Origin of the sequence: Pedobacter yulinensis (assembly GCF_003029735.1) — a bacterium.
Classification (GTDB): domain Bacteria; phylum Bacteroidota; class Bacteroidia; order Sphingobacteriales; family Sphingobacteriaceae; genus Pedobacter; species Pedobacter yulinensis.
This window is the reverse complement of record NZ_KZ686270.1, coordinates 228655-286325: the sequence shown is the minus strand read 5'-3', so window position 1 is coordinate 286325 and position 57671 is coordinate 228655. Positions and strand designations below refer to the sequence as shown.

The window sequence follows — 57671 nt, the reverse complement described above, 5'->3', positions numbered from 1 at the left end:
AGCCCGGTTAATCGGGCGATAATGGCAAAAAAAATCCCCTCTAGACAAGGGGATATCTTCTGTTAATTCTGAACCATTCTGAGAAAGGCTGCGATTTTTGCTTTCATAGCCCGCCGGTCTACGATGAAATCAAGAAAGCCATGCTCAAGGACAAACTCTGCGGTTTGAAACCCCTTCGGAAGGTCTTTTTTGATTGTTTCTTTGATAACCCTCGGACCGGCGAAGCCGATCAGCGCGCCCGGTTCAGCAATGTTTATATCGCCAAGCATGGCATATGAAGCCGTCACACCGCCGGTAGTCGGATCTGTAAGCAGCGAAATATAAGGTACTTTTGCCTGGCTCAGCAGCGCCAGTTTTGCGGAGGTTTTGGCCATCTGCATCAGCGAGAAGGCAGCCTCCATCATGCGGGCACCGCCAGATTTTGAGATCATGAGAAAAGGCACCTTGTGCTCCAGGCTGTAATCGATAGAGCGGGCAATTTTTTCTCCTACAACAGAGCCCATAGAGCCGCCGATAAAATTAAAATCCATACAGGCGATCATGAGTTCCTGGCCTTCGACCTTGCCGTGTGCGGCACGGATCGCATCTTTGAGGCCGGTTTTTCTCATGCTATCCTGGATGCGGTCTGAATAAGGTTTGCTGTCCACAAAATTAAGCGGATCGCCCGAGATCATATCGGCAAACAATTCGGTGAACTGGCTGTCATCAAACAATACCTCGAAGTATTCTTTAGACCCTACCCTGAGGTGATAGCTGCAGTAATGGCAAACGTATTTATTTTCCTGGAGTTCCGATTGGTGAAGCGCTTTCTTGCAATTCGGGCATTTGTTCCAAAGCCCGTCTGGTGCTTCTTTTTTTTCTTCTGTAGAGGTAATGATACCTTTTTTTTCTCTCTTAAACCAAGCCATATGTATGTGAAGAATCGGATACAAAGAAACGAAAAATATTAGAACTACGTGCAACAGATTGCCAGCGCGCTGCTGGCCAGTCTGAATTGTAAACTGTGGTTTTTTTTTATAACTTCGGGCGCAACAAAAATCCAACTACAATGAGTTTAAAAGGCTACAAAGGCGTAATTTACGGGGATGCCGTTCAGGAATTATTTGAACAGGCAAAGAAACATCAATTTGCTTTACCTGCAGTGAACATTACAGGTACCAATACCCTTAACGGTGTCATGGAGACGGCAAAAGCGGTGAATTCTCCTGTAATTATCCAGCTATCTAACGGCGGAGCGCAGTTCTATGCCGGCAAGTCCTTAGACAATGACAAACTTCAGGCGTGTATTCTCGGTGCGGTATCTGCCGCCAGGCACGTTCACCTGCTTGCAGAACATTACGGCGTAGGGGTGATCCTGCATACCGATCACGCTGCAAAAAAACTGCTTCCCTGGATCGACGGCCTGCTTGACCACGGCGAGAAATTCTTTGCTGAAACCGGCAAACCACTGTTCTCTTCGCACATGCTTGATCTGTCAGAAGAGCCGATCGAAGAAAATATGGAAATCTCTGCCCGCTATTTTGAGCGCATGAGTAAAATGGATATGACCATTGAGATCGAGCTTGGAGTAACCGGCGGCGAAGAAGATGGTGTAGACAACAGCGATGTGGACAGCTCTAAATTGTACACCCAGCCCAGCGAAGTTTGTTATGCTTATGATGAACTGAGCAAAATTTCGCCGCGCTTTACCGTGGCAGCGGCTTTCGGCAATGTGCACGGCGTATACAAACCAGGAAACGTAAAACTGCAACCAGTCATTCTGAAAAACTCGCAGGACTTTGTTCGTGAAAAGTACAATCTCGAGGCAGAAAAACCGATCAATTTCGTGTTCCATGGTGGTTCGGGCTCATCGCAGGAAGAAATCCGCGAAGCGATCTCTTATGGTGCCATTAAAATGAATATCGATACCGACATGCAGTGGGCATTTGCAGAAGGCGTGTTTGGCTATTACAAAGCGAACGAGGCTTACCTGCAGGGCCAGATCGGCAATCCGGAGGGAGAAGACAAGCCAAACAAAAAGTACTACGATCCGCGTGTCTGGCTGCGCAAAGGCGAAGAGGTATTTGTGAAGCGCTTAAAAGCAGCTTTCGAAGACCTGAACTGCGTAAACGTGAACGATAAACTCTAACAATATCCATTTTATGAAACGCCGCATGCGACCAGCATGTGGCGTTTTTTTTTACTTTTGTATGCCCGGCGCAGCACACAATGAACCGGAGCAGTTGATCCACATCGACCGTTGTCTGAAGGCTTGGCCTATAAACATGTTAAATAATGAATCAGATCCTGTCTGTACAGAAAGTAAACAATGATGACGACCTGCAGAAGGTCTTTGCGATCAGGAAGACGGTCTTCGTCGAAGAGCAGAATTGCCCGCCTGAACTGGAATGGGAAAACGAGGAGGTTTCTGTTCACTTTCTTGCGCTGTACAATGAACAGGTTCCCTGCGGCGCCTGCCGATGGCGGAAAACAGACCAGGGGTACAAGCTGGAACGGTTTGCCGTACTGCAGGAATACCGTGGAAAAGGTGTAGGCCGTGCACTGGTGGCCAAAGTGCTGGCTGATCTGCCTGCAGATGCGGACTTCATATACCTTAACGCTCAGCTTGAAGCCACGGGACTCTATGCAAAATTTGGTTTTGTAGCTGAAGGCGAACAGTTTGAAGAGGCGGGAATACAGCATTTGCGGATGGTTAAACGAAGCTAAAGCTGCCTCTTTATACTAAAACATACATGATATTTGTGTCTGCAGCCAAGTTTTGTGCCTGGTCATGCTGTATTTGACCGTTTGCTGTACGCGGTTGCGTCATAGCTGTATGTTGGCAAATATCGGGAAAGGTGTTTTCCAGATTGATCCGATTTTTGTAGATTTTGCTATGTGGGCTATTGATTTAACTTACCGGTCAGAATTTGAAGAAACTTTCCATCGTCTCAATGAAAAAGTAAATCTACTTCGCAATAGCCGGCGATATCGCCCCCGGCATTGCAAAAGATTCGTGAAAGCCTTTCCATTGAATGGACTTACCACTCGAACAGCATTGAAGGCAACACGCTCAGTCTTCGTGAAACCCAGATGGTTTTGCAGGAGGGGATCACCATTAAACGGAAGTCGCTCCGTGAACATTTTGAAGCGGTAAATCATGAGAAGGCAATTGATCTGCTTTACCAGATCGTGAGTGCTGCCTATAAGCTGCGGTGTATTGATATTCTGTAGCTGCATGCATTGCTATTACGCCGCCTGCGCAACGCCGGCGTCCGTATTGCTGGTGCTAACTTTGTTCCGCCCAATGCCGCAAAAGTATCCGGCCTGCTTGATGAGCTTGTAACTTATGTTCAGACTAATCCGCAGCAACTGGATGCCCTCGAACTGGCCACTGTATTTCATCACAAGCTGGTCTGGATCCACCCATTTTTTGATGGCAACGGTCGTACGGCGCCTTTAGCTATGAACCTGCTTATGTTGCGTGAAGGTTTCCCGCCGGTCATCATCTTAAAAGATGATCGCCGGAAATACTACGATGCACTGAATCAGGCCAACAACGGTAACTATCAAAAATTGATGCTCCTGACGGCGCAGGCTGCAGAACGCAGCCTGAACATTTACCTGCAGGCCCTGCCTGGCCGGGAAGAAGGTTATATGGAAATCTCAGATCTGGTCAAAGAACCTGACATGCCGTATGGTCAGGAATACATCAGCCTGCTGGCGCGTCAGGGAAAAATAGATGCGCATAAGGAGGGGCGGTCATGGGTAACGAGTAAACGGGCCGTGCGTTCATATATGGATAGCCTGAGCAGGAAGCGCCGCAAGCCCTAACGAAAGATTGCCGGTGAATAATTCATCGCCTCCTGCCATTTTTCCATGTTCAGCGGCGGCAGCATATTGTGTTCGTTCAGGTGCTGCAGCACCGCTTCTGTTGCGATATTTCCTGTCAGGTCATCAGCTGCCATCGGGCAGCCGCCGAAACCTTTCAATGCTGAATCGAAACGGGTACAGCCGGCCTCAAATGCGGCCCGGATCTTGGCTTGGCGCTGCTGCGCGGTCGCATGCAGGTGCAGGCCGATTTCTGTTTCAGGGAAGTTGCCGATGAGCAGGGGAAGCAGTTCGCTGATCTGTGCCGGCTGGGAAATACCGGTGGTATCGGCAAGGGAGAGGATGCTGGCACCGGCGGCGGTAAGGCGGCCTGCCCAGTCTGCGACCAGCTGCACGCTCCAGGGATCGCCGTATGGATTGCCGAAACCCATAGACAGGTAAATGACAGCCCTCTTGCCCGACCGGTCGCAGGTGTCAAGCAGCTGTTTTACCGTTTCCATTGACTGGGCCATGCTGCTGTTTGTATTTCGCTGCTGAAAGGTTTCTGACAGGGAAAAAGGGAAACCGAGGTAACTGATTTCGGGATGCGTAGCCGCTGTTTCTGCACCCCGAACATTGGCAACGATCGCCAGGAGTTTTGATCGCGTTTCGCCGAGCTCGAGTTGTGCCAATACTTCGGCCGTATCACGCATTTGCGGAATGGCCTTAGGCGAAACAAAACTGCCAAAGTCAATGGTATCAAAACCCACCTGCAGGAGCAGGTTAATGTACGCGGCCTTCAGGTGCGTTGGCACAAAGTCGTGCAAGCCCTGCATGGCGTCGCGGGGACATTCAATGAGTTTGAGGGGGCGCTTTTCCACTTGTTGTTGCTATGATCAGACAGTACCGATAAGACATGCGCCTTTGGCAATTTAAGCCAAAAGCCTGTGGTTACCGGATTACCCGATTCTTATATGCATCGTAATCCGTAAGCTGTGTCTGATATTCGTTCTGCATATATGGCGAAGATACCAAAAAATCGGCAGTAGCCCGGTCACAGGCCATGGGAATGTTCCACAGAATGCCGATGCGCAGCAAGGCTTTCACATCCGGATCGTGTGGCTGCGCTTCCATCGGGTCCCAGAAAAAAACGAGGATGTCAATTTCACCCTGAGCAATCAGGGCACCGATTTGCTGGTCGCCGCCGAGTGGTCCGCTCAGCATTCTGCGTACGGGTATGCGGAGGCGTTCTTCAAGAATTTTTCCGGTTGTGCCGGTGGCGGTGAGTTCGTGCGACTGCAAAATATCGCGGTTCGCTGCTGCCCATTCAAGCAGGTCATCTTTCCGGTGGTCGTGTGCAACAAGTGCGATGCGTTTGTTTGGTTTGAGTGTTCGGTATGTCATAAAATCGTTTGCGTCGGTTCAGGCTCCTTTGGCCTTTTCTCATATTCCCTGATGATCAGCCTGGTTCCGCGGTCGTAGCTGAAATAATTCCATACCCAGTTTACGAACACAACCACTTTGTTTCTGAAACCAACCAGGGTCATCAGGTGCACAAACATCCAGGCAAACCAGGCAAAAACGCCCTGAAAGCGGATTTTGTGGAGATCGACCACGGCTTTGTTGCGGCCAACGGTTGCCATAGAGCCTTTGTCGAAATATTTGAAAGGCTCAAGCGCGCGATTCGATACGCGATTATACAGATTTTTCGCGAGGTGTTTGCCCTGTTGTATGGCGGCAGGTGCCACACCGGGCAGACCGAGGGGCGTTTCTTCTGTAATCATGGCTGCAATGTCGCCGATCGCGAAGACGTTTGTATAGCCTTCAACGGCATTGTATGCATTTACTTTCAGGCGGTTTCCGCGAACAATACTGGCGGCGGCAAACCCGGGTATCAGTTCGCCCATCACGCCTGCCGACCAGATCACGGTCGAGGTCGGTATGCTTTGGCCGTCTGCCAGTTTTAAAGTGCTGCCATCGTAAGAAAGTACGCGCGACTCTGTCAGCACGGTTACACCCATCTCCACAAGAAAGTCCTTGGCTTTTTTCTGGGCCTGCGGAGACATGGCGCCGAGCAACTCTGGTGAGCCTTCGATCAGGTAAATGTTCACCTTGTTCAGATCAAGTTCAGGGTAGTCGTTTTTAAGCACATGGCGTTTCAGCTCGGAGAGGGCCCCGGCGGTTTCAACGCCCGTGGGGCCGCCGCCCACCACCACGAAATTCAGCAGTGTATCGTAAACGACCTTGTTGTTTTCAATCAGCGATTTTTCCAGGTTCTGAAGGATCAGGCTGCGCAGGTTCAGGGCCTCAGGGATGGTCTTCATGGGCATGGCATTGGCCTCGATCTCTTTTTGGCCGAAATAATTGGTTGTTGAACCGGTTGCCATGACCAGGTAGTCGTAACTGATCTCACCAATGTCAGTAATCACTTTATTGGCCTCGGGAATGATTTCCTGAACCTCTGTAACGCGAAAGACAAAGTTCTCCTGGCCCTTGAAGATCTTTCGCAGTGGAAATGCAATCGAATCTGGTTCAAGACCACCGGTCGAAACCTGGTAAAGCAAAGGCTGGAAAGTATGGTAATTGTGCCGGTCGAGCATGACAACCTGAAAAGGTTTGTTTCTGAGTTTCTTTGCGAGTTCTATGCCGCCAAACCCGCCTCCGATCACCAGTACCCTGGGATGTTCGCTTTTCGGGAGTTCCAAATTCATTCTTGAGGGTTGAATAAAATAATGTGCTAAATAAAAAAGGCGTTCTTTTTTAAGAGAACGCCTTTAACCCGGAATGGTTTTTTAAATTATTTTTTACCCTTTTGTGCCAGATCGATAACGATTGGGGTTGAAATACACAACGAGGAGTACGTACCAATGATACGACCGATCAACAGGGCGAAGATAAACCCGCGGATGCTGTCGCCGCCAAAAATAAAGATGACCAGCAGCACGAAGAATACCGTCAAAGATGTCAGAATGGTACGGCTCAGGGTACTGTTCAATGCAAAATTGATCAGTGTGTTTCTTTCTTCGCCATACATCTCATCTTTTCCGGCTTCGGCCAGGCGCTCACGGATACGGTCAAAGACAACGACCGTTTCGGTCATCGTGTAACCCATAACCGTCAGGATGGCGGCAATAAAGTCCTGCCCGATCTCCAGTGAGAAGGGAAGAATGCCGTCAAGAATAGTGTAGAAGGATAAGACCATCAGCACGTCGTGGAAAAGTGCGATTACTGCGCCCAGGCCATACTGCCATTTGCGGAACCTGACCACGATGTAGATAAACATGAGGATACAGGAGAAGAGGATGGCTCCGTATGCACCGTAAACGATATCGCTTGCAATGATCGGATCGACCCGCTGCGAGCTCACGATGTCGTATTTTGTTCCGGCTCCGTCCAGTCCTTTTTTCAAAGCAGCCTCTACTTTTGCGTCGGTGCCTTGCCCAGGCTCAGACACCAGGTACGCCGTGGTAATCTTCAGCTGATCGTTGCCGCCGGCCGTTTTTACTTCAGGCGCCTCGTCTTCAAATGCTGTGGTCAGCTTTGAACGCAGATCTTCAGGTTCAACACTCTTGTCAAAGTGTACCAGGTAGGTACGGCCTCCTTTGAAATCGATACCAAGGTTCAGGCCGCCATTTTTGAAATAGAAGATGATACCGAGTAAAATGATTGCAGAGGAGATGATATAATAGAGCTTACGACGTCCAACGAAGTTGAAAGCAATATTTTTGAAGGCATTACGCGTCAGCCCGTTGTCGAACGTGATCGACATCTTGCGGTTCAGCATCGAGTCGAACACAACACGCGAAATAAGTACGGCAGCGAAAAGGGAAGAAGCGATACCGATACAAAGCGTGGTTGCGAAGCCCTGAACCGGGCCGCTGCCGAACACATACAGGATCACTCCCAGAATAAACAAGGTCGCATTTGAGTCAATGATCGAAGACATGGCGTGTTTAAAGCCGTCCTTGATCGACTGTGCGGTCGATTTTCCCTGCGCCAGTTCCTCACGAACCCTTTCAAAAATCAGGATGTTCGCATCGACCGAAAGGCCGATCGTGAGCACGATACCAGCAATACCAGGTAAGGTAAGCACGGCGCCAAGCGACACCAGGATACCAAGTATAAAGAACAGGTTAATAAGCAGGGCAAAGTTGGCCACCCAGCCGGCACGGTGGTAATACAGCGCCATGAAAACCAGGATCACGATAAACGCAATCACAAATGAAATGAGACCATTGTTGATTGCTGTCTGGCCAAGCGTAGGACCAACGACAAATTTGCCGACAATTTTAGCCGGTGCAGGCAGTTTACCTGCCTTCAATATGTTTGCAAGATCTTTTGTATCTTCTACTGTAAAGTTCCCTGAGATAGACGAAATGCCGTTGGGAATTTCATTCTGCACCGTTGGTGCTGAATAAACGTTGTTATCGAGAACGATGGCGATTGCCTTTTTGTTGTTCGGGTCTGAGGAAGCTTCGGCCGTCAGTTTTTTCCATTTGGCTGCGCCTGAAGGCTTCATGAACATGGTTACTTCAGGACTGCCTTTCTGGTCGTAATCGGCACGGGCTTCGCTGATCGCATCACCCCCCAGGGCAGGCTGGCCATCGGCCGAGGTTACCTTGATCGCGTACAATTCAAATTTTTTGCTCTGCTCGTCAGGCTTCACGCTCCACATGAACTTCATGCTTTGCGGAATGGTTGCGGCGATCTCCGGCTTGCGAAGGAAACCATTTATTTTTGATGTATCTCTTTTCTCTACATAACCAACAATGGCTGAGGTAGGGTATACCTGCGGACCCTGTTCGCTCTGGAACATTGGAAGTTCAAGCACGGCAAAAAGCGGGTTGCTTTTGCTGAGTTCAGATTTACGAATATCAGTCGAATCTTTGCTGCCGCCCTTTTTGATCAGGTCGCCCAGTTTTCCACCTTCTTTTTTAGTGGTATCTGCAGAAGCTGCGGTGGTTGTATCGGCTGTTTTGCTGGTTGCCACCAGGGTCTTGTTGATGTTATCCAGCAGCGGGTAAACTTCCTGAAGCTGGTAAACCTGCCAGAACTGAAGTTCGGCAGAACCCTGAAGCAGTTTCTGCACGCGTTCCTGGTCCTGTACACCCGGCATCTCGATCAGGATGCGGTTGGTACCTTCCTGTTTCTGCATGTTCGGGCTCGCCACGCCAAAACCATCGATACGGCTGCGCAGAATGATGAATGACCGGTCAATGGCGCTCGAAGCTTCGCGGGTCAGGTAATTTCTAACCTCTGTATTGCTCGAAGTCGACTTGATTTGTTGTGAATTTTCGGTGGTTGCAAAGAAATCGGCCAGTTTAACGCCGGGACTGAGTTTTTCGAATTCATTGATAAACAGGTTAATGAAATCGGTTGTGCTGCCCTGGTCCTGCAGGCGTTGTGCATTTTGCAAGGCCTTGTTAAAGTTCGGGTCGCTGGTGTTGTTGGCCAGTGATTTAACAAGCTCGTTCAGGGAAATTTCCATTGTTACGTTCATCCCGCCCTTGAGGTCAAGACCCAGGTTCATTTCCTTGCTTTTGCAGAACTGGTAAGTCAGGCCGAAAACAGGATAAACCGGCTCGGAGGCAATTGAATCGAGATAGGCTTTCTCTTTCGCTGCATCGCCCTTGGCGTACTCTTTCGCATCTTTCTCAACTTTAGCTGTAACCAGGTTAAACGACAGATAATACGCACAGACAATAGCTAACAGTATTGCCAAAAACTTTATAAAACCTTTTCCTTGCATTGTTTGTTGTAATTTTTATTCGATAGTTGTTTTTTAAAACAAGTCGGCAAATCTAATTAATTTTTTAATTAGTAGAACGGCCTAATTGATAATTTCTTAAGATTCATTTTGTGGTTCTTTTCCACTCTGAAAAGGTAAAGTCGAAAGCATGTTTTTCGTCTTTTTCATGCCGTTCTTCACCCACAGATTCCCATTCAGAAAAGTCGATTTCAGGAAAAAATGTATCTGCGTCGAAGGTGCTGTGCACGGTGGTCAGGTACAGCTTGTCTGCCAGGGGCAGCGCCTGTGCATAGATCTCTGCACCGCCGATAATAAAGATTTCCTCAGCCCCGCCAGCCACCTCGATGGCGGTTTCCAGGCTGTTCATGAGCTCGACACCCTGAATATCCAGTTGCGGATTGCGGCTGATCACAATATTTTTACGCAGCGGCAGGGCGCGGCCAATCGACTCGAAAGTCTTTCTGCCCATAATAACCGGGTATTGCGCGGTAATCTTTTTAAAATGCCTCAGGTCGTCAGGTAAATGCCAAAGCAACTGGTTGTCTTTGCCAATGGCACGGTTTTCAGCCATGGCAACAATAATAGATACGGCAGGTTTGGCGGTCATGGGTAGTCTCGGGTATACAGGTGCGTTTATGCCGGTGTTTCAGACCGCTACCACAGCTTTAATATGCGGATGCGGGTCGTAGTCTTCCAGGCTGAAATCTTCAAACTTAAAATCAAAGATACCTTTTATTTCCGGGTTCAGCACCATTTTCGGAAGCTGGCGCGGTGTACGCGTCAATTGCAGCTGTGCTTGTTCAATATGGTTGTTGTATAAGTGCGCGTCGCCCAGGGTATGAATGAACTCGCCGGGCTGGAGGTTGCAGACCTGCGCCACCATCATGGTCAGCAGGGCGTATGAAGCAATATTGAAGGGAACACCCAGGAAAATATCGGCGCTTCGCTGGTACAGCTGGCAGCTGAGTTTGCCGTCTGCCACGTAGAACTGGAAAAACGCATGGCAGGGCGGCAACGCCATCTGGTCCACATCGGCTACATTCCAGGCCGATACAATAAGCCTCCGGGAATCCGGATTTTTATTGATCGAATTGATCACATTGGTGATCTGGTCAATATGTCTGCCATCTGGTGTAGGCCAGGAGCGCCACTGCGAACCATATACAGGCCCCAGGTTGCCATCTGCATCGGCCCATTCATCCCAGATGCGTACGCCGTTCGCTTTCAGGTATGCAATATTGGTGTCGCCCTGCAGGAACCAGATGAGTTCATGAATAATGGATTTCAGGTGCAGTTTTTTGGTGGTAACCAATGGAAAACCCGCCTGCAGGTCGAACCGCATCTGGTAGCCAAATACGCTGATGGTGCCCGTGCCGGTACGGTCGTGTTTCTGCGTGCCGTGGTCTAGCACATGCTGCATCAAATCCAAATATTGCTTCATGATCCTTTTGCTTTTATCAAGCCCGATGGGCGTATGCAAACATCGTAAAATTATCTCTGAACATTGTCTGCCCCCCGCGAATTTTTAGTCCGCCTTTCATGGCTTTTTCAGATATTTACCGCCATGCTGTGTTTTCCCAATGCGAAGATCAACCTGGGCCTGAATGTTACGGCCAAACGTCCCGACGGTTACCACGAACTGGAAACGGTTTTTTATCCTGTCAGGATCCATGACGCGGTAGAATGTACAGATGCTGCTGAAACATCCTGCCAGGTTACCGGCGGGCTTGTTCCTGACGATGGCCAGGATAATCTTTGCCTGCGGGCCTTTAAACTGATCTCGGCCGACTATGACATCCCGCCGCAACAGATGGGGCTGCTTAAACGCATACCGGTTGGCGCTGGCCTGGGCGGGGGGTCTGCCGATGCTGCCTTTACGATCCGTTTGCTGAACGACAAGTTCGGTCTGGACATGTCGTCTGCTGCCATGCAGCAGTATGCGCGCCAGCTGGGCGCCGACTGCGCGTTTTTTATAGACAATAAACCGGTGCTCGCTTCGGGCCGGGGCGATATGTTCAGCCCACTGCAGGTCGACCTTTCTGACTGGTTCCTGGTGGTGGTCAAACCGCCGGTCCACGTGGCAACGGCAGCCGCTTATGCCCGAATAAAACCGCGAAAGCCTTTGACATCGCTTACAGAAAGCTTACATTTGCCTCCAACAACATGGAAAAGTAGGGTTTTAAACGATTTCGAGCAATCCGTTTTTGAACTGTATCCTGAAATTTCTCAAATAAAAGCCAGTTTATATCATGCAGGGGCTGTTTTCGCGTTAATGAGCGGAAGCGGATCGGCAGTATATGCAATTTTTGACAAACCCGTAAAATTGCACGAACTGGAACAAAACAACCTTGTTTACTACAACATTTGATCAGAAATGGAGATCAACCTGATCCGCAAGAGCGGAAAATTTAATTTTGAGGCATCCAATGAAAGCGGTTTTACCGTCGAACTTGATGCCAAGGCTGCCATAGGCGGCGAGGGCAGGGGCTTTCGCCCAATGGAAATGCTGTTGATAGGCCTTGGCGGCTGCAGCGGCATTGACATGGTCAATGTACTGACCAAGCAAAAAGAAGACCTGCAGGATATCCGCATCCGGATTACCGCCAGCCGGCGGGAAGACGAGGTTCCTGCAATATTTGATGAGATAGACATCCGTTTCGAACTGAAAGGTCCGCTTAACCCGCAAAAGGTGGAACGTGCACTTGCGTTGACATTTGAGAAATACTGCTCGGTGTCAAATATCCTGCAGCGGTCTGCCAAAATAAACTTCAGCTACGCCATCGTCGATTAACAGCAGCAGGTTAATCGCATCCAATTAAAAATATCAAGCATACCGCAAATGAGCACAAAAAACTTTGAAACCATAGCCATCCGCACACAAACAGAAAGAAGCCAGCATAAAGAGCACTCTGCACCGATCTATATGACCTCAAGTTATAAATTTGACGATGCCGAAGAGATGCGTGCGCTTTTCGCGAACGAGAAAGATGGTAATGTATACAGCCGCTATTCTAACCCGAACACTTCAGAACTGATTGAAAAAATGGCCCTGCTTGAAGGGGCGGAAAGCGGTTGGGCTACTGCTACAGGCATGGCAGCGGTGTTTACTACTTTCGCCGCATTTCTCAAGAGCGGAGATCATGTGGTTTCCAGCCGCTCGGTCTTCGGATCAACGCATCAGCTGCTCAGCAATATTTTCCCGAAGTGGGGCATTACCTATTCTTATGCGGATCTGGACAAGCCGCAGGACTGGGAGGCGCTGATCGGCCCCAACACCCGCATGCTTTTTGTCGAAACACCTTCAAACCCGGGTATCGATGTAATCGACCTGGAGTTTTTGGGTAACCTGGCAAAAAAACATGGTGTATTGCTCGTGGTAGACAATTGTTTTGCTACACCATATTTGCAGCAGCCGCTGAAACTGGGTGCACACCTTTCTATCCACTCGGCTACGAAGTATATTGACGGCCAGGGCCGTACCCTTGGCGGCATCATCCTGGGCAGCCAGGAGCTTATTGCCGAAATAGAAGGTTTTGCCAGGCACAGCGGGCCCGCCATGTCGCCATTCAACGCCTGGATACTGTCTAAAAGCCTGGAAACACTGGCCGTACGCATGGACCGGCATTGTGATAATGCGCTCAAAGTCGCAACTTACCTCGAGGGGCATGCTAAAATCAAACTGGTCAAGTATCCGTTCCTGCCTTCGCACCCGCAATACGAGATCGCTAAAAAACAAATGCGCCAGGGCGGCGGTATTGTAACCATTGTTGTAAACGGAGGCGTTGAGGGCGCGCGTAAATTTATGGATGGCCTGAACATGTTTTCCATATCCGCAAACCTGGCCGACACGCGTTCTATTGCCACACACCCTGCAACAAGTACGCATTCGAAACTAACAGAGGCCCAGCGGCTCGAAGTTGGCATTGAGCAGGGCTCGGTTCGCTTATCGATCGGTCTGGAGCACATAGATGACATTATTGCCGACATTGAACAGGCGCTCGCCTAAAGAAACCAACGCCCTGAACCGATTTTGACCCGACACAGTTCGGGGCGGGGCGAACGTGCGGTATCTGGCGCAAATGAAGATATCTTGTTATTGATGCGGAGCGCGCGCGACTATTCGCGGTGCCGCAGCGCTGTTTGCTGTCAAAGTTATGGACGCAGACCCGGCTTCACTTGACCTGTGGGCTGTGTTCCTTGAAGCCGCGCGACCGGGCAAACTGGCCGGCCGCCCCGTGATCCGAATCCTGGAACATTTTGTGATCGGGCGGATGCTGTTTATACATACGTCCTGGTTTCTTGAAAAGGTCGGTACGCTTGCAGCTGCACTGTACACCCCTTTCTTATCTTACATCAAGAACTGCCTGCAATTGCCGCCGTAAATTTGTGTCATAAAAGAAAGGAAATAACATGGCACAATCAGTTTTGCACAAAGAAAACATGCGTGGCCACGCCAACCATGGCTGGCTGGATGCACACCACACTTTCAGTTTTGCCAACCACTACAATCCTGAAATGATGAATTTTGGTGTGCTCCGCGTACTGAACGACGACCGCGTGGCCGGAGGCCGGGGTTTCGGAACGCACCCGCACGACAACATGGAGATCATTACCATCCCCCTTACCGGTAGCCTAGCGCATCAGGACAGCATGGGCAATTCTTCTGTGATCAAGAATGGCGACATCCAGGTCATGAGTGCAGGAACAGGTGTTTACCACAGTGAATACAATGCCGATCCGGATACCGAAGTAAATCTGCTCCAGATCTGGTTGTTTCCGAATAAAAAGAATGTGACACCGCGCTATGGACAGCAAACGCTTGACCTGAACGAGCGCCACAACCGGTTTCAACAAGTTTTATCTCCAAATGCGGACGATGAAGGCGTGTGGATCCACCAGGATGCCTGGTTCTCGCTGGGTAGCTTCGATGCAGGTTTTGAAACCAGCTACCGCATCCGGAAAGAGGGGAATGGTGCTTACTTTTTTGTTATAGGCGGTAAAGTTACTGTAAACGGGCAGGAGCTCGATACACGCGATGGTTACGGTGTATGGGACACCAGCGAAATCAGCTTTAAAGCAGAGACGGCCGGAGCAGAAGTGCTCATTATGGATGTCCCCATGCAATTGCAATAAACCAGATTCAGCCGGCGACCCGGAAGGTGCCGCCGGCTTATAGCTTTATATGGAAACAATTATTCTGTACATAGGACGCGACCCAAAAATGGCTGCTATTTTACACCGGTTGCTGAACAACAAGCCCGGCTGGAAAGGCTTTACTGCCCTGACGAATACAGAAGCGCAGCAACTGACCGCTGACAATAAACCTCAGGTGGTGTTGCTTGGCAGCGGCATCAGCACAGCTGAAGAACGCGAGCTGCGTACCTTCTTCGCAGGTTTTCCGAATGTCAAGGTGATTCAGCATTATGGCGGCGGCAGCGGGTTGCTGTATAATGAAATTCAGCAGGTGCTGTCATAAGCAGCTTGCGAAACAGTTACATCTTTGCTACCTTGCAAAACGTTTTAGTAACCATTTATGATGAGCCATTCACCAGTTGGCAAGTGCCCAAACGGCAAACTTGCCCTTCGTTTTTTCGCCTGCCTTTTATTAAGCCTTAGCGTTGGTGCCGCATCTGCGCAGCGTACCGGTACAACACAGGCAAAGCTTACAAAATATGTAGATCCTTTTATCGGGACCGGCTTTCATGGCCATGTTTTTATGGGCGCAAACGTACCCTTTGGCGCGGTACAGGTTGGTCCGGCCAACCTTTCGCAGGGTTGGGACTGGTGCTCTGGTTACCACTATTCAGATTCGACCATCATCGGCTTTGCCCAAACACATTTGAGCGGCACAGGCATTGGTGATCTGGGCGATATTTCGGTAATGCCGGTAACAGGCAACGTGAAAATGGTCAAGGGAGAGGCGGGCAAACCGGCATCTGGTTACTATTCATCTTTCAGCCATGAGCAGGAGACGGCAAGGGCCGGATATTATTCCGTTCAGCTGCTTCGCTATGGCATCAAGGCCGAACTCACGGCTACTGAACGGGTAGCCTTTCATCAATACACCTATCCGGCGGGTCAGGCGGGCAAACTGGTTATCGACCTGAAAGAAGGCATAGGCTGGGATGGAGTTACAGAAAGTTACATCAGGCAGGTCAACGCGACTACCATTTCAGGCTACCGTTATTCGAAGGGCTGGGCAGAAGACCAGAAAATTTATTTTACCATGGAATTTTCCAGGCCGGTCGCCGGGCTGGTTGTCTATGACAGCACCGCACAGAAATCAGGTACAGAACTAAAGGCAAAACGGGCAAAAGGCCTGGTCACATTTAAGGGCGATGGGGGCGTGGTGCAGGTCAAAGTGGGCATTTCTCCGGTGAGCATGGCCAATGCTGCGGCCAATATCAAGGCGGAGATTCCGGGCTGGAATTTTAGCCAGGTCGTGTCTGCGGCAGATGCCAAATGGGAAAAAGAACTTCAGAAAATACGCATCAGCAGTACTGACGAGGCAAGGCTGCGCACGTTTTATACCGCCATGTACCATACCATGACCGCACCTTCGGTGTTTAACGACCACAATGGCGACTACTACGGCACAGATAAAAAAATCTACCAGAAGGCTGGTTTTACCAACTACACCACTTTCTCCCTTTGGGATACCTACCGGGCTGCCCACCCGCTTATGACCGTGATCCATCCTGAGAAGGTGGGCGACATGGTCAATACCATGCTCAATATTTATAAGCAGCAGGGAAAGTTGCCTGTATGGCACCTTATGGGTAACGAGACAAACTGTATGGTTGGCAACCCGGCGATCACCGTCGTGGCAGATGCTTACCTGAAAGGCTTCGGCGGATTTGACAAAAAACTCGCGTATGAAGCCATGACCAGGACAGCCATGCTTGATGAGCGGGGCCTGAACTTTGTTAAATCAAAAGGGTACATCCCGGCAGACAGCACCCTGGAATCGGTTGCAAAGGGAATGGAATATGCCATTGCCGATTGGGCCATCAGCCAGGTAGCAAAAAAAGAAGGCAAAACCGAAGACTACGCCTACTGGCTTAAGCGCGGCAGGAACTACGAGAATTATTTTGAAAAAGGAAGCGGTTACATGCGCGGCCGGATCAACGACAACACCTGGCGTACGCCTTTCAATCCTTTTGAATCGATTCATGGTCGTAATGATTATACAGAGGGGAATGCCTGGCAATACCTCTGGCTGGTGCCACAGGATGTGGAAGGGTTGATTAAACTGATCGGCGGCGAAAAACGTTTCGTGCAGAAACTGGATTCCCTGTTTATTGTGCAGGGCGACATGGGGAAAGAGGCTTCCCCTGATATCAGCGGCCTGATCGGGCAGTACGCCCATGGTAATGAACCCAGCCATCACATTACTTACCTGTACGCCTATGCTGGCCAACCCTGGAAAACGGCAGATCAGGTCAGGCATGTGCTTGACCACCTTTATACAGACAAAAATGATGGCTTAAGCGGAAATGAAGATGTAGGGCAGATGTCTGCATGGTATATTTTCTCGGCACTGGGTTTTTACCCTGCCAACCCTGCAAACGGCTTGTATGTGTTCGGAAGCCCCGTTGTCGACGCGGCAGAAATACGCCTGGTCGGAAACAAGACGATGAAATTGCGGGTGCTGAACAATTCAAAGGAAAACCGGTATATTCAGTCTGTTAAACTGAACGGAAAGCCCTATACCAAGTCATATATCAGCCATAAAGACTTGACCGCAGGCGGAACTCTTGAACTAAATATGGGTGCAAAACCATCTGAAACCTGGGGTACGCTGGCGGCAGACCGGCCATATTCTGAAATCAGGTAGGGCCGGCCTGTAAAGGTTCAGATTAATGCCGGCCGCTGTGACCGGCATTTTTTTTGGCTAAGTTGCAGCTCGTGCTACCTGGTGGCATACCTGCAGGTACGCTTTAGAAACCAGTTTACCGGAGAATGAAAGTAAGTTTTAAAATCGTGTTTGTGGCAGGTATCTGCCTGCCCTTATGGGCCGCAGGTCAGCAAAGTTTCCCGGAAAGGCTGCCCTATCGGGATGCAAGCCTTTCTACGGAATTGCGGGTGCGCGACCTGCTTGGCCGCATGACCGTTCAGGAAAAAGCCGGGCAGCTGCTTACGCTGACCGGCTGGGAAATGTACACTAATGAAACCGGCGTGGTAAAGGCTTCAGATAAATTAAAAAATGAGCTGGACAAGCGGCACATCGGCGGGTTGTGGGCCACCCTGCGCGCCGACCCCTGGACCAGAAAAACCTTAAAAAACGGGTTGAACCCGCAAACCGCGGCTGAGGCGGTGAACGCCATTCAGCGGTATGCCCTGACACAAACCAGGCTGGGTATTCCCCTGCTACTGGCAGAGGAATGTGCACATGGTCATATGGCTATTGGTGCAACGGTTTTTCCTGTACCGCTTTCACAGGCAAGCACATTTAATCCAGCACTCATCAGGCGCATGGCCGCGGCCACCGCACTTGAAACGCGGTTGCAGGGTGCAAATATTGGCTATGGCCCGATCCTGGACCTGGCCCGCGAACCGCGCTGGTCGCGGACAGAAGAAACTTTTGGTGAAGACCCGTTCCTGCTGGCCGAAATGGGCAGGGCCGTGGTAAAGGGTTTTCAGGGCAAAGACCTCAGGAATGGCCGGCAGGTACTGGCTACGCTGAAACATTTCGCCGCCTATGGCAGTCCCGACGGCGGGCAGAATGGCGGAAGTGTAACCCTTGGCCGGCGCGATCTGCTCGAAAACTTCCTGCCACCGTTCGAGGCAGCGGTCAGGGCAGGCGCAGGATCGGTCATGACTGCCTACAGCTCTATAGACGGTGTACCGGGCACCGCAGATTCATTCCTGCTGCAGGAGGTGCTGCGCAGGCGCTGGGGTTTTAAAGGTTTTACGGTGTCAGACCTGGGTAGCATAGGCGGGCTAGCGTCTGCGCACCGGGTTGCAGACGGAATGCCCAGCGCTGCAGCCATGGCAATCAATGCAGGTCTTGATAATGACCTGGGCGGAGAGGCCTTCTATTTGCCGCTGCTCGAGGCCATTAAATCTGGAAAAGTAACCACGGCACGTTTGGACGAAGCAGTTTCCAGAGTGCTTCGGGCTAAGTTTGAACTGGGGCTTTTCGAAAATCCATATGCTAAACCGGCCGCTGCTGCAGCCGTTAATCAGCCCGCACACCGGCAACTGGCCCGCGAGGTCGCCGCAGAGTCGCTGGTGTTACTGAAAAATGAGGGTGCACTGTTGCCGCTCCAAGCAGACGGAAAGAAGATTGCGGTTATTGGGCCGAATGCCGATGCGCCATACAATCAGCTTGGCGACTATACGGCGCCACAGCCTGAAGACAAAGTGACTACGGTACTGGAAGGCCTTCGGCAGGCACTGGCGGGGCGGGCAAAAATCACGTATGTTAAAGGATGCGCCATTCGCGATACCAGTCTGAACGAGATTGCCGCCGCCGTTGAAGCGGCGAAACAGGCGGATGTGGCAGTTGTGGTCCTGGGTGGATCGAGTGCGCGGGATTTTGAAACCGAGTACCAGGCAACCGGCGCGGCGACGGTCAGGGCAGACCGGGTAAGCGATATGGAAAGCGGAGAGGGTTTTGACCGCGCGTCGCTAGACCTGATGGGCAGGCAGCTTGAGCTGCTTCAGGCCGTGGCAGCAACCGGAAAACCGGTTGTGCTGGTGCTGATCGGCGGCCGGCCTTTTGCCATTAACTGGGCAGCAGCGCACATTCCGGCTATTCTAAATGCCTGGTACCCAGGCGAACAGGGTGGCCATGCGGTTGCTGACGCGCTGCTGGGCGCAGTGAATCCGTCGGGGAAACTTCCCGTGTCTATTCCCCGCTCGGCTGGACAGCTGCCTGTGCATTACAATGCCAAACGCCCGGGCAGACATGACTACGTAGAGCTGCCGGCAAGCCCGCTTTATACTTTTGGCCATGGCTTGAGTTATACCCGGTTTTCATACAGCGGCCTGTCTGTTGCTGTAGTAAAGGGCCTTCCGGAGCCGCGTGTTAGAATTTCTGTGCAGGTTAAAAATACCGGCGGGCGGCCGGGTAAAGAAGTGGTGCAGCTTTACCTGAATGATGTGGTTCGCAGCACCGCGGGGCCGTCGAAGCAGTTAAAGGGATTTAAAAAGGTCTTTTTGCAGCCGGGCGGGCAGCAGACCGTCAATTTTGAGTTGAATGCGGATGAACTTAGCCTGATCAGTCTGCAGGAGCAAAAGGTCGTTGAACCCGGCGATTTTGAAGTGATGATAGGAAGCTCGGCTGCAGATATCCGTCAGCAGGGCAGGTTCAGGCTTTAATCGACCTGGCGGGTGAGTATAAGTGGTGGAATTTTGTACACCGGAAGCGACAGAAAAAAAGAGCTGCCCAGGTTGTGACCTTTGCTCGTTGCCCAAACCTGACCACCGTGCAGTTCAACCAGCATTTTTACGATAGAGAGTCCGAGCCCGTTCGATCGTTCATTGGCAGTGGGCACCGAACTTAAACGGGCAAACTTGACAAAAACCTTTTGAAGGTCTTCTTCGGTCAGGCCTACGCCGTCGTCCCGGAATTCGATGGTGGCCATATCTGCTGAAGCAGTAGCATAAATGCCGATTTGCGCACCTGGCGGCGAATATTTAATGGCATTGCTGAGCAGGTTATCCAGCACATCCTGGATGCGTCCGCGGTCTACATACAACATCAGCCCCACAGGCTGAAAAACATGAAGTTCCTGTTGTTTGTTGCCAAGAGAAAGCTCGAAGGTGGACTTCAGGGTGTCGATCAGTTCGGAGAAGAGAACGGCTTGTTCTGAAAGGTAGATGGCCTCATTGTCTATTTTTGCTTCGTTCAGGATATTGTTAAGGTGTTGCTCTACGCTTTTTGCCGCAAACTGAATCTTGCCCGATATTTCAGCGACTTTGCCGGTTTCGGGCATTTTGCGGCTGATGATCTGTGCATACATCGAAATTGACGTAATTGGATTTTTAATGTCATGAACCAGCCGGTGCAGGCGGTCGTCGTAAGCGCGAATGGTGTTGCGGCTGGCAAGCCGGGTTTCCAGTTTTTCAATCACAATAAACGCCAGGAGTTCAAGCATTTCGAGTTGCCCCATAGTCATGTCGTGCCTTGGCACCGTGTCTGTTACGCAAACAGTGCCAATTCGGTAACCGTCGGAAGTAATGATGGGCGCTGCGGCGTAAAACCGGACATCATGATGGTACATGAATTCGGAGTAATCTGCCCGATCAGACATGTGCTGCGTATCTGAGATCAGCGTGGGGCGGTCGGTTTGAATGGCTACAGAACAGAGACTGCCGGCGCGTTCAACGGCAGTTTCCTGCATGCCGAGTGTATTTGCTTTTAAAAAAACACGGTCAGCATCGACGAACGTTACATAACCGGCAGCTGCATGCGTCATGCGTGCAGCCAGGCTCGCGATCGTGTCAAATGCCGCTTCGGGCGGCGTATCGAGTATCTCGTAACGCCTCAGCTTTTTTACACGGGAAACCTCAGTCGGGGCGGGCAGAGGATCAGCCTGTAGTTTGTCTTTCATTCTCCGGGGTTTGTCACGGTCAAACGGCTGTTTGTTTAAACAATGACGCTTAAAGATAAAACATTTACGTCAGTAAACTCGAATGCTTGCCCCATATGAACGTAGAAATATGGATACACAATATATAAGGATGTTGTCTGAAGGTTATATTTTGACCGGTGGACCCGGCGCTGGCAAAACGACGGTGTGCAGCCTGTTGGAGAAGGCCGGATATTCCTGCGTGCCGGAGTCTGGCCGCGCCGTGATCAGCCAGGAACTCCATACCGGGGGTTCTGCCTTAACATGGGCAGACCGGTCTGCGTTTGCCCGGCGGATGTTCGAAACAGATCTGGCCGCTTATCATGCCGCCCGGCGCGGCACCCCGGTTTTTTTTGACCGGGGTCTGCCAGACGTGGCCGGCTACCTGAAGCTGGAAGACCTGAATTTTCTTCCCGGGCTGGAAAACGCGCTGCAAAACTGCCGGTACGCCCCATTGGTGTTTATTTTCCCGCCCTGGCAAGAAATTTACGTAAATGATGCGGAACGAAAGCAAAGTTTTGCCGTTGCGTGCAGAACATTCAGGATGATGGTTCAGGTTTATCAGGCATACGGTTACCGTCTTGTTGAAGTTCCTCGCCTTGAGCCCGCGGGCCGTTGCCGCTTTATCTGCTCCTGCCTGGAACAAAGAGGATATGCAGGCGGTCTGAAAACTCTTAAATAACTATCTTCGCGTTCAAATCCCGGAAATATGCACGCAAATATTAAAGTTATTGCCTTCGATGCCGACGATACCCTATGGGCAAACGAGGGCTATTTTCAAGAAGTTGAACAAACCTATTACGACCTGATGGCACCTTATGCCAGCCAGGCCGAGTTAAGCCGCAGCCTGCACGAAACAATCCTGCAAAACCTTCCGCTGTACGGATATGGAACCAAAGGTTTCATTCTCTCCCTGACCGAGGCAGCACTGGTTGCCAGCGGCGAGAACCTCCCCGGCACCCTGCTGCGTAAGATTCTGGAACTGGGCAAGAGACAAATTGATCAGCCTGTCGAACTGCTTGACGGCGTGGAAGAAGTGCTCTCGGCATTACGTCCCCGATACCGCCTGGTGCTTGCCACCAAAGGCGACCTGCTTGACCAGGAGCGCAAGCTGCGCAAGTCTGGCCTGATGCCTTATTTTCACCACATTGAGATCATGTCTGAAAAAGACGAAGGTAATTACACCAAGCTGATCAAGCATTTGGATATTAACGCCTCAGAACTCCTTATGATCGGTAATTCGCTCAAGTCTGATGTACTGCCTGTGCTGAAGATCGGCGGATACGCCATTCATGTGCCTTATCACATTACCTGGGCGCATGAAATGATTGATCATGATATTGATGACGACCGCATGGCGGTGGTGGCGAACCTGCGAGATGTGTTGAAGGTGGTGTCTTAGCTGAGTGGGGAGAGGTGAGGGAACGAGCAAGGATTGTTACAGCTGAATCAGGAATCAGGACAGGGGCTTCCAACCCCTCGTCATTCCGAAACCGCTTCCTGATTGCTATGACTTGACAGCCTGCGGTGAGGAATCTCCCTTTTACCGTAATGTAGGTTTTGTATCACAACATAACAAGCTCGAGCCGTCCGTACAGGGGGATCCCTCCGCGCTGCGTCACGTTAGGGATGACGGTTTGGGTGGCGCGCAGGGGAATCAAGAATCATGAATCAGGACTGGGGAGCGGAAATCTGGGTGATCAAGGATGAAAGAACAAAGAGCAATGACCACCGCGCTTACCCTGCATGGCGTAGAACCCTGCCCGAACTATTAGTGAGCCAGCAAACACGACCTCCCAGACTGTCATGCTGAGCCTGTCGAAGCATGAATCAGGATTAAAAAAAGGATTAAAGAGCAAAAGATCAAAGACAGGGGCGCCTAAGCGGAATCAAGAACCATGAATCAGGATTAAAGACCAGGGCGTCTCACCCCTCGTCATTCCGAAACCGCTTTTTGACTGCTGTGCCCCGGAACCAAGCGGTAAGGAATCTCCTGCTTTCCGTGACGGCTTGGTTGTGTGGGCACCTAACTGGTCCTGCGCATTATCCGCGCCAGGCCGGCCGGCCGTCTCGACACTTATACTAAATATAAAAACACAGCAGAATGCCTATAAAAAAAGAAGGGATAACCCTATCCAGGCATTATCCCAATCTAACCAAATATAAACCTGTTATGAGCCAGGCTTTCCTTTACAGGTTTGCGTAGTACTCGACAAATTTTGCCAGGGCTGATGAATATCCCCACTCATTGTCATACCACGAAACCACTTTAACGAAGTTGTCGTTCAGGGCGATGCCTGCTTTTGCATCAAAAATCGATGCATGATCGTCTCCGATAAAGTCAGATGAAACCACTTCATCTTCTGTATATCCTAATACGCCTTTCAGTTCGCCTTCAGAGGCTTCTTTCATGGCTTGTTTAATTTCTTCGTATGTGGCCGGTTTTTCCAGGCGAACAGTCAGGTCTACTACTGAAACGTCTGCTACCGGTACCCGGAACGCCATTCCTGTCAGTTTACCTTTCAGTTCAGGAATTACCTTTGTTACTGCTTTTGCAGCACCTGTTGCCGACGGGATGATGTTTGAGAAACCACCACGGCCACCTCTCCAGTCTTTTGCCGATGGTCCATCTACCGTTTTCTGCGTTGCAGTAACAGCGTGAACAGTACTCATCAGGCCTTCAACAATACCCCATTTTTCATGCAATACCTTCGCAATAGGAGCAAGGCAGTTGGTGGTACATGAAGCATTTGAAACTGCAGTCTGATCTGCGGTCAGCTTGTCATGATTTACACCCATTACATATGTAGGGATCGACTCGTCTTTTGCCGGTGCAGAGAAAACTACTTTTTTCGCACCTGCAGCAATATGTTTATCAGCATCCGCCTGAGTCAGGAATAAACCTGTCGACTCTATAACAACTTCCACGCCAACTTCATTCCATTTCAGGTTAGCAGGATCTTTTTCTGCCGTAACCCGGATGGTTTTTCCGTTTACAACCAGGTTTCCGTTCACAACTTCGATCGTACCATCAAATTTTCCATGAGTAGAATCATATTTCAGCATATATGCCATATAATCCGGCTCAATAAGGTCATTTATTGCAACAACATCCAGTCCTCTTTTGAGTGCGGCCCTGAAAACAAGCCGACCAATACGACCGAAGCCGTTAATTCCAATTTTTTTGCTCATGGTTTGTGTCTAGTTTGTATAAAATTTTAATAAATTATATATCGGTTCTTTGGTAATGCTTTTAATCCTGATTCCAAATCCATCTGCCACATTCTGCAACTCGGCGCCAAAATTCCCTGCCACGATCCCGACAAAATGGATGTCGGTTTGCGCGTATTTGGCCGCCATCGGCGCCAGGTAAGTTTCAAAATACCTGCTGAACGACTTTGCCAGGTTTTGCCTGATGTATTCATGTTCACGGTTCCTGATATAGAAGTCGAGAAATGAACTCAGGAAGACCTGCGGGTTCGGCTTGCGGTATACCTTTTCAAGGATCAGCGTCCGGTCCAGTTTGAACTCGTGGTCCATCCTGGACTGCAGGTCTTTCGGCAGTTTTCCGCCAATCAGGTCACGCACCAGCATGATGCCCAGGTTGTTCGAAGACCCTTCATCGCCGAGTACGAACCCCAGGCCGAAGTTATTCTTCCGGGTTTTTTTTCCGTCGAAATAGGCGCAGTTCGAACCGCTGCCCAGGGTGCAGATGATGCCGGGCTCTTCGCCGCAGGCTGCAATGGCTGCACCGTGAATGTCACTTTCTACAAAGATCCGGCTGCCTCTGAAGAATGTTTTCAGGTTGGCTGATAATTCCCGCTGCCGGTCTGCCGATGAGGCACCCGCTGCAAAGAAGTAGATCTTACGGATGTCTTCTGCATAATTGACCAGAACCGATTCCTTGTTCAGGACCTGCAGGGTTGCCTTTTTATCGGCAAAGCAGGGGTTGATCCCGGGTGTCCTGCATTCAGCAATCAGTTTCTTGCCGTCGGTTATTTTCCAGTAGGCAAATCTCGAACCGCTGTATACGATCGCTGTCATCCGTGCTTAGATCGATAAGACCTGGGCCATTTCCAATAAGTCGTCTTCCAGCTTGAAGGTATGGGTGTTCAGGGCGTCTTCAAGGCTTGTCAGCTTGATTTCATTTCCTCTTAAACCCACCATTTTACGCGTTTCGCCGTTGATCAGGGCGTTAACCGCCGCATACCCGAGCCTGCTGCCCAGAATGCGGTCAAAGCTGCTCGGACTGCCGCCACGCTGCAGGTGACCCAAAATGGTCACTTTCGTGTCGTAGTAGTCGAAACGCTCTTCAACCTGTTTGGCAATGTCATAGGCACCTCCGTGCTTATGTCCTTCGGCAACGATAACGATGCTCGAAGATTTTTTCGTAGATGCCCCGCTTTCCAGTTTGGCAATGAGGTCTTCTACACTTGTAAATTTTTCGGGCAGAAGAATAGCTTCTGCACCGCTGGCAATGCCGCTTCTCAGTGCAATGCAGCCTGAATCCCGGCCCATTACCTCTATAAAGAACAGCCGGTCGTGCGAGTCTGCCGTATCCCTGATCTTGTCAATGGCCTCGATCACCGTGTTGATCGCGGTGTCGTAACCAAGGGTAAAGTCAGAGCCGTACAGGTCATTATCGATTGTGCCGGGAATCCCGATCACCTTGATGTCTTCAAATTTCTCAGAGAACCTTTTAGCCCCTGTAAACGTACCGTCGCCGCCTATAACCACCAATGCATCAATGTCGTTGGCTTGCAGGTTGCGGTAAGCCGTTTCCATACCCTCGTCTGTTTTGAACTCCAGGCAACGGGCCGTTTTCAAAATGGTGCCTCCCATGTGCAGAATGTTGCTCACTGAGCGTGCATTCATGGGAATAATGTTGTTTTCGATCAGTCCGCGGTATCCCTGCTGCACGCCAAACATGTTTCTTCCATGAAAAATACCCGTCCGGATCACTGCTCTTATTCCTGCATTCATTCCCGGTGCGTCACCTCCGGAAGTTAGTACAGCTATGTTTTTGATATTTGGCTTCATTTGAAAGCACGAATATAGTGTGTATTTTTTACACTAAGTAATTTTTTTTGTAATTTTTTCCGTAATCTTGCAACAAGTGCGTTTATTTTGTCCACCAAATTAAAGAAAATATTTTGAAGGAAGGTTTAGCCCAGTTCAATTCGGTTTTTTCGATTGACTGCGTCATTTTCGGCTTCGACGGAGGCGAGTTGAAGATCTTGCTTATCGAGCGTAACGAAGAGCCGTTCAAAGACTGGTGGGCGCTGCCGGGCAACCTGGTCAGCGAAGACCAGAGCCTTGACCAGTCTGCATCTTCGATTCTGACAAGCCTGACCGGCCTTCGTGATATTTATATGGAGCAGTATTACGCCTTCGGCGATCCCGGCCGGCACCCGCAGGGGCGGGTGGTTACCCTTGCTTATTATGCGCTGATCAGGCTTGGGGGAGAAAAGGACCTGCATCCCATTACCACGTATGCCAAGCGTGCGGTCTGGTGGTCTGTCAATGATCTCCCGAAACTGGCCTTCGATCATAAGAAGATTTTCGACAAAGGTCTTGAAAAGATCAAAAGGCGGATCAAGCATCAGCCCATTGCTTTTGAACTGCTCCCTGAGAAATTTACACTCACCCAGCTGCAGCATGTTTATGAACTCATTCTGGGGAAAAAGCTGGACAAGCGCAATTTCAGAAAAAAGATGCTGAGCTTTGGTGTGCTGCGCGAACTGAATGAAAAGCAGAAAGGTGTTTCATACCGCGCAGCGACCTTGTATAAGTTTGACCGCCGCAAATACGCCAAATTGTTCGGTAAGGAAATTTCATTTTAAGGAAAGCAAGACAGATTTTTCGCCGCTGCAGTCTGGGCTGCACCAGTTGCTTATTTCAAACTGCGGAAGAGCAAGCAGGCCAAAAAAAACCGGGCTCATGGCCCGGCTTCTATGATGTTAGTCTGCTTTTGCTGTGGTCAGGTGGTACTGCACCAGGTCATCAATCGGCGAACGGATAATCTTTCCAACACCCATTTCGTAGCGGTCTGCCACGATGCTTAAAATGTCACGGAAGCTATAACCTACAGAACCCACGCAATTCAGCTTATGGTCTTTGTAATTTGGATAGTGCACCACCAGGTTTTCAAAAAATGCGGTAAATGCATAATCGATCGTGGCAAATGTGTAATCTTCGAAGCTGTCTTTGAAATCATACAGGAATTTGCTGAAACTTGCGCAAAAACGGTTAGGCAGGGGCTTGTTGTAGATCTGCTCAAATATGTCTTCGTTTGTTAGGGCATAGTTGTCGTAAAAAGCCTCGCGCAGGCCCTTTGGCATGTAGCCTTTCATGTAGTCTGCCAGAATGCGCTTGCCAATGAACGATCCGCTGCCTTCATCGCCGAGGAAATAACCCAGGGAGTCAATGTTCAGCGTGATGTCCTTGCCGTCATAAAGGCAGCTGTTGGTCCCGGTGCCGAGAATGGCTGCAAAGCCTGCTTCATTACCGAGCAATGCCCTGCATGAAGCCAGCAGGTCGTGACCTACGTAAACCTTGGCATTGATAAAGACGTTCTCCATGGCGTCTGAAACGATCTTTTGATTGGCAGGCGTCGAACAGCCCGCACCATAATAATAAACTTCTGTCAGTTTTTCCCGTTCCAGGTGGTCGGGCAGGGACTCGTTGAGCGACTTGGTTATATATTCGGTTTTTGAAAAGTACGGATTGTAACCTTCTGTGTTGAAATAAATCTTTCTTCCTGCTTCATTGATCAGGCACCAATTGGTTTTAGTAGATCCTCCGTCGGCAATTACTATCATCTTTGTTTTGATTTTTACGGCGCAATAAAAGTAAAAAAACTCAAACTAAATACCTGTTCTTTTAAAAAAAATGAAAAAGCGTTTCCGGTATATAAGACTAAACAATTGGCATACTGTATATTAACCCTGATGCATGCGGCAGAATTTCATTGTGTAAAAAATACACTATTGGAAAATTCAGGCGGAAAAAACCAATATTTGTATGTCTGCTCAAGCCGGCAGCCTCATCAATACAACATACATGCGAGAAATAATTGATATGCGAAGCGATACGGTAACCAGGCCTACAGCTGGGATGCTCGATGCGATGTTTAGCGCCAGGGTCGGCGATGACGTATTTGGCGAAGACGAAACGGTACGTGCTCTCGAAGAGAAAGCTGCCGCCATTTTCGGTATGGAGGCCGGCCTCTTTTGCCCTTCAGGTACAATGACCAACCAAATTGCCATCAAGTGTTTTACCAAACCGATGGATGAGGTGATCTGCGACCAGACCGCGCACGTTTACCGCTATGAGGTCGGTGGGATTGCCTGGAATTCGGCCGCATCTGTAAGGCTGCTGCATGGCGACCGCGGTATTCTCAGTCCTGAGCTGATCGAGCCAGAGATCAATGAAGACAACATACATTATCCCGACACCACACTTGTTGTACTTGAAAATACGGTCAATAAGGGGGGCGGGGCCTGTTATCACCTGAACCAGATCGAACCCATACACAACCTGTGTAGCATCAAAGGACTGAAGCTGCACCTGGACGGCGCCCGTATTTTTAATGCCTTGGCGGCTACCGGCGATAAAGCCCTGCACTACGGCCGTTATTTCGATGGTATATCGATCTGCCTTTCAAAGGGGCTTGGCGCGCCCGTGGGTTCGGTGCTGCTGGGCTCGAAAGAGATGATCGGGCGTGCGCGAAAGATCCGCAAGGCCATGGGTGGCGGCATGCGCCAGGCAGGCTTCCTGGCGGCCGCGGGCATTTATGCACTTGACCACCATGTGGGACGCCTGAAAGAAGACCATGCGCATGCACATGCCCTTGCAGAGGCCCTTGCAGGTGCGGCCTGGGTACGCTCCATTTTGCCGGCAGAGACCAATATCGTTGTTTTCGAAGTTGACCCGCGTATCCAGGTCAAAACGCTTGTTAAACAGTTCGCCGATAAAGGCCTGCTTTGTAACGCGACGGGGCCGCATACAGTGCGTATGGTTACGCACCTGGACGTGAACCAGCAGCAGGTTGACCAGGCGCGGGAAATAATCTTACATTTAAATCCGGCCTAGTACCCATGAATTTTGTTTGCCTGCAGGCAGCGTACAACTGATACCAGACCAACCTAAATACGAACTGATGAAAATCGAAAAAATACTCGTTGCAAACCGCGGTGAAATTGCGATCCGCATCATGCGGTCGGCCAGGGAAATGGGCATTGCAACAGTGGCGGTATTTTCAGAAGCCGACCGAGACGCACTACATGTACGTTATGCCGACGAGGCTGTGTGTATCGGTCCGCCGCCATCTGCCGAGTCCTACCTGCATATCGGCAAGGTGATCGATGCCTGTGTGCGAACAGGTGCTCAGGCCATTCATCCGGGGTACGGATTTTTGTCAGAGAATCCGGCATTTGCCCGGGCTGTGCGTGAGGCCGGCCTGATCCTGATCGGCCCTTCGCCAGAGGCCATGGAAATCATGGGAAACAAACTCGCAGCAAAAGCGGCAGCCCTGAAATATAACATCCCGATGGTGCCGGGAACAGAAGAGGCCGTAACTGATGTTGCCCAGGCCAAAAGCAGGGCTGCGGAGGTCGGTTTTCCGATCCTCATCAAGGCGGCTGCGGGTGGCGGAGGCAAAGGCATGCGGATTGTTCGCGAAGTTGAAAGTTTCGAGGAACAGATGCAGCTGGCGGTCAGCGAAGCGACTACGGCATTCGGCGATGGATCGGTGTTTATTGAGCGGTATGTTTCCTCGCCCCGGCACATCGAAATCCAGGTGCTTGGCGACAGCCACGGAACCATTGTTCACCTGTTTGAAAGGGAATGTTCCGTGCAGCGGCGCCACCAGAAAGTTGTGGAAGAAGCCCCCTCATCGGTGCTGACTCCTGAACTGCGCGAACAGATGGGCCGGTGCGCAGTCGATGTGGCCCGTGCCGTCAATTATACCGGTGCCGGGACCGTTGAGTTCATTCTTGACGAGAACCTGGATTTCTTTTTCCTGGAAATGAATACCCGCCTGCAGGTGGAGCATCCGGTTACCGAACTGATTACCGGGATTGACCTGGTTAAGGAACAGATCCGCATTGCCGGGGGCGGTATGGTGAGTTTCAGCCAGGAAGACCTGCGCATCCAGGGTCATGCCATTGAACTGCGCGTCTATGCCGAAGATCCGGCCAATAACTTTTTGCCGGATATCGGTACCCTTCAAACTTACCGTAGGCCAGGGGGGAATGGCGTGCGTGTCGATGACGGTTTTGAACAAGGCATGGAAATCCCGATCTATTACGATCCCATGATCGCCAAGCTGATCACATACGGGCGCAGCCGCGAAGAGGCCATTAACCGGATGCAGCGGGCCATTGCCGAGTATGACATTACCGGGATACAAACCACGCTGGCCTTTGGTAACTTTGTCATGCAGCACGAAGCGTTCCGTTCCGGTCATTTTGATACACATTTTGTTGAAAAGTACTTCAGGCCCGAGCTGCTGCAGACGCAACAGGAAGAGGAGGCACTGATTGCCGCGCTGGCCGCAGTATCGTTGCTGCAACGTCAGAAACCTGCTGCTGCGCTGAATGCGGGGACTGTTACCGGCAACTGGGAACGAAACCGAAGGCGGCTGAGATAAAATTAATTACAAGAAAACGTGTTTACAGGAATTATAGAAGCGCTGGGTGTGGTCAGATCGATCCGCCGCGAAGGAACCAATCTCCATTTTACAATCGAATCTGCGATCAGCCACGAACTTAAGATTGACCAGAGCGTAGCCCACAACGGGGTATGCCTCACAGTGGTCGCTGTCGATGGTCAAACGCACACCGTTACGGCTATTGAGGAAACGCTTACCAAGTCTGCCCTGGGTAAACTGGCAGCGGGTGGTACGGTTAACCTGGAACGCTGCATGCAGCTGAATGCGCGTCTGGACGGGCATATTGTTCAGGGGCACGTGGACCAGACGGGAACCTGCGAATATGTCAAAGACCTGGACGGCAGCTGGGAATTCCGGTTCCGGTATGACGACAGTAGCGGCAATGTTACGGTAGAAAAGGGCTCTGTTTGTGTAAACGGCATCAGCCTGACTGTCGTAAATTCGCAGCCGGGCGCCTTCTCGGTTTTCATTATCCCTTATACATTCGAGCATACAAGCATGGGTACGCTGCAGGCCGGTGATGTTGTGAACCTTGAGTTTGATATTATCGGCAAGTACGTAGCCAGGCTGATGAACAAGGGTCAGCAGGCAGGTTGATCATAACCGCCTCAGGCAGATGCCCGGTTATACTTGTCCCGGTAGGCCTTTGGGGTCAGGCCCGTGTTGCGTTTAAATAACTTCCTGAAAGTTTTCGGATCGCTGTAGCCGCAGCGAAACATCACATCGGCTATCCCTTCATTGCGGTTTTCAAGCATTTGCCGGGCGGCTTCTATGCGCGTGCGCTGCAGGTATTCTATGGGTGTCATGTTCAGCGCTTTTTTAAACCGGCGCAGCAGGTTGCGTTTGCAGGAAGGCAGGCTCCCGGTCATGTCTTCAATCGTGACGAGCGACCTGCTGAAGGTCTCTTCAATCTTGTCCTGCAGTGCCATGACGAGCTCATCACCGTGTGCCCGTTCGGGTTGGATCACGCCGAAATAAGACTGCCCGATCCGGTCCAGATCAATGGCAAAAAATTTAGCGGCTTTGACCGCCATTTGCCGGCCGCAATATTTCTCGATGAGATAGATGAGCAGGTGAAAGGTGCTGGTAGCCCCGCCGCCGGTGTAGATACCTTCCTGGTCGGTAATGACAGCGCCGGGATCCAGTTGAACCCGTGGAAACAAAGCGGAAAATGGCCGGCACATCTGCACATGCGTGGTGGCACGGCGGCCATTAAGCAGCCCTGTTTCGGCCAGCAGGAAAGCGCCGGTGCAAAAACTGGCAATCTCTGTGCCCTGCTGCTGAAAGTCCCGGATAAACGGCACAAAGTGCCTGTTTTCGCGCAGCGCCTCATGAATGTCTGTCGATTCGAAAGCCGGGATCAGTAACAAGCTGGTGCGCGGCCGTTCATCGGCTGCAATGCGCCGGTATTTCTTATACAGGCTCGCTGCACTCAGATCGCCGGGCAGGGCGGCAATGCTGATGTCGAAGAAAGGGCTGCCGTTTTCCTGCTCATGAAACACGTTCACCGTGTCCAGCACATCGAGGATTACCGCAGTGCTGATGAGCCTGTGTTTCGCAGTAAGGAGTAAAAGTACGTTCACCATGGTCCGTTTTAAAATTTTCCTGCCAGTTTGTGGTTTGCCTCTGTACGTTTGGAGTCTGGGTTCGGCTTAGCGAATGTATTCCCGGTCTTCGTCGCTAAGGCCATCTTGCTGTTCCACTTTAGGGGCTCCGGTATCGATCCGGCTATCGTAGCTGCTCACCGTGGTTCGCGGCCTGCCAACCAGGTAGCCAAGTATAAAACCAATAACGACACAAATGCCTATAACCAGCAGCTTGGATACCGGAACATCCTGCACAAAAAGGAAGTTAAAGTCTACCGCATCTGTGTTGGCCATCAGGAATACCGTTACCAGCACGGTGAATATGATGATAAAGATCGTTTTTGCACTCATCTTGTTTCTGATTAAAAACTATAGTTGAAAGAGAATTCTAATATCGGATTTTGATTGTAAATTTTATTCACAAAAATCAGCCTCGCGCCGAGGTCTATAACAGGCTGGTACCGCAAAAGGTTCATGCTGCTCATCAATTCGAGCCCGAAAGTCTTTGGCTGGCCCAGGTTGCTGTCCCTGCCTACGTTCTCATAATGTGCAAAAAGTCCGCTGCGGATGTTCCGGATATAGGCCAGCGGGCCGATCTCCCGGTCAGGAAAAATGAGCGGGAACCGGTAGTTCAGCAGCAGCGTGTTTTGCAGCGTGCTGCGAGCCCGCACGTTGTTGTACCCGTAAACGGTTGGAATGGCTGTTGCAAAGCGGTTGGCCCCTTCGGCCTGCTGGTAGCTGAAGCTGGCGAGCGTGGAGTGGTTTTTCAGCAGGCCGGGAAAATAGAAAAAGGTTTCGAGCGAAAACACATGTCCCGGCAAAGCCCTATCAAAGGGCTGGTGGTCGTAACCCAGCCTGATGATCTGTGCAAACGCTGGTGCGATATCGCGTTCAGCCCTGCGCAGCTGGTGCGTAAAGCCAAAGGCATACTCGAGCGGGAAATTTTGCCTTGCAGCGAAGGTTGCCGGTAAGTTCTGAAATGCGTACCGGTCTGTAATGCTTGTGCCCGCCTGCAGCGAAAAACTGTAATGGTGGTTGCCGGCGTTGACAGACAGCGGCAGCGAGGCATGCAGCTTGACGTAATTCTCCCGCCAGTCACCTTGCATAATCTGGCCCCTGCTGTTGTAAAAACTGCGGCGCGGCCGGTTCCGGTACAAGACGCTCAGTACGGGGTAAAGGGCCCGGTAGCGCAGGTCGGCTGTATATTCGAAGCGCCTGAGGTCGCCATGGTATTTGGCACCGCCATACAGGCTAAGCGTGTTCAGCAAGTTATCAGATTGCAGTTCAAGCCCCGCCGTGTTCGCATCGTCGACGGTAGGAACGATGCTGTGAAAATTGATGAGGTGAGAAAAAGAGTTATACCTGGACACAGGAAGGGTGGCAGCAGGCGTTGCCTGACTGAACACGTTGCCGGTCGCTTCCTGTGCGACTGCTGTTACCGAGAGGTTTGCAAAGAGGTCAGGCCCGGGAGCGCGTTCACGAAGGGCCGTTTCGGTTACCTGCATGCCCTGCGCTGCATAATCGTTAAAGACAAACCGGCCGCTATCTGAAACACTGATGTTAAAAGCGCCGTATTTAGAAGCCGTCAGAGCGCTTATCTTTTTCGTTTTGATGTCCAACATGTAAATGTTGTCAACGCCGCTGTAATGGGCGTTAAATGCGATATTCTCTTCGATGAAGACAGGGCGGGCCAATTGTTGCCGTTCCGGACCGATGATCCGGTTACTTTTTCCATCTTCTGTCAGGTAAATTGACTTGCCCGCCTCGCTTACGCCAATGTAACAGATGCGCTTTCCCGAGCGGTCAAAAGAGGGGGTCTGAAGGATCAGGTTTTCGGGGTTAGGAAGCGTCTGCAGAACGGCCCCGTTCCGGGCGTTCAGCACCACCAGTTCGAAGTGGTTTTTGAGGTCTGCACGAACGGCTACAATCCGGCTTCCATCGGCAGACAGTGAAGGTGAAAAAAGCCGGGTTTTGCTGGTCAGTTTTCGCGTTCTTTTGCTGGCAAAATCGTAACGGCAGATCACACTGTAGCTTCGTTGTTTGTACCGGGGATCTTCACGTATTTCATCCCACACCATGACGCCCCGGGCATAGCTGAACCAGGGCTGTTCCTGCGGGCCTATCCCGACAATCTTATGTTCTTTTTTTTGCGCATCAATGAGCACCACATGCGGTGTCTCGGCCTTGCTGCTTTTAAGTGCGATCAGGCTGTCGCGGCCAAGGCGAAACGGCATGATGTAATCGGTCGCAACGCGCGGGGTTCGGTTAAGGGCCGGGTAGGTGTCGGAGGGCGTTTTCTTTGCCTGTTCCTTCCAGGCTTGCGCGGCCTCTTCCTGGCTGGCCAGGAAAGCGCGGCGGGTAGAAGGACCGGAAAATTTTTTTAGGCTTGTCGAAAAGGGGTAGGGTCTGACAGGTCGGCGGCGGATGTCGGCAAGCAGGCTGTCAGAAATGAAACGTCCCGACTTTTTCCGAAGGCTGGCCATCATTACATAACCCAGCTGGTAGTACCCCGGTGTTACATCACGGTTCGAGCCGAAGTAAGCTTTGCTGTAACTGTATCGCCTGCCCTCAAGCACATTGGTTCGCCAGGGCATGATCCATGCCGGCTGCCGGCCGCGGCCCGACTCGGTAAGTGCTGTTTCGGTAACCACCGCATCGCCTTCAAAGAACCAGGTCGGAATGCTTGCGCCGAACCAGGCGAAGTAGACAAGCTCAGGAAACGGCCGGGCCCTAGTTCCTGTCAACTTGTCAAATTGTGCAACATGCCGGAGTTCGTGAACCGCCAGATTATTGAGCCAGTCCTGGCTGTCGAAAGCTTGTGGTGGCGTTGTAAAAAACTCTGATTTGCGCGGCGCCAGTTGTACAAAGCCGTTGGCGATGACGCCGCGGTTCTGCAGCACAATCGGAATCTGCGTCTTCTTGAGGTGCAGGCCCGCAGCAACTGCAGGGTAAATAACCGGCAGCGTAGCGGCCATGCGTTTGGCCTCAGACTCAAGTTCAGCCGGGAAGATCACCTGGAAGCCGCCGTGCTCAATTTTTCGCCATTTTACACTAAGTGGATTTTGCGCCGTAGAGAAAATCTGTGCCCGAAGCCCTTGAAAACTAATTATTAATATGAATGTCATGATTAGCCTGATAATCATATTTTTAAATGCTAAAATAAGTTACGTAGATCATAATTGCTAAAATTTTTGGTATTTGAATTTTTGGGAGCTCATTTTTATATGATATAAAACTTCATTTTTATAAGTTATATAACTGATTATTAAATTTTTATAATCAATTATATTTTATCAGAAATAATTGATTTTTAGATTGTAAATTAAGCCTTCCATCGTTTTTTTTCCTCCCCCAGCCGCATGGTAGTTTACCTTCTAAAACCGCGATTAAAATACACTATTTCGCGAAGATTTAAGCGTCAAAAATTCTTCACTTCGCATAATCAGCTGACCCGAGCAACAGTCCGTAGTCCCCTACTACCTTTAAGTAATCGTTTGTAAATGGAAATTGGCGACACGGGTTAATCGGATGTTGGCACTTAAAACATGTCAGCACCCTGGGGCCGGCATGCCATTTCTCAAGCAGCCCAAGATCTGCTTTATCAAAATTCCCCTGGTGGCCTGGCTGGTTAAAAGACGCCGCGAGCTCATTTCTTATCGTAAATAGGGGATTGAAAGTTGCCTGATTTTCATGACATATTGTCATGTAGTCCCTGGTCCAACTGTTGTCAATTTACAATGCAATTTGCGTGAGTCCCAAGACGCCGGCACTGTTCCAGGAAAAGTCTGGACGTTATCCCGGGTTCGGGCAGAGGTCGCACATGGCCTTCAATGGGCGATTTTGGTTTGACTTCCGGGCGAGTTTGCAGTTATGATCTAAGCCTGTTATCCTAAATAAATAACGTGTCTCAGGAACGTAAGCCATGTCGCATTTCGCCCCATGCGGTGAATAATTGTTTTTGTCTAGATCACCTGTTGCATGTTAGTTCCGGGCAGCACCGGGGCTAAATGCAACCTGTAGAACCCCCGCTTTTTGGAAAACCGGGCCCATTCCTTCGCCGGCCCAACGCACCCAATTTTACGGCAACTGGTGAATGATCGCGCCTACTCGGTTGGCAGAATAGGCAGTGAAAGTTTGCTGAATAGACCTTTTTTTGACGGCCGATTTTCGCCTGCCAGCCGGCCAGATTTGGGGAAAGGTGAGGGGATTTATGACAAAAATTCTGAGCTCAAAAGGGCTAGATGAAGAGCGCGCGTGCTGCTGCTCTCATACAAAAACGGGGCGCGAAGGCAGACCGCCCGTTGCAGAAATGAGAATTATAAGGGACCAGGATATGCCGGGTTCCGGGCTTTTTTCCGTGAGCGCTCCGGGCAATTTTTATGCTTTTTTTTGGGTCGGCTTAATGATCTGGCAACGGTCTTCTCTGCAAACGATCAGTAACATGACCGGTTTTTCAGGAGCGGAAATGGCTTTAAAACGGTTGTCTCAAATGAGCAGATGTGGCCTTGAAGATCCTGAAAAGGCGCTCGTTTTTCGATGTCGTAGACAGATCATTTCTGCCATTTTTCCTGAACTCGGCGGCCATCTTACTAGGGTTTTTCGCGGGGTCGTAAATAGCCCGCGGCAGGCGTTTTTTTAGCACCTTTCACTGCTTAAAAAACCTGTGTTTTTTTATAGCGTGTTATGGTCTTTGGGGGCTCGATGCGACCTGCCGATTCAGGTCCGGAAAGCTGCTTTTTTTGCCCTGTTTTTAAGATAGAGTGGGTACAGAAAAACAGCCGCCAGAATGAGGGTTGCGCCGGCATAAAACCCACCGCTCATCTGTTCTTTTGAACCGAATATAAGCAGGGCCAGGAGTACCCCGTAAATGGGTTCAAGGTTTGTGGCCAGGGCTACAGTAAATGCAGAAAACTCGCGCATAACACCAACCGCCATGACATAGGCAAGAGCCGTACAAACGGTGCCCAGAATAAACAGGAACACCCAGTCGTGAAGCGATAAATTGAAGGGTTCGCGAAGCAGGGAGCCGTCTGCAAGCCGGTAAAGCGTTATCCATACAAAGGCTGCTGCCATCTCATAAAAACTGATCAGAATGGGCTGCTGTCGGCTAACCAACTTCGAATTAAGGATGGAAAAAAGGCTGGCAGAAAGGGCCGCCAGCAGTCCGGCGGCAATGCCCCAGGCATAACCAGTTTCGAACTTAAAGATCAGGATTATACCTGCTATGATGATAAGGCCGACGACGACATTGCCTCTTTGAACACGTTGTTTCTTGATCAGCGGCTCGAGAAAAGAAGTAAAAAGTGTCACCGAAGACAGGCAGACGAGACCTACTGAGACCGTTGAGATTTTAATCGAATGAAAGAACATGATCCAATGCAGCGCGACGATACCGCCCACGCCAAACAGCTTGAGCAGTGTTTTGCCGTCAAGCCTGTAATTTCGCCGGGAGATCAGGAACCAGGCCCACAGTGATAATCCGGCAATGAGCACCCGGTACCAAACCATCGAGACTGCGTTTACGGATATGGCGGCGCCAAGAATGCCTGTAAAGCCCCAGATAAAGACCGTGGCATGAAGAATAAGCAGGTTTTTCCTGCCCGCTAGCCGGTTAGCTGTAGATACGCTCGTCATTTACCAGCAAAAATAGGTTATTTGGGTGCTTTTTTGATCAGAAACAGGCCAAGAATGCCAAACAGTGCGGTAGGCAAAATGGCCGAAATGAGTGGCGGGAAACCACCTTTCAATGAAAACATCTGCGCAAACTGGTTCAAAACAATGTAGAGAAAGCTGAGTACGATGCCGATGCCGAGCGGTAGACCTACGCCGCCACGCACTTTGCGACTGGACAGTGCGACTCCGATCAGCGTAAGAACGAAGGCCGAGAGGGGATGAAAATACCGCTTGTACCGCTCAAAAAGCAAATCGTTCATAATTCCCGAACCCCGGGTCTTTTCTTTTTTGATCTTTTCAGAAAGCTCATGCATGCTCAGGTTCTGCACTACGTTATCATAGGCGGAAAAATCGTCCGGACGCATGTCAAGCACCGTGTCTTTTTCCTTGCCGGTGCCATAGATCATCTGTTCTTTCAAGCCGTTTATAGTCCTTTCTGAATAGTTAATCAGCTTCCAGACCCGTTTCACAGAATCCCATTTGATCTGGTCTGAAACCAGCTTGCGCACCAGTACATCGCCGTTAAACCTGTCGAGCGAAAAGCGATAGCCCATATTCGTTTTGTTGTCAAAATTATCAATGAAAATATAGGTTTTCTCATCCAGTTTCATGTGGATGTTTGATTTTGACGAGGGGTCGTTGCGCTTCACATATGTATTCTCAAAATCGTTTTTCAGCTTGTTTGTATAGGGCAGAATGTACAGGTTCGAGGCCAGGTTAAAAGCGAAGATCAGAAAGGCGGAAAAGAAATAAGGCTTCAGAAAACGGTTAAAACTGACGCCTCCGCTCAGGATCGGCACGATTTCGGTCTGATCGGCCATTTTCGCCGTAAAAAAGATTACCGCAATGAAATTGATAAGCGGAGACAGCATATTAACATAAAAGGGCACCGAGCCGGCATAATATTTTGTCAGGATGCCCCAGAAGTCCAGTTTGCTCTCCATAAAATCATCGAGCTTTTCAGACAGGTCAAAGATCACGATGATAAGCACAAAAATTCCCAGGGTAAACAAAAACGTACCCAGGTACTTACCGATAATGTACCGGTCAATGATTTTAATCTTGTCTCGGAGCAGGTTCACGTTATAACTTGTTGCCTAAAATCTGTACCATTTTGTTTTTCCAATCGTAGAAAGTACCGGCAACGATTTGCTGCCTGGCCTCTGTAACCAGCCAAAGGTAAAAATGAAGATTGTGCAGGGTTGCAATTTGCGCGCCAAGCATTTCTTTAGAATGGATCAAATGCCTCAGGTACGCTTTGCTGTGCATGCGGTCAACCAGGAGATCACTGTCTGCATCAATGGGAGAGAAATCATTTTCCCACTTTTTGTTGCGGATGTTGATGATGCCATGTCTGGTAAAAAGCATGCCGTTCCGGGCGTTTCGCGTCGGCATGACGCAATCGAACATGTCTACACCAAGGGCAATGTTTTCCAGGATGTTAACAGGCGTGCCTACGCCCATAAGGTACCGTGGCCGGTCGGCGGGCAGGATGTCACAGACCACCTCGGTCATGGCGTACATTTCCTCAGCCGGCTCGCCGACAGAAAGCCCGCCGATCGCATTTCCTTCGCGTTCCATGCCTGCAATAAACTCGGCAGAACGTACCCTCAGATCTTTATACACAGATCCCTGTACGATCGGGAAAAGCGTCTGGTTAAAACCATATTTAGGTTCAGTATTGTCGAAATGTGTGCAGCACCGTCTTAACCAGCGGTGCGTCATTTCAAGTGAGTTGGCCGCATACTTATAATCGCAGGGGTAGGGCGTACACTCATCAAAAGCCATGATGATATCTGCCCCAATGCTGCGCTGAATATCCATAGCGTATTCAGGGGTAAACAAGTGGCGGGAGCCATCGATATGCGAATTAAACGTAACGCCCTCTTCCTTGATCTTGCGCACATTGCTGAGCGAATAAACCTGGTAGCCGCCGCTGTCGGTAAGGATGGGACGGTCCCAGCCTATAAACTGGTGCAGGCCTCCGGCTTGCTCCAGGGTATCAATACCTGGCCGCAGGTACAGGTGATAGGTATTGCCTAGTATGATCTGTGCCGAGATGTCTTCTTTGAGTTCGCGCTGGTGCACGGCTTTAACTGTGCCGGCGGTGCCGACAGGCATAAAGATCGGTGTCTGGATCGCTCCATGATCAGTAGTCACCACACCAGCCCGGGCTTTTGAAAGCGGGTCTTTCGCCTGTAAATCAAATTTCATATAGGTGTTTTCAAAAAACAGCGCAAATTACAAAAAAAACCGCTGGCGGGCGAACGCCCGGTCGGTGCTGACCGCTTGGAAAAACAGCCGGTGCTGCACGGAATGCCCGATTGCCGGGATGAATTTTCAACATGAGCGGGTTTTGCCATTGAAAAAGCGCAGATTTGTCGTTTTGTAAATCCGTGAACTTCACCACCTTCGACCTGACTTTACTGGGCTGCCTGGCGTTTTGCCTGGTTCTGCAGCTGTATTACACGCTTTTCGTCCACCTCCGGTTGCTGCGGCAAGCGCCTGTGGCCACACCTGTTGCAACAAAGCCCCTGAGCGTGGTGATCTGCGCAAGGAACGAAGCGCCAAACCTGGAAAAGTTTCTGCCCGCTATCCTGACGCAGGATTATCCAGACTACGAAGTGATTGTGGTTAACGACCGTTCCTGGGACGGTACGGGCGATCTTCTGGAACAATTCGCCGCTTCTGAACCCCGCCTGCGAATTGTAACAATCGGGGAAAATGACAAATTCAGGGCAGGCAAAAAGTTTGCCGTTACCATGGGCATCAAAGCGGCCAGACACGAATGGCTCGTTTTCACAGACGCAGACTGCCTGCCTGCAAGCGATCAGTGGCTCAGACACATGCAGCCCCCGGTTAATCCGCAAACGGAGATCCTGCTCGGTTACTCCCCGTATCTGAAGAAGAGCGGCCTGCTGAACGCCCTCATTAGGTTCGAGACGTTTTTTACCGCGGTGAATTACCTGTCTTTTGCGCTTAAGGGCATGCCCTATATGGCTGTAGGCCGCAACATGGCTTATCAGAAATCGCTGTTTTTCAAAAGCAAGGGGTTTGCGGCGCACATGCACATCCCTTCGGGCGATGATGATCTCTTCGTAAATGCCAACGCCACAAAACACAACACTAAAATCCGCATTGAGGCAGCAGCCCATGTCTGGAGCGAACCCAAAACAACCTGGCTGTCTTACCTGCGGCAGAAAAAAAGACACGTTGGCGCGGGCAGGTTCTATAAAAAGAAGCACCAGTTCATACTCAGTACACAGATCATTTCGCAGCTGCTTTTTTATGTTTTCCTTGTGGCGGCCATTTGTTTACCTGCTACCCGCTATGCGGCTCTGGGCGTGCTGGCGGTAAGCCTGATCGTGCGCTGCGCCATTTACCCGCGTTTACTGTCACGGTTAAACTGCGGCGGCCTGCGGTGGTGGTTTCCGCTGCTCGACCCAATGCTTTTTCTTTTTCTGACCTTTAACGGTCTTATTGCTATTTTTATAAAAAAAGTTCAATGGAAGTAACACCCGCCATTATTCAGAAGTATTTCCCGGAAGTTTCCGGCATTCAGCTCGAACAATTTGAAAGGCTTTTTGAACTTTACAGTTCCTGGAATGCGCAAATCAATGTGGTTTCGCGCAAAGACATTGATCTGCTTTACGAGCGGCATGTGCTGCACTCGCTCGGCATTGCGAAGGTTTGTCGTTTTAAACCCGGCGAGCAGGTGCTCGATGTAGGCACCGGTGGCGGGTTCCCCGGAATTCCGCTGGCCATCCTGTTCCCTGAAACCCAGTTTCACCTGGTCGACTCGATCGGAAAGAAAATCAAGGTCGTTACTGAGGTCAGCAGCGCATTGGGCCTGAATAACGTACACGCAGACCACCTGCGGGCCGAGCAGCTGCGTGAGAAATACAATTTTATCGTTTCCAGGGCGGTAACGCGCCTCTCAGAATTTTACCCGTGGGTCAAAGGGAAAGTAAAACAGGACCACCTGAATGCCCTGCAGAATGGAATCCTGTACCTGAAAGGCGGTGATTTGTCAGATGAGATCGCGGAATCGGGACTGCCTGCGCAGCTTTTTCCCCTGGCTGATTTTTTTGAGGAACCTTTTTTCGAAACGAAATACGTCGTTTACATTCCGCAGTAGCGCCCGCTAACGCCCGGCATGTGCCAGGTCTGCGGTCAAATAAAAAAACCGGGCCTTTCGACCCGGTTTTTTCAACTTATTTATAACCATCATTTTGTACCAGAACGCCTTGGCTCCGGTCAATCTGATCCTGGGGAAGCGGGAAGTATTCATCCCTCGGTTCGAACGTTATGCCTTGCAGGTAGTTGAAGAAACCACCTTCGAATGTGAAATAACTTTCCAGTACCTGTTTCGCTATGCCCCAGCGAACCAGGTCGTAAAACCGGTGGCCTTCCATAGCCAGTTCCAGCCGGCGTTCGCGCCGAACGGCATCGCGCGCAGCGTCAGGGCTTGTAAAACTGGTGTACTGCCCAACGCGGTAAACTGCGGCCGGTGTGCCACCTATGGTTTTCGGGGCCAGGTTGGCCGCACGCTGGCGCACTTTATTTACCCGGATCAAGGCCCCGGGCAGATCGCCGGTTTCTATCTGGCATTCTGCTGCCATCAGGTATACATCTGCCAGGCGGATAATGTTGACATTCAGTCCTGTAACATTGGTGTTTCCGGGTCCGGTACCGCTCGATATCTGAGAGGCCTCGATCACGTTTTTATAGGCTACGAATGGTCCGCCGTTCGAGGGGTCACGGATCCAGGTATCGCCCGCCATGTTGCCCCAATCGCGGAAAGGAACGCCACGCCGGCCAACGGTGTAATCCAGGCGAGGGTCTACTGCGAGTGTCTGGTCAACTGCATAACTTGCCTTTTGTGTTGAAGACAGGCCAAAATCAGACTTGTACGGATTGGTGCGGTAGGCCGTTACGCTGAGCGGAAGGCCGGTTGCATCGACGCGGTAAGAGTTGACCAGGTCAATGGTGGGCTGGTAGAAACCGCAGCAGGTAATGGGTAAACCGTTGCCGTAAGGAAAATTCAGAATGTCGCCGACGTTGCCGTTGTCGCCGCCTGTGCCATCCGTTCCAACTGCATGCTGAACGGCAAAGATAGACTCCGGACCGTTCTCCTTCGTGATGTCGAAGTTATCTGTGTAAGGCAGTGTAACGATATCGGGCCGTGCTGCGATCACTGCATTGAACAGGGGCAGGGCCTCAGCATATTTTTTCTGGTACAGGAGCACTTTTCCCAGGTAGGCCTGGGCAGCAAGTTTGTCTACACGCCCCACCTGGCCCAGCGGCTTGGCGTTGGTCAGGTTGTCTACACCGTACTGGAAATCGGCTACAATGTTCGGATAGATGTCTTTGTTGTTAGGTACAGAGGACTCAGTTGTGGTTTCTGTAATGTAGGGTACGTTTTTGAACACCCTGGTCAGGAAGAAGTAGAAATGCCCCCGCAGCACCCGGGCCTCTGCCTGGATCTCTTTGGCCCGTGCCTCGGTAAATTTACCGGGCCCGGCCTGCAACGCATTCAGGATGCGGAGCGTGTTGTTGCAGCGTTTAATGCCTTCAAAGCAGCGCTCCCACAGGTTAAGCAGGTTATCGTTGGTGCTGGTCGGCGAATGCTGCTCAAGCAGGTTCATATTGGGCTGGTCACCGTTGTTACTTCCTTTGTGGGCGTTATCTGAGGTGACTTCGCCAAATAGCCATTGGCTGGGCGCGGCGCCATAATTACCGAAAGTGCCGTTCAGGTTGCCATTCAGCAGGCCGTAGGCGCCGATCAGCAAGCCCTCTACACCGTCTTGTGTGGTTAGCTGTTCGGGCGTAAGCTCTGCCTGCGGATTTTTCTCTAGGAAATCACTGCTGCACGAAAACAGCAAGAGGCAGGCCAGTGATAAACATATATATTGTAGCTTTTTCATGTGATCTATTTTACATTAAAATCCAACATTAATACCCAGCAGGAACTGCCTTGGCGTAGGGTAAATACCAAGGTCTACACCTGGCGCCGTGAAGGTCGATGACAGTTGGCTCACCTCAGGATCCAAACCTGTATACTTGGTCAGTGTAAAGAGGTTGGTGGCGCTGGCATAAATGCGCATGCTTGAGATTCCCCTTGTTTTTCCAAACACTGCGGGCGGAATCTTGTAGCCGATCTGCAGGTTTTTCATGCGAAAGAAACTGCCGTCCTGAATGTAGTAGCTCGAAGAGGCATACTCAAAATCTGAAACGCCGTTATATGGGGAAGGTGTCATGCTGCCCGGGTTTGCCGGGCTCCATGCATCGAGCAAACGCGTGCTGCGGGCACCGTCAAAAGTCGGGAAGTCTGTGAAATACCGGGTCGCCTCGTACAGGTCGTTGCCCTGTGAGCCGTTAAAGAACATGGCAATATCCCAGTTCTTCCAGCCGGCATTCAGGCTGAGGGAATAGATAAAGTCTGGATAAGGATTGCCGATCGTGGTCCGGTCATCTGGCGTGATGCTGTTGCTGCCGTTCATATCCCTGAACTTAAGGCCTCCGACACGGGCACCGGTATATTTTGCCACGTTGGGATTACTCAGGTCTTCTGCAGTATAAATGCCATCTACAGCATATCCGTAAAACGCGGCAAAGGGCTCACCGGCCTTGAGCCGGCTGGTGGTGAGGCTTCGCAAGTTGTTGTACGGCTGCTGGGCTACTGAAGGTGCCAGTTTGGTCAGCGTGTTGACGTTGCGGGACAGGTTGATGCCTGCATCAAAAGTAAAATCACTTTTTTTGTTTTTGCCATAGTGGTAAAACAGCGAGAGCTCAAAACCTTCGTTTGTCATGTCGCCGATATTGGTGAATGGCGAAGCGCCCATACCGACAGCCGTTGATGGCAACGGAACGGGATACAGCATGTCTGTTGTTTTCCGGTTGTACCAGTCCAGGGAGCCGTCGATCGCAGATCCGAACAGTGTAAAGTCAAGGCCGATATTGAGCGATTTTAGCGCTTCCCACCTTACGTTGGGGTTTTCATAGGCGGTCTGAGCCACACCGGTCAGCAAGCCATTGCCGCCGTTAATGGGGTAGGCTGTGGTGATGATCGATGACTGGAAGCGGTCCAGGTACTGGAAGCCGGGAATACGCTGGTTGCCGGTTTCACCATAACCCACACGGAGTTTCAGGTCATTGACCCATTTTGATTCTTTCAGAAAATCTTCTTCAGACAAACGCCATGCAGCACTGGCTGCAGGAAAGTAACCATATTGGTAGTTGCTGCCAAAATTCGAGGAACCGTCACGCCTGATGGTTGCACTCAGCAGGTACCGGTCGTTGAACGAATAATCTGCTTTGGCGAAGAGCGAAAACAAGGCGCCGACCGATCCGGTACTTGAATTGCTGATGTTGGACGCACCTACGTTCAGGTAATAATAATCCATGTTACCAAGAATGAAAAAGTCATTTCTGCCACCGTTTAATTGGCGGTTTCTCGATTTAATGGCCTCTGTACCGGCAAGAAGCGTAAGCCTGTGCCGCTCCAGGTTCAGGTTGTAGGTCAGCGTGTTGGTCCAGGTCCAGTCTGTCGTATAGCCCTGGTATTCGTTCAGGTTGTTGGAGTTGTTGCCCTCTGAGAATTCCAAATTCGGGTAACGCATGCTGATGCCGTTGTAGTTTTCATACCGAAGGCCGAAACTGGTTTTAGCGGTCAGGCCTTTGATTACATCAACTTCGCCGAACACATTTCCGAAGAAAAAGTTGCTGCGGTTTTTATTGTCTTTGGCACGGAAAAGGGTTGCCAGGGGATTCTCTGCATTGCCGAGCTGGCTGCCGCGGCTTCCTGCAAAATTGCCCATTACGTCATAAACGGGAATAATGGTCGGTATGCGGTAGGCCCAGCCTATGGCGCTGCCTTCAGCCTGGTAACCTCCTGAGGTGTTCGGGTTAACCCCAAAGCCATAGCCTTCTGAATAACTGTATTGTGCGTTTTCACCAAAACGCAAGCGCTTGTTAAAAGCAGACAGCCGGGTGTTTGACCGGATGTTGTAGCGCTCAAAGCCGGTATACTTGACGGTACCGCGCTGGTTCAGGTAGCCGCCTGTAAACGCATAGCTTGAATTTTCGCCGCCTCCGGTTGTGCTGAGCTGGTAGTTCTGGATGGGGGCATTTTCTGTAATTTCGTCGAACCAGTTTGTTCCCGATTGGTTGGCACGGGTAATCTGGTAAAAGGTTTTTGGGTCGCGCGAATAGAGGTACTTTGAAGGGTCGGCATCTGCCGGCGTAATTTCCTGTCCGGTCTTGCCGCCTGCTACGAGGTATACCGGCAGGGTAGGTGTAGCGCCGCTACCGTAATTCGTTCCGGTGGCAGGTGTTTTACCTGCATTGCGGTAGCTGGCAAAAAGGTACTCAGCATATTGCATGGGGTTCATCATCTCAGGAAATGCATCCTTGCGCGGCGCCTGCGTGCCGTAATAGACATCCAAATTGATTTTCGGCGGGCCTTCGGTGCCGATCTTGGTGGTGATGATGACAACGCCATTGTTGGCCCTGGCTCCGTAAATGGAAGCTGCCGAGGCGTCTTTCAGCACCTGCATGCTTTCAATGTCGTTCTGGTTCAGCCAGGACAATTTGCCTTCATAAGGCATGCCATCCACGACATAGAGCGGATCATTGTTGTTAATGGTACTGTTGCCGCGAATGCGGATCTGCGGGGTAGAGCCTGGTGCTCCGTCATTGATGATCTGAACCCCGGGCGCTTTGCCCTGCATGGCCTCGACGGCGCTGGCTGCCGGCTGCGATTTCAGCTGGGCCACATCTACGATGGCCACAGAGCCTGTCAGGTCTTTTTTGCGCTGAGTGGTATAACCCGTAACAACGACTTCGCTCAGGTCCTGGGTAGATGGTTTAAGCATCACATCTACAGTAGCCCGGCCGTTTACAGCCGATTCAAGCTTCTGGTAGCCGACAAAAGAAACGACGAGCGTGGCATTCTGCTGGGTCAGTTTGATCTGGTACTTTCCGGAAGCATCTGTGGTGACGGTGTTCGTGGTGCCTTTTTCCATAATGGTCGCACCGGGAATGGGTTCGCCCGCTTCGTCGAGAACAGTTCCTTTGACAGTGGTCTGGGCAAAAACCTGGATTGTGCAGAAAAAGCACAGCAGAAAGGGCAGGACAAGCCGCACCCATAGGTAAGGTTTTTTCATGGAGGTTTACAATTGGTTATAAATGGATAGTTGATTTTTGCAGTTAGGGGGTTATTTGCCCGGGTGGGCTGAGTCCCTGCCTCTGCAGAGCAGGCATAGCAAGCGTAAATAGCAACATAAGAAATAGGTTAGATACTACAAGATACTTATATGCCTTTAAAAAAAAGAAATAAAGCAGAGAATTTATTTCTTAACCTCTTGCCGGAAGCGGCGAGTTGAGTATGGCCGCCATGGCCGATGCTTTTAAGAGGCATTCTTCATATTCACTGCCCGCATTGGCTGCGAAAGTGATGGCACTTCCTACCTGGAACGAAAGGTATTTACTTTCGGCGTTATACAGGATGCTGCGGATCACAACGTTAAAGTCGAAATCGCCTTGGGGATCAAAATAGCCGATTGCTCCCGAATAAAGGCCGCGGCGGCTTACTTCCTGTTCCTCGATCAGCTGCATGGCGCGAATTTTGGGTGCACCGGTCATCGACCCCATCGGGAAAGTATGGCGAATGGCTGCTACAGGGTGCAGAGCGGGGTCTATCTCGCAGCTTACTGTCGAGATCATCTGGTACACCTGTCTGAATGGGTAGATGCCAAACAATTCTTCAACCTGTACGCTGCCCCGGCGGGCACTCTTTGTCAGGTCGTTTCTGACCAGGTCTACAATCATGACGTTCTCAGCCTGTTCCTTGCTATCATGGCGCAAACGTTCTGCGGCTGCCAGGTCCTGGCTTGCTTCGGCATGGCGTGCGGCGGTTCCTTTAATCGGCTGCGAGACCAGGCGGTTGCCGCGTTTACAAAGAAAACGTTCCGGGCTGGCACAAAGTGCATAGCGGCTTCCAAGCTTGAAATATGCAGCAAATGGTGTCGGCGAATGTGTGTTAAGCGCCTGAAATACCGAAGGAGGATTGATCTCCGCTTCGGACGAAAAGAATTCCTGGCAAAAGTTCAGTTCGTAGATATCGCCCGCCATGATGCTTGACCGGAGCTGGTCCACTCTATCCAGGTAGGCTGCACGGGAAAGCCGGCTGCTCATGGTTACTGCAGCGGTATTGGGAAGCGGTGCCGGGGCGTTCCGAATGGTATCGATCAGGCCGGCAGGACCTGCAAGAACTTCGGGCTGACCGTTACGCCAGCCAACCAGGTACTGCGGCGAAAAGAAGTACAGGTCTGGAAACCCGAGGGGGTCGGGGTGTGAAGAGGTCAGGTCTTCGGTTTCATTCTTCAGATCATAACTGAAAAAACCAAAAAGCCAGCCGGGCCGCGCATCGCGAAATTCCTGCAGGGCCTGAAACGCATTTCCCGAGGGTACGCTGAGTGCTGCCGAAGCCCCTGCTGCAACCAGGAATTCATAACGCGAAAACCGGTCTGAACCGTAACTGTTCGAATCCAGTATGCAGCATACCGGGAAACCGTCTGCCCAGGCCAATGCCTTTTCTTTGAATTCCTTACTGTTCATCTTCTTTTAAACGCAGGCAAAACTACATGAAATTGCATAAAAAAAGCAGCCCCTTGTCAAGAAGGGCTGCCTGATATGGCGTAATTGGTCACTACCGCAACACAAGCGTCTGGGTACGGTCAGGGCCGACTGAAAGATACTTGATCGGCGTTTCGAGTTCTTTCTCCAGGTAAGCAATGTAATCACTTAACCGCGCAGGGATCTCTTCAACCTTTGTAATTTTTGTAATGTCTGATTTCCAGCCTTCCAACGGTTTCAGCACGGGTGTCGGTTTGATCGTGATGATGTCGTAAGGCATGTAATCGATGGTCTCGCCATTGTATTCGTAATGGGTACACACGTAAATCTCGTCAAATTCATTCAGCACGTCTGCTTTGGTCATAACCAGTTCAGTTACGCCGTTCAGCATAATGGCATATTTTAACGCTGGCAGGTCGATCCAGCCGGTGCGGCGTGCGCGACCGGTGGTGGCGCCGAACTCGTGGCCAACGCTGCGTAACGTTTCGCCGGTTTCGTCTTCAAGTTCGGTCGGGAAAGGGCCGCCGCCAACACGGGTACAGTAGGCTTTGAAAATGCCAACCACATCGCCGATCTTGTTCGGCGCAATACCCAGGCCGGTGCAGGCTCCTGAAGTGGTTGTATTCGAGGAAGTGACAAACGGGTAAGAACCGAAGTCAACGTCGAGCAGGGTTCCCTGTGCACCTTCTGCGAGCACCGATTTACCGTCTTTCAGGTATTGGTTTACAAAGTGTTCGCTGTCAACATGCGGAATGCTGCGGATAAATTCTATTGCCTCGAAGAAAGCCGCTTCTTTCTCTTCCAGCTGGTAAGCAAAGTCGTAGTGAGAAAGCAGTTCTTTATGTTTTTCAACCAGGCGGTTGTAGCGCTCCTTAAAATCGGGCAGGGTGGTGTCGCCTACGCGAAGGCCATTGCGGCCAGTTTTATCCATATACGTTGGTCCGATACCTTTGAGGGTCGAGCCAATCTTGTTGTTCCCCATTTTCTGCTCATTGGCAGCATCCAGCAGCTGGTGCGTGGGTAAGATCAGGTGGGCCTTGCGGGCAAGGACCAGTTTGCCGGCCCCCACGGGGTCATGGCCTGCAGCCTTCAGGTTATCAAGCTCGCGTTTTAAAATGATGGGATCGATGACCACGCCGTTGCCGATCAGGTTCATCGTTTCTGCGTTGAAAATTCCGGAAGGAATAGTGTTCAGCACGAATTTTTTTCCGTCAAATTCCAGCGTATGGCCGGCATTCGGACCGCCCTGGAACCGGGCTATCAGGTCATACTTCGGACTGAGCACGTCAACAATTTTCCCTTTGCCTTCATCGCCCCATTGCAGGCCGAGAAGTACATCTACTTTTGTCATTATTAAAATTTAGCTTGTTAGTTAGTTTCAGATCTCTAATTGTGGCTTTCGGCGAGTGCGTTTTCTTTCATTTTCTGCTTAACGCTGCAGTCCAGGCAAAAGCCATACAGGTTTAGCGAATGGTGTTTAATGTCGAATTTGAGCAGTTCGCCGACCATGCTCTGGATCTGGTGGATCCGGGGATCGCAGAACTCGACCACTTTACCGCATTCAATGCAGATGACGTGGTCGTGCTGGCGGTAGCCATAAGACTTTTCGAACTGAGCCATGTTTTTCCCGAACTGGTGTTTGGTAACCAGGTCGCAGGAAACGAGCAGTTCCAGCGTATTGTAAACCGTAGCACGGCTAACCCTGTATTTCTGATTCTTCATGTGAATGTACAGGGTCTCTACGTCGAAGTGATCATTCCTGGAATAAATTTCTTCGAGAATGGCAAAGCGCTCGGGGGTTTTCCTCAGGTTTTTATTCTCAAGGTAGGCCTCAAAGATTTTGCGAACCAGCTCATTGGTATTGTGTTCTGACATAGCTTTAAACTCCGTCCAAAGGTATTGTTTTTTTGTGAATATGAGGAATGCAGGCCGCCATTTTTACATTGCTGTGCCGGTTCCTCCGGCCTGTAACTCAGGCATCGAAGCGGGTAACGCCGGTAACGCCTTTTACCCGCATCAGGTCTGAGATCAGCTTTTCAAGGTGTTCCGTATCGTTCACATAGATCATGATCGAACCATCGAAAATGCCGTCGTTCGTGTCGACCGTGATCGAGCGCATGTTCACTTTGAAATCATTCGATATCACCTTGGTAATGTTGTTAATCAGACCCACGTCGTCAATGCCCACAATGTGCAGGCCGGTCAGGAACGTCAGTTCTTTTTGTTTGTTCCATTTGGCTTTTACAACCCGGTAGCCATAATTGGCCATGAGTTGTGCGGCGTTGGGGCAGTTTGTCCGGTGAATCTTAATGCCTTCGTTCACAGTCACGAAGCCAAAAACATCATCGCCGGGTATGGGGTTGCAGCAGGCAGCCAGTGTATAGTCAATCTTCTGCATGTCCTCGCCGATGAGCAGAATGTCATTCTCGGGGCCTTTCACCTTGCTTAGCAGCGCCTCGATCTGCTGGTTTTCAGAGCGCTCCGGTCCGCGGTTTTCAATCTCTTTTTCGCTGGCCAGGTAGTCTTTCATGTCCTTCATCTCGATCTGCCCCTGGGCAACGCGAATAAAGAGCTCCTGGGTAGAGGGGAGTTTGAAGAAATAGGTCAGCTTGTTGAGGTTGTCGGTATTGTATGTGATCTTCAGGGATTTCAGCTTGCGCTCGAGCATTTCCTTGCCCGTTTCTGCAATGCGCCGTTTTTCTTCCTTAAGTGAAGACTTGATCTTGGATTTGGCTTTTGCCGTGACCACAATATTGAGCCAGTCTTCTTTAGGCATCTGTTTGCCTGATGTGATGACCTCGACCTGGTCGCCGTTCTGCAGTTTGTAAGATAGCGGCACGAGTTTATGGTTCACTTTGGCACCAATACATTTTGCACCCACGTCGGTGTGGATCTCAAAAGCGAAATCGAGCGCCGTGGCACCCATGGGCAGCTGGATCAGCGCGCCTTTCGGCGTAAAGATGAAGATCTCATCTGAAAAGAGGTTCATCTTGAAATCGTCGATAAAGTCGAGCGCATTCGCTTCAGGATTGCTCAGCATCTCCCGTACTTTCTGGATCCATTGGTCCAGTCCGTTGTCGTTGGTAGATTCCTTGTACTTCCAGTGTGCAGCGAAGCCTTTCTCAGCTATTTCATTCATGCGCTGGGTGCGGATCTGAATTTCAACCCACTGACCTTTGGGGCCCATGACTGTAGTGTGCAGCGACTCATAACCATTGCCCTTGGGCGATGAGACCCAGTCGCGCAGGCGATCGGGGTTTGGCCTGTACAGATCGGTAACGATCGAATAGGCTTTCCAGCAATCTGACTTTTCATGATCAGGCGCGCTGTCAAGAATGATCCGGATGGCGAAAAGATCGTAGACCTCTTCAAAAGGAATATTCTTTTTCTTCATCTTGTTCCAGATCGAGTGGATCGACTTGGGGCGCCCGTATATATTTGCCTGAAGGCCCTGATCTTTCAGAATCTCGGTGATCGGCTCGACGAACTTTTTTATAAAAAGTGTCCGTTCCGCCTTTTTCTCATTCAGTTTCCTGGCAATAAATTTATAGGTGTCGGGCTCGAGGTACTTCATTGAAAGGTCTTCAAGCTCTGATTTGATGGCGTACAGACCGAGGCGGTGCGCCAGGGGTGCGTAAAGGTAAATGGTTTCTGAAGCAATTTTCAGCTGTTTTTGCCGGGGCATAAAATCCATGGTACGCATGTTATGCAGCCGGTCGGCAAGTTTAATCAGGATCACCCGCACATCATCTGCCAGGGTAAGCAGCATTTTCCTGAAATTCTCGGCCTGCAGGGAACTGTTGTAATCAAATACACCTGAAATTTTGGTCAGGCCGTCAATGATCTTGGCTGTTTTTTTACCGAAAGAGAATTCAATATCTTCCAGCGTAATGTCGGTATCCTCTACCACATCGTGCAGCAGCGAGCAGACAATCGAGGTTGTGCCCAGGCCAATTTCTTCGGCTGCAATCTGCGCAACGGCGATCGGGTGGTATATGTAGGGTTCGCCAGACTTGCGGCGCATGTCTTTGTGGCTCTCCAGCGCCATGTCGAAAGCCTTTCGGATTTCTTTCTTATCGCCCTTTTGTAAGGTTGGCTTGCATGCCCTGAGCAAGGCCCTGTACCGCTTCAATATCTCTTTCTTTTCTGCCTCAAGATCAATAACAAGCTCGTTCTTCATTTGTATTATTTACGTAATAAATTACTTTCTGTCTGTGTTTAAGTTTATATTAGACTGACTTCAAGCCCAATATATAAAATAAGCCGTAACTTTGTAAGCGTATAAATTTATGAAATTTCTGAGGTTTTTTCTTCCGCTTTGTGTCATGATTTGGGCTGCGGCGGCCTTCTCTGCAAAGGCCCAGGTTGACCCTGCTTCTTTGCCAAGACCCATCACCGGGAAGAATGATACAATCCGCGTTGCGCTTACACAATACGACGGCGAGATGATTCCATGGATCGCTTTGTCTGAAGTACGTATTTACGGGCAGCGAACTTTCGCGTCAGAAGCGCACCGGCTTGCCTTTAACCGCCTGCGCTACAATGTGCTGAAGGTCATGCCCTACGCCCTGTATGCCAAACGCCGGTACGGGCAGCTCGAATATGATCTGGCGAAGACAAAAGACCGGCGGGAACAGCGTAAACTTGTCAAAGCCTGTGACAAGGAAATTAAAGACATGTTTAACCGCGAAATTAAGGAACTGACGATCACGCAGGGGCAGATCCTGACCAAGCTGATCGACCGCGAGGTGGGACGCACCACTTTCGATATCGTGAAACAGACCAAAGGCGGGTTCAGCGCATTTGTTTACCAGTCTGTTGCACGTGTGGTGGGGCACAACCTGAAGTCGAAATACGATCCGCGCGAGGACCGGGAAATTGAATCGATCATCATTTCGTCCGGTTATTATAACTACTAACCTATGGATAAAAAAGAGACGATCTACCCGTTCAAGGTAAAACGGATGGACGGGACAGAAATACCGTTGTCGCTCTACAGGAACAAGGTGCTGCTCATCGTTAATACGGCTTCGCAGTGCGGTTTTACGCCGCAGCTAAAAGAATTGCAGGAACTCCGGGAGCAGTTTGAAGGCCAGGATTTTGAAATTCTTGGTTTTCCTACCAACGATTTTGGCCGGCAGGAGCCGCTTGATGGCGTCGATATCCAGTCTTTTTGCGAGATCAATTATGGCGTAAGGTTCCCGGTTTTTGATAAGATCATGGTACGCGGCGAGCATGCCCATCCGCTTTACCAGTTTCTGTCTAACAAAAAACTGAACGGTGTACTGACCTCAACACCCCGCTGGAACTTTCATAAATACCTGATCAACCGCCGCGGTGAGGTGTCAGATTATTTTTTCCCTTTCACCAAGCCGGGCTCATCAAAAATAAAAAAACGTGTCCAGAAACTTCTGGCAGACGAGCATACGCTATGAAACTCGATTTACTTGTGCTTGCAGCACATCCTGACGATGCCGAACTTTGTTGTTCCGGCACCATCGTCAAACATATCAAACAAGGCAAGAAAGCCGGTATCATTGACCTGACCCGCGGCGAGCTCGGTACCCGTGGCTCTGCCGAGATCCGCGACCGCGAAGCCGCGGCCTCAGCGCAGGTGCTTGGCCTCAGCGTGCGGGAAAACCTGGGCTTCCGCGACGGATTTTTCCAGAATGATGAACAGCACCGCCTGGATATCATCAGGATGATCAGGAAATACCAGCCCGACATTGTGCTTACGAATGCCCTGCATGACCGCCATCCTGACCACGGGCGTGCCGGCGACCTGGCCAACGACGCCATTTTCCTGTCAGGGCTGCGCCGCATTGAAACCGCCGACCAGGGCGTGCAGCAGGCAGAATGGCGACCCCGCCTTGTTTTGCAGTACATCCAGGACAGGTACATTCGCCCAGACATCATCGTCGACATTTCAGACGAAATGGACACGAAACTGGAATCCATCCGTTGTTTCGGCACACAGTTCTTTAATCCGCAGCTGGACGAACCGCAAACTTATATTTCCTCGCCCGAGTTTATGGATTCGATCCTGGGCAGGGCCAGGGAATTTGGCAAAGACATCGGGGCCACCTTCGGCGAAGGGTTTACTTCGAGGAAACTGCTTGGTGTAAGCAGCCTGTTCGATCTGAAATAGGCATCGCAGCCGCCATCGGGGTACGACGAACAAAAAACGCTGCCGCTTGTTTGTCCTGGCATGGGAAACATCTTTTCAACCATCAGGAAAGCATATTCGCTTTTAAAGCATATCGACCTGACCAAGCTGGAGGCGCTTTCAAGAAAAGTAGATCTGCCGAAAGTCATGGATGCGTTTTCTCAACTCGATGAGAAACAGCTCAATGGCCTCATGAAAATGATCGGCAGCGAAGGCCGCCAGAAGGAGCTGCCGCCAATTGACGGCGATTTCTACCGGCTTGGCGAGGAAGCGCTCAGCGAAGAGGATCGCGCCCTGCAGCTTAAGGTAAGGGCCTTTCTTGAGGCAGAAGTACAGCCAATCGTTAACCAATACTGGAACAAGGCCGAATTTCCACACGAGATCATTCCCAGGCTTGCTGAACTGAATATCTGTGGGTTAACCTATCAGGGCTACGGATGTCCGGGGAAATCGAACCTGATGGAAGGGATCCTTGCCATGGAAATGGCCCGTGTTGATACGTCCATATCGACCTTTTTCGGTGTGCAGAGTGGCCTGGCCATGGGGTCAATCTACCTTTGCGGTTCTGAAGAACAAAAAGAAAAATGGCTGCCGCTCATGCAACAGTTCAAGGTGATCGGGGCGTTTGGCCTCACCGAGCCCGAAGTGGGCTCGGGCGCCGCCGGCGGACTCACCGCCACGGCCAGGCGTGAAGGCGATACCTGGACCCTGAACGGAGAAAAGAAATGGATCGGCAATGCAACTTTTGCCGATGTAACCGTGATTTGGGCTCGCGACCTTGACGACGGCCAGGTTAAGGGGTTTCTTGTTGAAAAGGGAGCGCCTGGTTTTGCGGTCGAGAAAATGCAGAACAAGATGGCCCTGCGTATTGTACAGAATGGCCTGATCACCATGAAAGACTGCAGGGTCAGTGAAAAAGACCGCCTGCAGCACGCCAACTCATTCAAAGATACAGCGAAGGTGCTGCGCATGACCCGGGCAGGCGTTGCCTGGCAGGCCGTCGGCTGCGCGCGGGGTGCATATGAAAACGCGCTTCATTATACGCGTACGCGGAAACAGTTTGGCAAACCCATCGCCTCGTTCCAGATGATACAGAACCACCTGGTCGAGATGTTATCGAACCTGACCGCCATGCAAACCCTGTGCTTCAGACTGTCGCAACTGCAGGAGCAGGGCCTGCTGCTCGACGAGCACGCCTCTTTAGCCAAAGTTTTCTGCTCGCTTCGCACCCGGGATGTGGTGAGTCGCGCCCGGGAGGTTATGGGTGGAAACGGTATCCTGCTGGAATATAATGTGGCCAGATTTGTAGCCGACGCCGAAGCGATCTATTCTTATGAGGGCACAAGAGAAATCAACTCGCTGATTGTTGGCAGGGCGATTACCGGGTTTTCTGCATTTGTCTGATCTCAAATCACCGGCAGGATCTTTTCCATCACTTCCAGGCCTTCATCGATGTGGCCCTGCTCAATGCAAAGTGCCGGACGGAAACGAATGGTCCTTTCACCGCAGCCAAGGAACATGACGTTACGGGCGAGACCCGCTGCAATGAACGCATCCCGCATGGCTTTTTCCGGAAAATCAAATGAACAGAGCAGCCCGCGACCACGCACGTTCGACATTTTTCCGAATTGTTCAGAGAGGCGTTCCAGGTTCTCAAACAGATAGCCGCCAACCCGCGCCGCATTTTCACACAGGCCGTCTTCTTCAATAATATTCAGAACCTGTGTAGACCTGACCATGTCGGTGAGGTTTCCGCCCCAGGTAGAGTTGATGCGGGAAGCGACCCTGAACACATTGCCTTCGATCTCATCTACTTTTTTGCCAGCCAGGATACCGCAAACCTGCATTTTTTTACCGAAAGCCAGGATATCGGGCTGGGCTGCTTCGCTGAAATGCTGGTGGCACCAGAATTTGCCGGTCAGGCCCACGCCGGTCTGCACCTCGTCGTAAATCAACATGGCTTCGTTTTCATCGGCCAGTTGTTTCAGCGCGATCAGAAACTCCTCGCGCAGGTGGTTGTCGCCCCCTTCAGATTGAATGGGCTCTATAATAATGGCGCAAATGTCATCCTTGTGCGCGGCAAAAGCTTGTTTAACCTGCTCAAGCGACTGAGCTTCGGTTCTTTCGGCAAGCGCCAGGTTCTCCTCGTTTAAAGGAAAATGCAGCTGCGGCGTACTTACGCGCGGCCAGTCGAATTTAGCAAACCATTTCGTTTTTTCGGGAATGGTATTGGTCAGGCTGAGCGTATACCCGCTGCGACCGTGAAAGGCCTTTTCGAAATGAATGACCTTGAATCCCTTTTCTTCCTTGTAACCACGGGCAAAATTCTTCTGGACTTTCCAGTCCATGGCTACTTTTAGCGCGTTCTCAATGGCGAGCGCGCCACCTGCAATAAAGAAAGCATGAGGCAGATAATCAGGTATCCCGACCCGGCTAAATGTTTTAACGAACTCCGCGTACTGCTGCGTATACACATCAGAATTGGATGGGTTTGCCATCGCAGCAAGCAGCAAATTCTTTTTGAATTCCTCATCGCCTGTCATTTTTGGGTGGTTGTATCCCAGGGGGACAGAGGCAAAACAGGTGAAGAAGTCGAGTAGCCGCCGGTCGTGTTTGGAATCGAAAAGGTAGGCACCCTGACTTCTCTCCATGTCGTACGTCAGGTCGAAACCGTCGGCTAGAATATGGCGGCTGAGTGTGGCCGAAACCGCTGATGGGGCAACTGAAAGCTGGTACATAATCTGTTTTGCTGGTCTTTTCCAAAATTAGCAGAATGGGCCGTAATTGCAAATGGATCGGGTTTTCAGACCGGCACGAC

At 50.7% G+C, this 57671-nt stretch carries 51 protein-coding genes (1 of these 51 running past the window's edge); 26 read left to right on the top strand and 25 right to left on the bottom strand.

Annotated elements, in window-relative coordinates; translation table 11 throughout:
- Nucleotides 1-22, top strand: partial view of an RsmB/NOP family class I SAM-dependent RNA methyltransferase gene (locus C7T94_RS15765; RefSeq protein ID WP_317046926.1) — the 3' portion only. Its footprint begins 1133 nt before the window's first position; only the last 22 of its 1155 coding nucleotides appear in the window; its start codon lies off the left edge, out of view; it ends in the stop codon at nt 20-22.
- 40 nt (nt 23-62) lie between these two features.
- Here C7T94_RS15765 and accD read toward each other — a convergent pair whose 3' ends face one another.
- Complete coding sequence (gene accD, locus C7T94_RS15760) at nt 63-908, bottom strand: acetyl-CoA carboxylase, carboxyltransferase subunit beta (protein WP_107216389.1); 846 nt, start codon at nt 906-908, stop codon at nt 63-65.
- A 140-nt stretch (nt 909-1048) separates the two neighbouring features.
- Here accD and fbaA point away from each other — a divergent pair, with 140 nt between their 5' ends.
- The 4 genes from fbaA to C7T94_RS19565 all read left to right on the top strand — a co-directional run bounded on the left by fbaA (nt 1049) and on the right by C7T94_RS19565 (nt 3813).
- Nucleotides 1049-2128, top strand: a complete 1080-nt coding sequence (gene fbaA, locus C7T94_RS15755; RefSeq protein ID WP_107216387.1) for a class II fructose-bisphosphate aldolase — start codon at nt 1049-1051, stop codon at nt 2126-2128.
- Nucleotides 2129-2274: 146 nt separating this feature from the next.
- Nucleotides 2275-2706 (top strand): GNAT family N-acetyltransferase, encoded by a 432-nt coding sequence (locus tag C7T94_RS15750; protein ID WP_107216385.1) that lies wholly within the window; start codon nt 2275-2277, stop codon nt 2704-2706.
- Between the two features lie 276 nt (nt 2707-2982).
- Nucleotides 2983-3213 (top strand): Fic family protein, encoded by a 231-nt coding sequence (locus C7T94_RS19570; protein ID WP_204353311.1) that lies wholly within the window; start codon nt 2983-2985, stop codon nt 3211-3213.
- A gap of 9 nt (nt 3214-3222) precedes the next feature.
- A complete protein-coding gene (locus C7T94_RS19565; RefSeq protein WP_204353310.1) occupies nt 3223-3813 on the top strand; it encodes a Fic family protein in 591 nt (196 codons plus the stop codon).
- On the opposite strand, the gene C7T94_RS15740 is transcribed toward C7T94_RS19565, so the two are convergent.
- The 6 genes from C7T94_RS15740 to C7T94_RS15715 all read right to left on the bottom strand — a co-directional run bounded on the left by C7T94_RS15740 (nt 3810) and on the right by C7T94_RS15715 (nt 10979).
- Nucleotides 3810-4670 carry a hydroxymethylglutaryl-CoA lyase gene (locus tag C7T94_RS15740; protein ID WP_239495042.1) on the bottom strand — a complete coding sequence of 287 codons (861 nt, stop codon included), beginning with the start codon at nt 4668-4670 and terminating at the stop codon, nt 3810-3812. The genes C7T94_RS19565 and C7T94_RS15740 overlap by 4 nt on opposite strands.
- 70 nt (nt 4671-4740) lie before the next feature.
- Nucleotides 4741-5193: a methylglyoxal synthase gene (locus C7T94_RS15735; RefSeq protein WP_107216381.1), complete on the bottom strand. Its 453-nt coding sequence runs from the start codon at nt 5191-5193 to the stop codon at nt 4741-4743.
- Nucleotides 5190-6500 carry an NAD(P)/FAD-dependent oxidoreductase gene (locus C7T94_RS15730; protein WP_107216379.1) on the bottom strand — a complete coding sequence of 437 codons (1311 nt, stop codon included), beginning with the start codon at nt 6498-6500 and terminating at the stop codon, nt 5190-5192. Before C7T94_RS15730 ends, C7T94_RS15735 begins: the two co-directional genes overlap by 4 nt.
- 86 nt (nt 6501-6586) lie before the next feature.
- The gene (gene secDF, locus C7T94_RS15725) at nt 6587-9538 is read right to left on the bottom strand and encodes a protein translocase subunit SecDF (RefSeq protein WP_107216377.1); all 2952 of its coding nucleotides are present in this window, start codon (nt 9536-9538) and stop codon (nt 6587-6589) included.
- A 103-nt stretch (nt 9539-9641) separates the two neighbouring features.
- Nucleotides 9642-10145, bottom strand: coding sequence for a dihydrofolate reductase (locus C7T94_RS15720; protein WP_107216375.1), 504 nt, complete (start codon nt 10143-10145; stop codon nt 9642-9644).
- A 39-nt stretch (nt 10146-10184) separates the two neighbouring features.
- Complete coding sequence (locus C7T94_RS15715; RefSeq protein WP_107216784.1) at nt 10185-10979, bottom strand: thymidylate synthase; 795 nt, start codon at nt 10977-10979, stop codon at nt 10185-10187.
- A gap of 123 nt (nt 10980-11102) precedes the next feature.
- On the opposite strand from C7T94_RS15715, the gene ispE reads away from it, so the two are divergent.
- From ispE to C7T94_RS15675, 8 genes are all read left to right on the top strand, one after another.
- Nucleotides 11103-11906 (top strand): 4-(cytidine 5'-diphospho)-2-C-methyl-D-erythritol kinase, encoded by an 804-nt coding sequence (gene ispE / locus C7T94_RS15710; protein ID WP_107216373.1) that lies wholly within the window; start codon nt 11103-11105, stop codon nt 11904-11906.
- A gap of 6 nt (nt 11907-11912) precedes the next feature.
- The gene (locus C7T94_RS15705) at nt 11913-12329 is read left to right on the top strand and encodes an OsmC family protein (RefSeq protein ID WP_107216371.1); all 417 of its coding nucleotides are present in this window, start codon (nt 11913-11915) and stop codon (nt 12327-12329) included.
- 48 nt (nt 12330-12377) lie between these two features.
- Nucleotides 12378-13544, top strand: coding sequence for a trans-sulfuration enzyme family protein (locus C7T94_RS15700; protein ID WP_107216369.1), 1167 nt, complete (start codon nt 12378-12380; stop codon nt 13542-13544).
- 148 nt (nt 13545-13692) lie between these two features.
- Complete coding sequence (locus C7T94_RS15695) at nt 13693-13920, top strand: hypothetical protein (RefSeq protein WP_107216367.1); 228 nt, start codon at nt 13693-13695, stop codon at nt 13918-13920.
- A gap of 28 nt (nt 13921-13948) precedes the next feature.
- The gene (locus C7T94_RS15690; RefSeq protein WP_107216365.1) at nt 13949-14671 is read left to right on the top strand and encodes a pirin family protein; all 723 of its coding nucleotides are present in this window, start codon (nt 13949-13951) and stop codon (nt 14669-14671) included.
- Nucleotides 14672-14720: 49 nt separating this feature from the next.
- Nucleotides 14721-15014, top strand: coding sequence for a hypothetical protein (locus C7T94_RS15685; RefSeq protein WP_107216364.1), 294 nt, complete (start codon nt 14721-14723; stop codon nt 15012-15014).
- Nucleotides 15015-15071: 57 nt separating this feature from the next.
- Entirely contained in the window at nt 15072-17375 is a 2304-nt protein-coding gene (locus C7T94_RS15680) for a GH92 family glycosyl hydrolase (RefSeq protein WP_239495041.1), read from the top strand.
- Between the two features lie 125 nt (nt 17376-17500).
- A complete protein-coding gene (locus C7T94_RS15675) occupies nt 17501-19864 on the top strand; it encodes a glycoside hydrolase family 3 N-terminal domain-containing protein (RefSeq protein WP_107216362.1) in 2364 nt (787 codons plus the stop codon).
- On the opposite strand, the gene C7T94_RS15670 is transcribed toward C7T94_RS15675, so the two are convergent.
- Nucleotides 19861-21099, bottom strand: coding sequence for a GAF domain-containing sensor histidine kinase (locus C7T94_RS15670; RefSeq protein WP_107216360.1), 1239 nt, complete (start codon nt 21097-21099; stop codon nt 19861-19863). The two genes, C7T94_RS15675 and C7T94_RS15670, sit on opposite strands and share 4 nt — an antisense overlap.
- Before the next feature lie 109 nt (nt 21100-21208).
- Between C7T94_RS15670 and C7T94_RS15665 the strand changes: the two genes are divergently transcribed.
- Both C7T94_RS15665 and C7T94_RS15660 read left to right on the top strand, forming a co-directional pair.
- A complete protein-coding gene (locus C7T94_RS15665) occupies nt 21209-21799 on the top strand; it encodes an AAA family ATPase (RefSeq protein WP_204353309.1) in 591 nt (196 codons plus the stop codon).
- A 27-nt stretch (nt 21800-21826) separates the two neighbouring features.
- Nucleotides 21827-22519: an HAD family hydrolase gene (locus C7T94_RS15660; RefSeq protein WP_107216358.1), complete on the top strand. Its 693-nt coding sequence runs from the start codon at nt 21827-21829 to the stop codon at nt 22517-22519.
- A 788-nt stretch (nt 22520-23307) separates the two neighbouring features.
- Here C7T94_RS15660 and gap read toward each other — a convergent pair.
- Genes gap through pfkA form a run of 3 tightly spaced genes read right to left on the bottom strand, consistent with a single transcriptional unit; the run spans nt 23308 to nt 26157 of the window.
- Entirely contained in the window at nt 23308-24309 is a 1002-nt protein-coding gene (gap, locus tag C7T94_RS15655; RefSeq protein ID WP_107216356.1) for a type I glyceraldehyde-3-phosphate dehydrogenase, read from the bottom strand.
- Between the two features lie 9 nt (nt 24310-24318).
- Nucleotides 24319-25161: a hypothetical protein gene (locus tag C7T94_RS15650; RefSeq protein ID WP_107216354.1), complete on the bottom strand. Its 843-nt coding sequence runs from the start codon at nt 25159-25161 to the stop codon at nt 24319-24321.
- A gap of 6 nt (nt 25162-25167) precedes the next feature.
- A complete protein-coding gene (gene pfkA / locus C7T94_RS15645) occupies nt 25168-26157 on the bottom strand; it encodes a 6-phosphofructokinase (RefSeq protein ID WP_107216352.1) in 990 nt (329 codons plus the stop codon).
- 113 nt (nt 26158-26270) lie between these two features.
- On the opposite strand from pfkA, the gene C7T94_RS15640 reads away from it, so the two are divergent.
- Nucleotides 26271-26960 (top strand): NUDIX hydrolase, encoded by a 690-nt coding sequence (locus C7T94_RS15640; protein WP_107216350.1) that lies wholly within the window; start codon nt 26271-26273, stop codon nt 26958-26960.
- Between the two features lie 117 nt (nt 26961-27077).
- Here the strand turns inward: C7T94_RS15640 and C7T94_RS15635 are convergent, their stop codons facing one another.
- The gene (locus tag C7T94_RS15635; RefSeq protein WP_107216348.1) at nt 27078-27938 is read right to left on the bottom strand and encodes an N-acetylglucosamine kinase; all 861 of its coding nucleotides are present in this window, start codon (nt 27936-27938) and stop codon (nt 27078-27080) included.
- Between the two features lie 202 nt (nt 27939-28140).
- On the opposite strand from C7T94_RS15635, the gene C7T94_RS15630 reads away from it, so the two are divergent.
- The 3 genes from C7T94_RS15630 to C7T94_RS15620 all read left to right on the top strand — a co-directional run bounded on the left by C7T94_RS15630 (nt 28141) and on the right by C7T94_RS15620 (nt 31387).
- Nucleotides 28141-29211 carry a threonine aldolase family protein gene (locus C7T94_RS15630; protein ID WP_239495040.1) on the top strand — a complete coding sequence of 357 codons (1071 nt, stop codon included), beginning with the start codon at nt 28141-28143 and terminating at the stop codon, nt 29209-29211.
- A gap of 67 nt (nt 29212-29278) precedes the next feature.
- Nucleotides 29279-30769, top strand: coding sequence for an acetyl-CoA carboxylase biotin carboxylase subunit (gene accC / locus C7T94_RS15625; RefSeq protein ID WP_107216776.1), 1491 nt, complete (start codon nt 29279-29281; stop codon nt 30767-30769).
- 18 nt (nt 30770-30787) lie between these two features.
- Nucleotides 30788-31387, top strand: coding sequence for a riboflavin synthase (locus C7T94_RS15620; RefSeq protein WP_107216346.1), 600 nt, complete (start codon nt 30788-30790; stop codon nt 31385-31387).
- Between the two features lie 11 nt (nt 31388-31398).
- Here the strand turns inward: C7T94_RS15620 and C7T94_RS15615 are convergent, their stop codons facing one another.
- The 3 genes from C7T94_RS15615 to C7T94_RS15605 all read right to left on the bottom strand — a co-directional run bounded on the left by C7T94_RS15615 (nt 31399) and on the right by C7T94_RS15605 (nt 35501).
- Nucleotides 31399-32376 carry a GlxA family transcriptional regulator gene (locus C7T94_RS15615; protein WP_107216344.1) on the bottom strand — a complete coding sequence of 326 codons (978 nt, stop codon included), beginning with the start codon at nt 32374-32376 and terminating at the stop codon, nt 31399-31401.
- Nucleotides 32377-32442: 66 nt separating this feature from the next.
- Entirely contained in the window at nt 32443-32727 is a 285-nt protein-coding gene (locus C7T94_RS15610) for a lipopolysaccharide assembly protein LapA domain-containing protein (RefSeq protein WP_107216343.1), read from the bottom strand.
- 11 nt (nt 32728-32738) lie between these two features.
- Nucleotides 32739-35501 (bottom strand): TolB family protein, encoded by a 2763-nt coding sequence (locus C7T94_RS15605; RefSeq protein ID WP_162618732.1) that lies wholly within the window; start codon nt 35499-35501, stop codon nt 32739-32741.
- A gap of 1085 nt (nt 35502-36586) precedes the next feature.
- Between C7T94_RS15605 and C7T94_RS19560 the strand changes: the two genes are divergently transcribed.
- Nucleotides 36587-37015, top strand: a complete 429-nt coding sequence (locus tag C7T94_RS19560; RefSeq protein WP_204353308.1) for a hypothetical protein — start codon at nt 36587-36589, stop codon at nt 37013-37015.
- 77 nt (nt 37016-37092) lie between these two features.
- Here the strand turns inward: C7T94_RS19560 and C7T94_RS15595 are convergent, their stop codons facing one another.
- From C7T94_RS15595 to tgt, 3 genes are read right to left on the bottom strand one after another with little or no spacing between them, the layout of a single operon-like run.
- Entirely contained in the window at nt 37093-38010 is a 918-nt protein-coding gene (locus C7T94_RS15595) for a DMT family transporter (protein WP_107216337.1), read from the bottom strand.
- Nucleotides 38011-38027: 17 nt separating this feature from the next.
- Nucleotides 38028-39131 (bottom strand): LptF/LptG family permease, encoded by a 1104-nt coding sequence (locus C7T94_RS15590; RefSeq protein WP_204353307.1) that lies wholly within the window; start codon nt 39129-39131, stop codon nt 38028-38030.
- A 1-nt stretch (nt 39132) separates the two neighbouring features.
- Complete coding sequence (gene tgt / locus C7T94_RS15585; protein ID WP_107216336.1) at nt 39133-40263, bottom strand: tRNA guanosine(34) transglycosylase Tgt; 1131 nt, start codon at nt 40261-40263, stop codon at nt 39133-39135.
- A 182-nt stretch (nt 40264-40445) separates the two neighbouring features.
- On the opposite strand from tgt, the gene C7T94_RS15580 reads away from it, so the two are divergent.
- Both C7T94_RS15580 and rsmG read left to right on the top strand, forming a co-directional pair.
- The gene (locus C7T94_RS15580) at nt 40446-41564 is read left to right on the top strand and encodes a glycosyltransferase (RefSeq protein ID WP_239495039.1); all 1119 of its coding nucleotides are present in this window, start codon (nt 40446-40448) and stop codon (nt 41562-41564) included.
- On the top strand, nt 41555-42187 hold the full coding sequence (rsmG, locus tag C7T94_RS15575; protein ID WP_107216335.1) for a 16S rRNA (guanine(527)-N(7))-methyltransferase RsmG: 633 nt from the start codon (nt 41555-41557) through the stop codon (nt 42185-42187). The genes C7T94_RS15580 and rsmG overlap by 10 nt, the downstream gene beginning before the upstream one ends.
- A gap of 76 nt (nt 42188-42263) precedes the next feature.
- Here rsmG and C7T94_RS15570 read toward each other — a convergent pair whose 3' ends face one another.
- The 6 genes from C7T94_RS15570 to C7T94_RS15545 all read right to left on the bottom strand — a co-directional run bounded on the left by C7T94_RS15570 (nt 42264) and on the right by C7T94_RS15545 (nt 52867).
- A complete protein-coding gene (locus C7T94_RS15570; RefSeq protein ID WP_107216334.1) occupies nt 42264-43976 on the bottom strand; it encodes a RagB/SusD family nutrient uptake outer membrane protein in 1713 nt (570 codons plus the stop codon).
- Nucleotides 43977-43991: 15 nt separating this feature from the next.
- A complete protein-coding gene (locus C7T94_RS15565) occupies nt 43992-47216 on the bottom strand; it encodes a SusC/RagA family TonB-linked outer membrane protein (protein ID WP_107216333.1) in 3225 nt (1074 codons plus the stop codon).
- A gap of 190 nt (nt 47217-47406) precedes the next feature.
- Complete coding sequence (locus C7T94_RS15560) at nt 47407-48669, bottom strand: anthranilate synthase component I family protein (RefSeq protein ID WP_107216332.1); 1263 nt, start codon at nt 48667-48669, stop codon at nt 47407-47409.
- Between the two features lie 91 nt (nt 48670-48760).
- Nucleotides 48761-50038, bottom strand: a complete 1278-nt coding sequence (locus C7T94_RS15555; RefSeq protein ID WP_107216331.1) for an adenylosuccinate synthase — start codon at nt 50036-50038, stop codon at nt 48761-48763.
- A 35-nt stretch (nt 50039-50073) separates the two neighbouring features.
- Nucleotides 50074-50562, bottom strand: a complete 489-nt coding sequence (locus C7T94_RS15550) for a Fur family transcriptional regulator (protein WP_107216330.1) — start codon at nt 50560-50562, stop codon at nt 50074-50076.
- A gap of 97 nt (nt 50563-50659) precedes the next feature.
- Nucleotides 50660-52867 carry a RelA/SpoT family protein gene (locus C7T94_RS15545; protein ID WP_107216329.1) on the bottom strand — a complete coding sequence of 736 codons (2208 nt, stop codon included), beginning with the start codon at nt 52865-52867 and terminating at the stop codon, nt 50660-50662.
- A gap of 109 nt (nt 52868-52976) precedes the next feature.
- Between C7T94_RS15545 and C7T94_RS15540 the strand changes: the two genes are divergently transcribed.
- Genes C7T94_RS15540 through C7T94_RS15525 form a run of 4 tightly spaced genes read left to right on the top strand, consistent with a single transcriptional unit; the run spans nt 52977 to nt 56257 of the window.
- On the top strand, nt 52977-53606 hold the full coding sequence (locus tag C7T94_RS15540; protein ID WP_107216328.1) for a DUF4294 domain-containing protein: 630 nt from the start codon (nt 52977-52979) through the stop codon (nt 53604-53606).
- Nucleotides 53607-53609: 3 nt separating this feature from the next.
- The gene (locus C7T94_RS15535) at nt 53610-54122 is read left to right on the top strand and encodes a glutathione peroxidase (RefSeq protein ID WP_107216327.1); all 513 of its coding nucleotides are present in this window, start codon (nt 53610-53612) and stop codon (nt 54120-54122) included.
- A complete protein-coding gene (gene bshB1, locus C7T94_RS15530) occupies nt 54119-54835 on the top strand; it encodes a bacillithiol biosynthesis deacetylase BshB1 (RefSeq protein WP_107216326.1) in 717 nt (238 codons plus the stop codon). The genes C7T94_RS15535 and bshB1 overlap by 4 nt, the downstream gene beginning before the upstream one ends.
- 60 nt (nt 54836-54895) lie before the next feature.
- Nucleotides 54896-56257, top strand: a complete 1362-nt coding sequence (locus C7T94_RS15525) for an acyl-CoA dehydrogenase family protein (protein ID WP_107216325.1) — start codon at nt 54896-54898, stop codon at nt 56255-56257.
- Nucleotides 56258-56259: 2 nt separating this feature from the next.
- On the opposite strand, the gene lat is transcribed toward C7T94_RS15525, so the two are convergent.
- Nucleotides 56260-57591 (bottom strand): L-lysine 6-transaminase, encoded by a 1332-nt coding sequence (lat, locus tag C7T94_RS15520; RefSeq protein ID WP_107216324.1) that lies wholly within the window; start codon nt 57589-57591, stop codon nt 56260-56262.
- Nucleotides 57592-57671: the final 80 nt, after the last annotated feature.

What these genes read in the sequence shown, in the direction of transcription:
- C7T94_RS19560 (WP_204353308.1), top strand. Translation starts at nt 36,587, where the DNA reads ATGACAAAAATTCTGAGCTCAAAAGGGCTAGATGAAGAGCGCGCGTGC.
- C7T94_RS15690 (WP_107216365.1), top strand. Translation starts at nt 13,949, where the DNA reads ATGGCACAATCAGTTTTGCACAAAGAAAACATGCGTGGCCACGCCAAC.
- C7T94_RS15695 (WP_107216367.1), top strand. Translation starts at nt 13,693, where the DNA reads ATGGACGCAGACCCGGCTTCACTTGACCTGTGGGCTGTGTTCCTTGAA.
- C7T94_RS15565 (WP_107216333.1), bottom strand. Translation starts at nt 47,216, where the DNA reads ATGAAAAAACCTTACCTATGGGTGCGGCTTGTCCTGCCCTTTCTGCTG.
- C7T94_RS15535 (WP_107216327.1), top strand. Translation starts at nt 53,610, where the DNA reads ATGGATAAAAAAGAGACGATCTACCCGTTCAAGGTAAAACGGATGGAC.
- bshB1 (WP_107216326.1), top strand. Translation starts at nt 54,119, where the DNA reads ATGAAACTCGATTTACTTGTGCTTGCAGCACATCCTGACGATGCCGAA.
- C7T94_RS15715 (WP_107216784.1), bottom strand. Translation starts at nt 10,979, where the DNA reads ATGAAGCAATATTTGGATTTGATGCAGCATGTGCTAGACCACGGCACG.
- gap (WP_107216356.1), bottom strand. Translation starts at nt 24,309, where the DNA reads ATGAGCAAAAAAATTGGAATTAACGGCTTCGGTCGTATTGGTCGGCTT.
- C7T94_RS15665 (WP_204353309.1), top strand. Translation starts at nt 21,209, where the DNA reads ATGGATACACAATATATAAGGATGTTGTCTGAAGGTTATATTTTGACC.
- ispE (WP_107216373.1), top strand. Translation starts at nt 11,103, where the DNA reads ATGCTGTGTTTTCCCAATGCGAAGATCAACCTGGGCCTGAATGTTACG.
- C7T94_RS15540 (WP_107216328.1), top strand. Translation starts at nt 52,977, where the DNA reads ATGAAATTTCTGAGGTTTTTTCTTCCGCTTTGTGTCATGATTTGGGCT.
- C7T94_RS15720 (WP_107216375.1), bottom strand. Translation starts at nt 10,145, where the DNA reads ATGACCGCCAAACCTGCCGTATCTATTATTGTTGCCATGGCTGAAAAC.
- lat (WP_107216324.1), bottom strand. Translation starts at nt 57,591, where the DNA reads ATGTACCAGCTTTCAGTTGCCCCATCAGCGGTTTCGGCCACACTCAGC.
- C7T94_RS15595 (WP_107216337.1), bottom strand. Translation starts at nt 38,010, where the DNA reads ATGACGAGCGTATCTACAGCTAACCGGCTAGCGGGCAGGAAAAACCTG.
- C7T94_RS15685 (WP_107216364.1), top strand. Translation starts at nt 14,721, where the DNA reads ATGGAAACAATTATTCTGTACATAGGACGCGACCCAAAAATGGCTGCT.
- C7T94_RS15680 (WP_239495041.1), top strand. Translation starts at nt 15,072, where the DNA reads ATGATGAGCCATTCACCAGTTGGCAAGTGCCCAAACGGCAAACTTGCC.
- C7T94_RS15635 (WP_107216348.1), bottom strand. Translation starts at nt 27,938, where the DNA reads ATGATAGTAATTGCCGACGGAGGATCTACTAAAACCAATTGGTGCCTG.
- accC (WP_107216776.1), top strand. Translation starts at nt 29,279, where the DNA reads ATGAAAATCGAAAAAATACTCGTTGCAAACCGCGGTGAAATTGCGATC.
- C7T94_RS15525 (WP_107216325.1), top strand. Translation starts at nt 54,896, where the DNA reads ATGGGAAACATCTTTTCAACCATCAGGAAAGCATATTCGCTTTTAAAG.
- C7T94_RS15560 (WP_107216332.1), bottom strand. Translation starts at nt 48,669, where the DNA reads ATGAACAGTAAGGAATTCAAAGAAAAGGCATTGGCCTGGGCAGACGGT.
- C7T94_RS15750 (WP_107216385.1), top strand. Translation starts at nt 2,275, where the DNA reads ATGAATCAGATCCTGTCTGTACAGAAAGTAAACAATGATGACGACCTG.
- pfkA (WP_107216352.1), bottom strand. Translation starts at nt 26,157, where the DNA reads ATGAAGCCAAATATCAAAAACATAGCTGTACTAACTTCCGGAGGTGAC.
- C7T94_RS15700 (WP_107216369.1), top strand. Translation starts at nt 12,378, where the DNA reads ATGAGCACAAAAAACTTTGAAACCATAGCCATCCGCACACAAACAGAA.
- accD (WP_107216389.1), bottom strand. Translation starts at nt 908, where the DNA reads ATGGCTTGGTTTAAGAGAGAAAAAAAAGGTATCATTACCTCTACAGAA.
- C7T94_RS15550 (WP_107216330.1), bottom strand. Translation starts at nt 50,562, where the DNA reads ATGTCAGAACACAATACCAATGAGCTGGTTCGCAAAATCTTTGAGGCC.
- rsmG (WP_107216335.1), top strand. Translation starts at nt 41,555, where the DNA reads ATGGAAGTAACACCCGCCATTATTCAGAAGTATTTCCCGGAAGTTTCC.
- C7T94_RS15660 (WP_107216358.1), top strand. Translation starts at nt 21,827, where the DNA reads ATGCACGCAAATATTAAAGTTATTGCCTTCGATGCCGACGATACCCTA.
- C7T94_RS15555 (WP_107216331.1), bottom strand. Translation starts at nt 50,038, where the DNA reads ATGACAAAAGTAGATGTACTTCTCGGCCTGCAATGGGGCGATGAAGGC.
- C7T94_RS15630 (WP_239495040.1), top strand. Translation starts at nt 28,141, where the DNA reads ATGTCTGCTCAAGCCGGCAGCCTCATCAATACAACATACATGCGAGAA.
- tgt (WP_107216336.1), bottom strand. Translation starts at nt 40,263, where the DNA reads ATGAAATTTGATTTACAGGCGAAAGACCCGCTTTCAAAAGCCCGGGCT.
- C7T94_RS15570 (WP_107216334.1), bottom strand. Translation starts at nt 43,976, where the DNA reads ATGAAAAAGCTACAATATATATGTTTATCACTGGCCTGCCTCTTGCTG.
- C7T94_RS15705 (WP_107216371.1), top strand. Translation starts at nt 11,913, where the DNA reads ATGGAGATCAACCTGATCCGCAAGAGCGGAAAATTTAATTTTGAGGCA.
- secDF (WP_107216377.1), bottom strand. Translation starts at nt 9,538, where the DNA reads ATGCAAGGAAAAGGTTTTATAAAGTTTTTGGCAATACTGTTAGCTATT.
- C7T94_RS15610 (WP_107216343.1), bottom strand. Translation starts at nt 32,727, where the DNA reads ATGAGTGCAAAAACGATCTTTATCATCATATTCACCGTGCTGGTAACG.
- C7T94_RS15615 (WP_107216344.1), bottom strand. Translation starts at nt 32,376, where the DNA reads ATGGTGAACGTACTTTTACTCCTTACTGCGAAACACAGGCTCATCAGC.
- C7T94_RS15730 (WP_107216379.1), bottom strand. Translation starts at nt 6,500, where the DNA reads ATGAATTTGGAACTCCCGAAAAGCGAACATCCCAGGGTACTGGTGATC.
- C7T94_RS15675 (WP_107216362.1), top strand. Translation starts at nt 17,501, where the DNA reads ATGAAAGTAAGTTTTAAAATCGTGTTTGTGGCAGGTATCTGCCTGCCC.
- C7T94_RS15650 (WP_107216354.1), bottom strand. Translation starts at nt 25,161, where the DNA reads ATGACAGCGATCGTATACAGCGGTTCGAGATTTGCCTACTGGAAAATA.
- C7T94_RS15670 (WP_107216360.1), bottom strand. Translation starts at nt 21,099, where the DNA reads ATGAAAGACAAACTACAGGCTGATCCTCTGCCCGCCCCGACTGAGGTT.
- C7T94_RS15545 (WP_107216329.1), bottom strand. Translation starts at nt 52,867, where the DNA reads ATGAAGAACGAGCTTGTTATTGATCTTGAGGCAGAAAAGAAAGAGATA.
- fbaA (WP_107216387.1), top strand. Translation starts at nt 1,049, where the DNA reads ATGAGTTTAAAAGGCTACAAAGGCGTAATTTACGGGGATGCCGTTCAG.
- C7T94_RS15735 (WP_107216381.1), bottom strand. Translation starts at nt 5,193, where the DNA reads ATGACATACCGAACACTCAAACCAAACAAACGCATCGCACTTGTTGCA.
- C7T94_RS15605 (WP_162618732.1), bottom strand. Translation starts at nt 35,501, where the DNA reads ATGACATTCATATTAATAATTAGTTTTCAAGGGCTTCGGGCACAGATT.